Below are 57,671 nucleotides of genomic sequence, written 5' to 3'. Positions count from 1 at the left end.
GGCGTATACCACTGCTTTCCCCCAGCGAGTGGCGCAGCTGTTACTGGAAGGAGCGCATCCCGGGCTGGTCAGTGAGCAGGAAAGAAGCGAGCGTTATCGGTCAGATCTGCAATGGGCCAGACGCTTTACTGAAGAATCAGTGGCTGATGTGCTTTTGGACTGGTATAAACAGCCGGTTTTTTCTGACCTGGATGATAGCCAGATTCGCTCGTTGATTGCTGAGCGATCAAAAGGCAGTGGTTCGGTTCTGGCTAATGCCTTGATGGCATTCAGTCTATCGAAGCAGCCAGACTATCGCCAGGCACTTTCCCGGCTCAAGGCTGATTGTCAGCTCAGCGCCGGTTCACCACTGTCCGTTCATTATTTTTATGGTGAAAATGATCACAAGTTCGGGCAGCTAGGACAACATTTGCTGACAGAGCATGTCATACACAGTGTCCACCCGGTGACCGGGTGTGGACACAATGTTCATCGGGAGCAACCAGAGGCTATGGCCCGGTTGCTCAGAGAGCTCTTCTGAAGAGCTATAAGGAGTTGGATATGAGCAAGCAGCTGGATTCAGGTGTGATCTGGGAAAACCTCAGCGGTGATTATGAGGACATCCTCTATCACCGGGCAGAGGGTATGGCCAAAATTACCATTAACCGCCCGGAAAAGCGCAACGCCTTTCGCCCACAAACCATTGTAGAAATCCAGAAAGCCCTGGAGTCGGCACGTTTTGATGAGTCGGTGGGTGTGGTGATTCTGACCGGTGCCGGAGATCTGGCTTTCTGTTCCGGTGGTGACCAGAGCGTTCGCGGCGATTCGGGCTACAAGGATGATAAAGGAACTCATCATCTGAATGTTCTCGACCTGCAACGTCAGATCAGAACCTGTCCAAAGCCGGTGATTGCCATGGTGGCCGGTTATGCCATCGGTGGTGGTCATGTCCTGCACCTGGTTTGTGATCTGACGATTGCGGCGGATAATGCCCGTTTTGGTCAGACCGGCCCGAAAGTGGGGTCATTTGATGGTGGTTTTGGTGCCAGCTATCTGGCACGTATCGTTGGTCAGAAAAAAGCCCGGGAAATCTGGTTCCTCTGTCGTCAGTACGATGCCAGACAGGCTGAAGATATGGGGCTGGTCAATACCGTTGTGCCTCTGGCAGAGCTGGAGCGGACAACCGTAGAATGGTGTCGTGAGATTTTGCAGCACTCTCCTCTGGCGCTTCGCTGCCTGAAATCTGCCATGAATGCCGACTGCGATGGTCAGACCGGTCTTCAGGAACTGGCGGGTAATGCGACTCTGCTGTTCTATATGAGCGCAGAGGCACAGGAAGGACGGGATGCTTTCCTGGAAAAACGTCAGCCGGATTTCAGTCGCTTTGGTCGTAATTCCTGAAGCATGAAAGACTGTAAGGCCGATATCCTGAGGTATCGGCTGCCTTTAAAGCAGCCGTTATGGCTGAAGCACGCCTGCCTGAATAAGCGCGAAGGGCTGATTTTGCGTTTGCGTATCGGTGACCGGTGGGGTTATGGCGACATAGCGCCACTGCCCGGGTTTAGCCGTGAGAGTCTTGCAGACGCGGAAGAACAACTTCAGGCTTTCTGTCGGGCCGTTAATGGTGGCAGGCCGTTATCTATCAACAGTGCTTTTCTCACTGATGTTCTGCATTTGCAGCCAGTACCGTCAGTGCTGTTTGGTATTGAATCGGCTCTGTGGTGGTTGCAACAGGACCATTGGTTTGACCCGCCAGCAACCGGACCACTTTTGCTGGGTAGCACCGAGGATATCCTCCGCCGACTTGCGCTGTGGCAGGGAAACTGGCCGACAGAATTCAAGTTGAAGATAGGCCGAGACTCAATAGAAGGCGACTGTGTCAGAATTAAACAGGTTCTGCAGGCTCTGCCAACGTCCGTCAGCATCAAGCTGGATGCCAATCAGCAATGGACATTGGATCAAGCCCTCAGGGTCACAGCCTCTATTGATGTCGAGCGAATTACTTATGTTGAAGAGCCGACCGCGCATGTGGCCGAATTCTCACAACTCTACCAGCAGACCGGGCTTCGCTTTGCCCTGGATGAAACGGTCCAACACCCGGAATACCTCCTACACCCCATGCAGGGTCTGGCGGCCATTGTGATCAAACCGACGCTGGTGGGTGGTTTGGCCCGTTGCCGACAGCTGGTGACAACCGGCAGAAGCGTTGGTGTCAGGACTGTTTTCAGCTCTTCTTATGAGTCGTCTATTGGATTGCACATACTGGAGCAGCTCAGCGCTCAGTGGACACCGGAAGAACGACCGGGTCTGGACACCTTATCGGCTTTTACCGACAGCCTGACCTCAGCAAGGATTACTGCCGGTCAGCCGGTTGCCATTAACCCCGCTTTTTTTCAGTAATACAGAGCTGAACAGAAGCATAGCAGAACGCCGTTGATGAAAACGATCTTCCCCGAATTGCAACACTGTCCCTTGCGTTATCGAGCCATTCATCAGTCCTCCTGTACAGCGATTCAGCTGGAGGAGGGCGGAGTCACGTTTCGGCAGCTGGATGCGTGGGTGGATGAGTGTTGTCGTATATATCGGGATAAGGGCATGAGAGTGGGCCGCCGTCTTCTGTTTGTCACCCATAAACCATTGGACACTGTGGTGGTTGCCCTGGCCTGCCTTCGTTCCCAATGGGTTTTCTGCCCGGTAAACCCGGCGTTTCCGGAAGCGCAAATGTCGGGATATCGTGATCGTATTGGAGCTGCGCTGTTGGCAGACAGTGCGGGTATCGATTTTCATCAACGGATTGCTCATACACGGCCACGGCCGGAGAGCAGACTTCAGCCCATTAAGATCGATGCTGAAGCCGTTTACGACCTGATCGCCACCTCTGGAACGACGGGCATCCCAAAGGCGGTAGCGCACAGTTATAAAAATCATTATTTTAGTGCCCTGGGCTCCATGCATACCTTGCCATTAACCTATGGTGATACCTGGCTGTTATCCTTGCCGCTGTTTCATGTGGGCGGATTGGCCATTGTTATGCGTTGCCTGCTGGCTGGTATCACAATGGTGCTGTTTGAGCGTCGGTTGTCGTTGGATGACATGCTGATCAGACAGCGGTTGACCCATCTTTCCCTGGTGAATACCCAATTGTTCAGGCTGCTGCAGTCCGGGTTATCACTCTATGATTTGGGCGTACGTTATATTCTGCTGGGTGGCGGCGTTGCTTCCCCGAGGCTGGTGGAGGCGGTAAAAGCACAGGGGGTCACTGTTCTGACCACCTATGGTCTGACCGAGATGGCCTCTCAGGTGTGTACCGGAGAGCCTCTGTTTACCAGTGGTCGTGTTACTTCCGGAGCGGTATTGCCATGGCGTGAGGTCCGTTTAACAGAGGACGGCGAGATTCAGGTGCGTGGTGACACTCTGGCCAAAGGCTATTTTCAGCAGGGCGAGGTGACGCCATTTCCGGGTACCCGTGGCTGGTTTAATACCGGTGACAAAGGACGTTGGCACGGTGACCAGTTACAGGTCTGTGGTCGTATGGATAATATGTTGATCTCAGGGGGGGAGAATATTCATCCTGAAGAGATTGAGCAGGCTTTGCTGACCTTCCCGGAGATTGTCCAGGCGGTGGTCGTTGCCATAACGGATCCTGAATATGGCCAGCGCCCTGTGGCTTACGTTCAGACGGTGGACGGTGCCCTGAATGAATCATTTACAAAACAGAGGCTGGCAGGCAAGATAGCTAAATTCAAAGTGCCGGTACATATTCGTTTGTTTCCTGAGCAGATAGCGGAAGCCGGGATCAAGATTAATCGCCGTTTTTTTCAGGCACTTTTGGAATAATACGACGATACAGGCAGATTTCTGCCAACAATGTACTAGACTAGGTTCAACAAACTTAGCCAAACCAAATTGCAGGGCGCAATTGGTTTGAATTTAGCAGTCAGACGTTGAAGTTAGAATAATATGAAAAATAACCCCATTAGCTACAACGCTTCCAGCGCCCGGACCTCTTTTGATGAGGCGCTGTCCCATAATTCCCCAGTCAGGGCTTTTCTGGCTGTAAAACTTCCTCTTGAACTTGCTGCAACGCTGCATAAGAAAGCCATTCATCGAGCCGGTGAAGGTCATGTTCATGACTTGCGCTGGGTAGCTCCCCAGCAGCAGCACATTACCCTTAAATTCCTGGGCAATAGCTCCCCCCAACAGTTACAGCAGTTAATCAGCAATCTTGAAAATGATCTGGCGGACTACCATACCTTTGACAGTATGACCGGTTGTTTTCGTTTCTTTCCAAATGAGCGAAACCCCCGGGTGCTGGCTCTGGAGATGCATTCAGGACAGGAGTTAAAACGGCTAGCTGATATCTGTGAGCAGGCAGCAGTGCAGTCAGGCTTCAGTGCTGAAACCCGGAATTTTCGCCCCCACGTAACCCTGGGGCGGTTTAAACGACCAAGGTATGTCACCCATAGTCAGTATTTTAACCTTCCCAGCTTCCGGGTGACGGTGGGTGAGGTGGTATTACTGGAAAGTGAGAACACTGCAATGGGAACGCGATATAAATCTCTCCATGCTTTTCCGTTGTTGCCTCTTGCTATTAGTGCATGAAAACACTGATGAGTAGATGGTTGCCTGGTACATGGCTTCAATGAGTTTGACGTATACAATCTCCGTTCACCCTGAGCGCCCTTCGGCTCCGCTCAGGATGCACGGACGAAGGGTGCTTGGCACGATCTCAGAGTCCTGAGTTTTCGCCCTTCGACAGGCTCAGGACGAACGGAGTGCGGAGGCATGACAACCCGGCAAACTCATTGAAACCATGTGCTAGTTGTTGATACTTATTTTTCTGGCTATTTCTTGATAAGTATCAAGTCGGTTTTTTTGTTCAGCGTGCTATGCTGCGCAAAAACTACTGGATAATTCTCTATGGAATTGGTGTGTCCTGCCGGTAACCTTCCTTCCCTGAAAGCCGCTGTCGATAATGGTGCTGATGCCGTATACATCGGCTTTCGTGATGAAACCAATGCCCGACATTTTGCCGGTCTGAACTTTTCTGATCAGCGGGCCATGAAGGCACTGGACTACGTTGATAAAAATCCCCGTGGAAAAAAGGTGCGGCTTTTTGTTGCGGTAAACACCTATGCTCAGGCGACCAACTGGCACCGCTGGAAAAAAGCAGTGGATATGTGTGCCGACTTCGGTGTCGATGCCCTGATTGCTGCCGATATCAGCGTGCTGGACTATGCCTGCAAGCGATACCCCGATCTTAATCTTCATCTTTCCGTTCAGGCTTCTGCCACTAACCAGGCCAGCCTGTCTTTTTATCATGATCATTTTGGTATCAAACGCGCAGTACTGCCCAGGGTGCTGTCGTTAAAACAGGTTGAGCGACTGGCTCAGAAAAGCCCGGTGGAGCTGGAAGTATTTGCCTTTGGCAGTCTTTGTATTATGGCCGAAGGGCGCTGCATTCTCTCTTCTTATGTGACAGGGGAATCGCCCAATACCGCCGGTGCCTGTTCTCCGGCATCCGCTGTGCGCTGGCAGACAACGGCCAATGGGATGGAAACCCGACTGGGAGGTTTGTTGATCGACCGTTTTGATCACCACGAGCAGGCCGGTTATCCAACCCTCTGCAAGGGGCGCTTTACGGTGAATGATCAGGTCAGTCATGCCATTGAAGAGCCTACCAGCCTCAATACCCTGGATCTGATCCCTCAGCTGTATCAGTCTGGCATCAGTGCGGTGAAAATTGAGGGCCGCCAGCGAAGCCCGGCCTATGTTGCCGAAGTGGTGAGAATCTGGCGGGAAGCGCTGGACCATTACCAGGTCAATCCAGATCGTTTTACCACCAATGAACGCTGGATGGCTGGCCTTTCCCGTTTGTCTGAAGGTAGCCAGACTACACTGGGTGCCTATAATCGCCCCTGGCAGTGATGTTAGCTGCTTGACACTCTCTTTTGATTTAAACCACAAAGACACGAGCCATAAAGGTTTACATGCTTTGCTTTCTTTGTGGCTGGCAGATCGCGTTTTCGGGTAACGCCCGGCGCAGACAGGGAATAAACTATGCAAATCACCCTTGGCCCATTACTGTTCTTCTGGCCTAAACAAGACGTTATGGCGTTTTACGAGAAAGTAGCCGAGTCCGCCTTTGAACGAGTCTACCTGGGAGAAGTCGTATGCTCGAAAAGACGTGAGCTGAAGTTGGATGACTGGTTAGCCATTGCCAGGTTATTGCAGTCTAAAGGCAAAGAAGTCGTTCTATCGACACTGACGCTGATTGAAGCTGAGTCTGAACTGGCTCAGGTGAGCAAGGTCTGTGAGAACGGAGACTTTACTGTAGAAGCCAACGATATGGCCGCTGTCCACTATCTATCAAAAGCGGGCGTCCCTTTTATTACCGGTCCTTCGGTGAATCTGTACAGTGCTGAAGCATTGCAGGTTCTGCATGGTACCGGTTTAAAACGCTGGGTTTTGCCGGTTGAACTCTCTTTTGAGCACCTTAAGTTGATTATGGGGCGCTTGCCAGAGCTGGGCATTGATGATCTGGAAACCGAGGTATTCAGCTATGGCTACCTGCCACTGGCCTACTCGGCCCGCTGTTTTACCGCCCGAACCCATGAGCTGAGCAAAGACAGCTGCGAGTTCAGCTGTATTAAGTCATCAGCAGGTATTCCCCTGGCGACCCGGGAAGGTGATGCGCTGTTTACCATCAACGGTATTCAGACACTGTCTGGCAGTTGTCATAATATTCTGGATCAGTGGCAGGTGATGGCCAGTGCCGGAGTGAAGGCCATGCGTCTTTCCGGGCATTCGGAAGATATTCTGAAAGTGGCTGATGAACTGGCGCAGGCAATGGCGTTGGGGAGTAAGGTCATGACTTCGGACATTCAACAATGTAATGGCTATTGGTCAGGAAAGCCCGGCATAACCCATTGAGTAACAGGGAGCAATGATAGAACCCCCATTAAAGTCTGCTCAGTAGCGGGCACTGAACGCCTGAGGTAAATGCTCAATGATACGCTGATCACGGGTAATCAACGGGCAATCGCAAAAAATGGCATCAGCGGCAATCAGCCGGTCAAAAACGTCCCGAGTCCAGTGAATACCCATAGCCGATTGCACCAGTCCTGCGGTGGGCGTTTTTGAACAAACCATGCCCACATCACCATACAAATCCGCCACTATCTCGGCAGGGGTATAGGCAATCCGGCCAATCTCATGCAAATACTGAAGCTCCAGCCTGGCCAGTTCCGGCAAAACAATATCATGATGTTCAAGCTGCTCCTGAGCCTGCGGGGAAACCTTGCCCAAATCACCACTGTGCAGAAAGACCGCAATATGCGTATCAATCAAAACCATTATCTGGCTCCCACTGGTGGGTGATCGCTTCCTCAAGACCTTCTGCCGTATCAGGACCATCAGGCAGCAAGGTGTTGCGGACCTTAAGATTTCCAAGTTTTGATGAAGCTCTGGTGACAACATCCAGTTTTAGCAGAGTTCCCCCCCGTTCAATGGTTAATGGCTTACCACTGGCGATCACTTCATCGACAAGCTGATAGATATTCTTGCGAAGCTGAGTCAGGGTTACCCCCTGGTTACTCTGTTTTGGTTCTTGTTGCGTAGACATAACACAAAATCCTGAAGGTGTGTACGCTCATAAATATAGAGCGTACATCTCATAACCGCAAGACTACAGTTTTTTTGGACTTGCCTGAGCAGCGCAGGAGCTGTTGCCGCATAGGGCAACTCTCGGGCAGCTTCCCTGAACGATGTTGACATCACCGCATTGATAAAAGTTAACAATATTGCTAACCTGTGTTTATGAAACAAACGACGTGGCAAATCCACTTCTACAGTGACCGGGTTGCTAAGGACATGGGTAAACTGCCTTTTGCATGTTTTCCAGAAAAAACACAAAAGACTCCAAAGAGAGAGTTAGGGCTTGGCTACCAGCGAATGAGGGAGGTACAGCATGGCAAACTCAAGTTATAAAGCGTTTCGGGATAAAATGCTTGAACGTGATGATGTCCAAGCCGCCATGGCCGAAAAGGCAGAGTTCTTCGCGCTTCGTCGCGAACTGATCCGCATGCGGCAGGAGGCAGGGATGACCCAGGAAGAAATTGCCCAGGTAATAGGCACCCAGAAAACCAGCATCTGCCGTCTTGAAAGTGCCAACAGTAAAACCTTGCCCAGCCTGGGCATGTTGAAAAAATACGCCGAAGCGACCGGGCACAAACTGAACATCACCTTCTCACCCGCCTGAAACTATAGCCGACAGTATAAATGACCGGCAGGTGTCAAGAATCAGGGCTTGACTCCGCTTTTCTCGGTTTTCTCTGCAAAAAAAAGCCTCCCGAAAAGGGAGGCAACTCTGTACACACTCTATAAGCACTTTGCACACATAACCGTTAGCCTGAAATATTACTCCTCCTGCTAAAAGTCATACCGCAGCCGGGCGATAAACCCATCGGACTTGAAGTTATCCATCCAGTCATGGCTGTAGTTGAACGACAGCGTCATATTACTATCCAACTCCATATCCACCGAAGCGGCAAACTGGAAGCGGTTATCGTCACGCTTGGCACCGTGTACGACAAAGCTATCGCCTCCGGCAGCATAGTGAGCGGTCATGGTCACCGGGTCATCCTTAAAGTCGTGGAAGGCCATCAGTTTGAAGGCTGGCTGGAATACCATATCATCCATGTAGATATCGCCCATTAACTTAACCCCGACACCAAGCTCTAAAATAGAGTAATTGTCATTTTTAACATTGTCGTATGCCAGGTGATTAAGAGCAGCGGATTCTGAATAATCATCAGTCTCTATACGGTAGTAGTTAAAGGCACCGAGTGGTTGCCAGCTCCAGTCATCATCCATGGGCATGGTATAGCCAGCTGTCAGGCTGATGCCCCAGCTTTTGGTGTCATAGCTAGCCTTAACTGCATTACCAACGACGGAGCGCCGTGCGTCATTATCACCAGAGGAGTAGCTGAGCTGGCCATCCAGGAACATCTCATCCTGGGTAAAGGCACCGTACAGGCTGAAAATATGATTTTTGGAATCCATGCTGCCGCCAGAGCCTTTACCACTGATATCTGTTTTAGCGTAGGTATAGGCCAGCCCCACATCGGTCATATCATCCAGTTCGGTATCCACCCCCAAGGTAAAGCCATTGGTTTTGGCATCAAAGCCAAAAACACCGTCATGTTCATCCTGGGTGGCATCGTTATAGGCATACTGAATCCAGAACCCGCCGGACTCCATCATATCGCCACTGCTGATGCCGGTGCGGATGCTGGTAGTGCGGGTCTCAATGGCTTTACCGGACATTCGCTGTGCGCCCTGGGCGGCACTGACGGCACTGGCGGTGTTATCCGGGGTGAGCTGTCTGGCAAGTTGGGCAGCCTGGTCGGAGGTTTTGGCAAGAGGGACTACAAATGTGTTGAGTTTGTCATCGCCCACCGCCGCTTTTTTGTCAGCGGCAACTTTCAGGGCTCTGGCAGCAGACGCGGGTGCCCCACCGGCTGTCGCCAGTTTACTGACATGGTTGCCCATAGGTTCTCTGGCAACCTCCATACGCTTTTTATCTTTACTCAGCTTGGCGGTAAAGTGGTCATACTGCTCATTCTCAATAACCAGAGTAACGGCCCGGTTAATGGGTTTATTGGAGGTCATCAACAGCGTGTTATCTGTATCATTTACTTCGTTCAGCTGCGCAACCACCCGGGCATCAGGTTCAATGTCAATGCTGTCTGCATTGACCAGTGGATGAACGGGATCTGCATTGGCATCCATCTCCAAATCGCCAACCTGATGGTAACGGCCGCCCCCGACATTGACTTCTTTGTTGATTTTCAGTTTACCGCCTTTAACAATTTCCAGGTTTACCTTGCCCTGGATAGAGCCTTTTAACTCATCGGTACCGCTGATCATAATATCACTCACACCGGTGATATCGCCTTCTATCATACCGCCTGTTTGCTCAAGGGTTACTGTTGCGTTTTCGGATACCCCGGTGAAATCAATATTGCCCTTTATATTACCGCTGCTAGTTACTTTCAGTGTTTTAGATTCAGTTGGGTTAAAGGCAATCTTCAGCGATGATGGCGGCGCTACAGCATCAGCTTTTTTCGCCGCAACCTGAACATCTTTGCCAATCGTGCCAATCGTGCCAATGGCACCAACGCTAATTCCCTCCATAATATCAATGCTGGCCTTATCGCCTTCCATGGTAACCACTCCAGTTGCTGACCAGTCATTATCAGTAATTTTCAGATGATGAACTGCGTCGGCCGTTGCCAGTCTTGCACCCTTGGCCAGTTCCAGCGTATCGATACCTTGTGCTTTTAACGATACCTTGCGGCTCGGGGTATTTAACACCAGGCTTTGCTGCTTCACCGAATCGGTGGGTAATTCCTTACCTACCATGACTGATTTAAGGTTTACTGCCTTAATTTGGTCAGCATCAGTCACCAAACCCACCTGCCAATCATCGGATTTTATGTCAATATTGTTCACATTGGTGATAGCGCCAATCACCGCTGATTTATCTGATTTATCGATGGTCAGTTTTTCTATTAGCCCGGACTCATCTGCACTGATCTGAATTGGGTTATCAGACTTGGGGGCGTTAATATTTAAAGTCTTTGGCTGGCCTGGCTTTCCTGCATTAGCTCCTACCAAAGAAATACCACTAATAACTGCCTGGTTCCCTGATGCCGGCTTTTTGGCAGTGATGCTTTGCACGCCACTCATAGCTGAGAGCAGTTCCCAATCGTCAGCGCTGTTGACTTCAATATTGTTAATAACAGAAGCTGATACTGTTAGCTTTGTACCACCCAATATATGCAGTTGGTCGATTTTGCCAGCAGCAGCACCAGTCTTAGTGGTGGTAATCGCCAGCGCGTCAGACCTCACCTGCAAAGAACCGACAGGACTGTCTTTAATGGTACTTGGTACAACAGCGCTGGTATCGTTCACATAAAGGTGGTTGACGTTACCATCGGTGGTGAGTGCGCTGACTTTGTTGGCAAAGCCATTAACTTGCCAGCCAGCGGTATCGCCAACGGTGATTTTGTCAACTGCGGCGAGGCCAGGTTTTTTAACGCTGTCGCTTAAGTTGAGCTGGGTAGCACCGAGTATATGCAGGTGGTCGATTATACCTTGAGCCCCGACAGTATTAATATCAATCGCCGACTCGCCAGACATTACCTGCAAAGAACCGGCAGCGCTGTCTTTAATGGCACTTGGTATAACAGCATTGCCATCGTGGACATAAAGATTGTTAATGGTACTTTTGGTGTTGACTGCGCTGACTTTGCTGGCAAATCCGTTAACTTTCCAGCCAGTGGCATCGCCAACAGTGATCTTGTCCACCACGGCGGGGCCAGGTTTGTTCACACCATTGCTTAAGCTGAGCTCTGTAGCACCGAGTATCTGCAGGTGGTCGATTTTTCCGTTAGCGCCGCTGGCGGTATCGGTGGCAATTGCCAGTTTGTCAGACTTCACCTTCAGCGAACCGGCAGCGTTGTCTTGAACAGCACTTGAAGCCGCTGATTTACTGGTGACCGAAAGGTCTGAGATGGCAGTGGAGGTTTGCACAGTGGTTACCTCGGATAACCATTCCTTCGCTGACCAGCCAGTACCGGTGATGTTCAGTTGTTTGACACCGTTGGCAGTTCCCAGTTTTGCACCACTGGCCAGTTCCAGCGTATTGATCCCTTTTGCGGTTATCGATATTGGATGGCTCAGGGTATTTAACACCAGGTTCTGCTGATTCACCGGACCAGTTAAATCCTTACCCAACTTGACCAGGGTCAACTCATGGGTTGGTGCCTGAATGGTGCCAGCATCCGTCACCGAACCTGCCTGCCAATTAGCCTTCTCGGCAATGTGAATGGTGGTAGCTCCCTGCAGTTTCACTGCTGCCAGGCTGGCACCATCATTGATATTCAAAGTGTTAAGTTGGCCGTCTTTGGCCACCGTAACCGGCAGTGGCTGATTACTGGCAGTGGTTACATTCAGGGTCTGGCCTGATGCGTCATGGTTGGCTGACCCGGCAACATTCAGTGTGGTTAATACCCCTTTATCAAGGACATTGACACTATTCAGATTGCTGAACGTTCCAGATGCCTTCCAGTCCCCGGCACCGGCATCGTCCTCTCCACCGGCTATGGCCAGAGAGCTGATGCTGTCAATATCTCCCTCTAAAATACCACCACGGATTACTAACTGGTCATTTTTACTGCTGTTATTCTTGAGTTCGGTAACCAGACCTTTAGCAATTTCAAAGGTCGTGGTGGGGCGGTCAGTAGAGCTGAAGTCGATGGAGTAGTGCGTATCGTCGGCGGTTTTCAGATAAAACGCTGTCGGCATGCCAGTATCAAATGGAATGTTCAGTGCTTCACTGTCTTCAGACCCTTTTTTGACAGCTTTGATTGTGGAATACTGGTCAATAGACGACAATTCAAGCCTTTTCAGGTTAACAGGAACAGAGTCAGGCATATAGCCGTACTCAATGCCGATAAAGCCTGCAGGCATCTTCTTATTCTTATCATCAGAAAATCCTACACTTCCCGTAAATACAAGGGTATCTTGTTTTGCGGGGTTACCTTTTATGTTGTCAAACGTCATGCTCTCTGTTGGCGTAAACTTGAGACTGGGGCGCTCGCTGGAATGGGAAAAATCAATGCTGCTAATAGCTTTGCTGCCTGTAATGTGAAAGAAATCATCCGCCAGTTGGTCAAACGCTACGTTCAAGACACCCTTCGTCGAGCCAGAGCTGCCCCTGGAGGCGGGGCTACCGGGACCTTTTATGGTTATGGGGTTTGCCTTGACAGCATCATCAACAGTAATTCGAGAAGGGTTTTTTAACAAACCGACCTGCCAATCAGAATTAGGTGAATTGATCTTAATCTGTTTCACATTTGAGATAGTGCCAGCCGCGGCTGCATCACCGATGGTCAGAGTTTTTATTAGCCCGGACTCATCTGCGCTGATCTGAATGGAGTTGGGAGTATTAATATTTAAAGTCTTTGAAACGTTTTCTGGTGGCTTTGTCGCACCAGACCCTTGTAAAGTAATCGCACTAATAACTTCCTGGTTACCTGAATCCTCTCCTGATGCAGGCTTTTTGGCAGTGATGGATTTCATGCCACTCAGAGCTGAGAGCAATTTCCAATCGTCAGTGCTATTGACTTCAATATTGTTAATAACAAGATCTGTGCCTTTCAGCGTTGTACCACCCAATATATGCAACTTGTCAATTTTGCCGTCAGCGTCGCCGTTTTTATCAGTTTTGATATTCAGTTCGCCAGACTGCACCACCCGCAAAGAAGCAGTGTCTTCAATTGCACTCGCACTTAGCTTGTGGTCTTGGGTACCGACATAAAGATGCTTAATGGTACCTGTGGTTTCGACGTTACTAGCTTTGGCCAAACCCCTGACTTTCCAGCCATCGGTTTTGCCAACAATGATTTTATCAACCGAGGCGGGGCCGGGCTGGTCTTTCCCATCGCTGATATTGAGCTGTGCAGCACCGTGTATATGCAGGTTGTTGATTTTGCTCGCGGACTTATCGCTTGCATTTGCGACAATCGTCAGATTGTCAGATCCTGCCTTCAGTCGTCCGTCAGCTTTGTCAATGGCACTTAATTCTTTAGCTTTACTATCGTCGACGTGAAGATGTTCAATGGTGCTGGTGGCGGTAATTTTAGAGGCATTTTTTACCAAACCGGCCTGCCAATCAGTAGTAGCTGAATTTATTTCGATATTTTTCACATTGGAGATATCGCCAATCCCTGCTGCTTTACCGATGGTCAGTTTTTCTATTAGCCCGAGCTTATCTGCGGTGACCTGGGGAGAGGTTGCAGGGGACTTGGGAGCTACGATACTCAAAGTCTTTGCATCCTTAGTTAAATCTTTTGCATTGGCCCCCACCAAAGAAATAGCACTAATAACTGTTGGGACACTTGAAGCCCCTGATGCAGATGCAGGCATTTTGGCAGTGATTTTTTCAACGCCACTCAGATAAGGGAGCAGTTTCCAACTGTCAGCACTATTGACTTCTAAATTTTTAATAGCAACAGGGCCCGATCCTTGTAGCTCTGTGCCACCCAATATATGCAGATTGTCGATTTTGCCAGAACCGGTGGTAGCAATCTTCAGTGCGTCAGACCTGACCTGCAAAGAACCGACAGCACTTCTTTGATTGCCAACAGGTACATTAGCGCCGCTAACGTTGACAGAAAGATTGTTAACGGTGCTGTTAGTGACAGTAATTTCAGAGGCATTGTTTACCAAACCGACCTGCCAATCAGGATCAGCTGAAGCTGTAGCTATTTCGATATTTTTCACATTGGAGATATCGCCAATCCCTGCTTCTTTACCGATGGTCAGTTTTTCTATTAGCCCGAGCTTATCTGCAGTGATATTGGGGTGGTTTGTATCGGATTTGAGAGCTTTGATACTTAGAGTCTTTGCATCAGAATCATTTAAATTTGTTGCATCGGATCTCAAAGAAATAGCACTAATAAATGTTGGGACACTTGAAGCCCCTGATGCAGATGCAGGCATTTTGGCAGTGATGTTTTTAACGCCACTCAAAACAGGGAGCAGTTTCCAATCTTCAGCGCTATAGACTTGAATATTTTCAATAGCAGGGGCCGTTCCTGTTAGCTTTGTGGCACCCAATATATGCAGGTCGTTGATTTTGCCTTCAGCCCCGCTGGCGGTATCGGTAACAATCGCCAGCTGGTCAGACATTACCTGCAAAGAACCGACAGTGTTGTCTTTTTCTTTGTCTGTAATGGCACTTGGTACAGCAGCATTGCCTCGGACATAAAGATTGTTAATGGTACTGCGGGTGTTGACTGCGCTGACTCCTTTGGCCAGGCCGTTGACTTGCCAGCCAGCGGTATCGCCAACAGTGATTTGTTCAACTGCGGCGGGGCCAAATTCATTAACGCTGTCGCTTAAGTTTAGCTGTGTAGCGCCGAGTATATGCAGGTTCTCGATTTTGCTGTTAGGGTTTTTGGCGATGTCGGTAACAATCGCCAGTTTTTCAGAGATGACCTTGAGCGTATCACTCCCATTACTACCACCACTTGTCTCAGGGTTCTTATCATAAACATTAAGATTAATAATGCCGACGGTGTTGAGTTTGGTTACTCCGCTGGCAAAACCGTCAACATCCAAGTTATCGCCATCTGGTTTGCCAACTTCTTCGCCAACAATGATCTTGTCAACTGTGGCAAAGCCGGACTGATAATTTGCTTCGTCATCGCTTAGTGTGAGCTTGTTTTTAGCACTGAGTATGTGCAGGTTGCTGATTTTACCTTCGGCACCACCGCTTATATTGGTAGCGATTGTTAGACCGTCAGACTTAGATTTCACCCATAAAGAACCAGCAGCACTGACTGGCGTTTCGTTTTCGATGATATAGAGATTTTCAATGGTGCCAGTGGTTTTGACTACGCTTACATTTTCAGCCTTACCAGCGGTTGTCCAGGCAGCGGTAGGGCCAACATTGATTTGCCCGACCGAGGCGGAGCCAGAGGATGTTTCACCAAAGGTGAGCTGTTTAGCGCCCAGTATATGTAGGTGTTCTATTGTGCCAGGACTATTGGTGGTAATCTTCAGGTTTTCAGATCCTACCTTCAGCAAACCGGCAGCACTTTGAATACTGCTTAGTTCACTAGCCTCTTTATCATCGACGTAAAGTTTGCCAACGGTGCCGGTGGTGTTGACTTCGGTTACACCTTTAGCCACACCATCAACCTGCCAGCCAGCAGTGCCGCCAACAGTGATTGTGTCAACTGTAGCGGGGCCAGGCGACGAGCTGTTACCGTCGCTTAAGTTGAGATGTGTAGCATCGAGTATATGCAGATTTTTGACTTTGCTGTCAGCACCGCTGGCGGTATCGGTTTCAATCGCCAGAGTTTCAGATGCCATTTTAATTCTAAGGGTATCAGGATCAGCGCTCGTCACTAAGTCTGAATCTTTTTTACTGACATAAAGGTCTTCGATCGCGCTGTTGGTGTTCAACTTGTTTGCACCGGATACATGCCCCTGGGCTGTCCAGCCCGTGCCGGTGATATTGATAGTTTCAAAACCACTGATATTGTTCTTGATGCCGTCGCCAGTTTTTTTAATGTTCAGCTCATTGTCTTTCCCGGCATTGCCCTTTATATCCCCAGTAAACGTACCCTCATTGATATTAACGGTGACCTTTCCTGTTGCGGCTGATGCATCAATCGCCACGGGTGCAGAGGCATGTAATCCCTTAACAGTAGATCCCGTATTAAAGGTAGCGGTAGCTGCTCCAGTGATTTCTATAGCTGCTGCAGAGCTCTCTATGCTGCCGGAGTTTATCAGCGTGCCACCCTCAATTTTAATAGCTGCTTTAGAATTAGAACCCTTTACCGTGCTGGAGTTTGTCAGCTCGCCGCCCTCAATGACAACGCCGGTGGTATCGTCCGCACCCGAAAATGCATCAATCTCACCGCCACCACCTATGGTTAATTTGTCAGCTTTTAATCGTACGCCCGTAGCATCTTTAACTACACTCACCTTTCCTTCATTAGTAATTGTATTATTGCCAGTTTTACTGACAATACTTGCATCCCCTGTTCCCTCTACCTTGATAGTGGCATTAGACGGGATTGTCAGTGTGCCACCGGTCATTGAAATGTTGCATGCTGACTGACTGCTACCCCCATCGCAAGTATCTTTTATCGTGATTATCCCGGCTGGCACAGTTTTTTCTTCATTACCACTGATTGGTACCGCTTGTTTAGGAGGCCAATCGTCTAAACCATCGGCATACGAGCCATTACTGCCAACCCATCCAGCCAGCACCGAACTGATAGCCAGGACCAGGGCCTTTTTGCCTGATGTAATAGACATACGACTCATTGCTTACACCTCAAATACCGGGGAAAGTTTGCAAAGCGTTCAATCACGGTTTAAAAAACGAAAAATGAATGACGAATGACTTATGTAAAAACGACGATTAGCGAACAAATGGATGGTGCACGGTAGAAAGTTAAGTAAGAGAGTAGTGGATAAACTACCAATTATATATATTGTTTATTTCAGGTCTTTCCTGTTTTCATAGTTTCAGGTAATAATTAAAAATCAGCTCTTTTTCGCTGATAATGCCTGCCAGCTCCGCATTGCGGCCGGTTAGTTGTTTTTCGGGTCTAACTTTGCCTGTGTCCGGCTCTTCGGGCAGGGTTTTCAGAAAATTTTCAACCAGCCTGGATAAGCTTTGCTGCTGGCTTGCGCCATATATTTTGGCTTGTCTGATGACTTCAGGGGTAACGGTTAGCGTCAGTTTGCTCATAAGGAATTGTCTTTTAATAAGTTCCCGATTTCCGTTCACCCTGAGTGCTGAGCTTGTCGAAGTATCGAAGGGTCGTGCCACCGAACTTCGACAAGCTCTGTCCGAACGGAGTCAGGCAATGAAAATAGGGAAGTTATTTCCAGGCAACTCCTAAGGCAACGATGTCAGAGGCGGTATCATTCGCTTGGCCAACCCTGTATTGTCACTTGAAAACGACCTCGATTGTCATCAATTGCAATATGGCTTCCCTGCATATAAAGGCAATATTCACAATTTGTAAACAAATCAACCCTATGCTAAAGTTCACAATAAGTAAATTTTGAGACCACTATGCACGTTATCTCCAGGAAGCCGTTTCACGACGCGGCCAAGAAATACCCTAACAATGCAGCTGCCATTGATGCCGCTTATAAAGCATTGCGAAACGGTGACTTTAGCAGCCCGCAAGCATTGAAGGCCCTGTTTCCAAGCCTGGATAATTTTAAATACAAGGACAAGTGGTGGATTATTGATATTGGTGGTAATAACCTGCGACTCATTGCCTTTATCGAATTTAGAGATAACCGAATGTACGTGAAGCATATTGTCCCTCATTCAGAGTACGACAAGTTATGCAAAAAGTACCTAAAGGAGGCCGGTTCATGAGATACGCCAATTTAAAAGAAAAGGCAGTGGACTTTTTTGCAGAGGCTCGTTTCATCAGTCGCATCCACAATGAGTCTGAGTATGAGCAAGCTCTGGAATTAATGGATGAACTGATTGAAGATTATGACCGATACCTGCCATTGATTGAGGTGCTTTCTATCGCTATTGAAAAATGGGAAAAAGAATCCGCAGAGTTTTCTGAGTTTAACCGACGCATCGAAGCACTTGATGATGGTGTCGCTATTCTTCGGACTTTGATGGATCAGTACCACTTAAAGGCAGATGATCTTAAAACCGAATTAGGCAGTAAAAGCCTGGTATCGATGATCTTAAACGGCTCAAGAAACCTGACCAGAGATCATATTCAGGCTCTGTCCGAGCGATTCAAGATTTCACCGTCTGTGTTTTTTCATAAAACCTGAGCGGTTTCCACAAGGCGTTACGTCAAAGTACGCCTTAAATTGTTTCTGGCTCCGAGTGCGGTAACATCATTTTTACCTCCTTCTCGCGATCTTTGAGGACAAGATTGCTCAACTTTATCCCAGACTGACGAGGTTTGCGGGGGCAGATTTTGATTGTGACAGGCGAAGCCTGAGAATGTTTGTCTGGCGGTTAATCAAGGAATGTTTCAGCGCCAATCAGGGGAAGTAGCTTCAGGATCGCTTCTTTATAAACGGCTGCATCTACATGACCAACCCGTTCAGCCCGGCGATGCTGCCAGTCCAGGGTACGAATCAGCCCCGGAATAGCGAAGGATGGCTCTATATCCAGGCCGCAAATCTCCACATTGGCGGGCCGTTTTTTACCCCGGGAGCTGATGGGAATACAAATGGCCTGGCCAATGGCCTTGTTATAGAGGCGCGAAGAGAGCACCAGTGCCGGTCGGCGCTTGCCAATTTCGCCCCCCTTGCCCGGATGGAAATCAAGCAGGACAATGTCACCCCTCTCGGGTATGTAAACCCCGGAACTTGAGGAGGCCATCAAAAGTCCTCCTCACCTGGCCGTGTATCTTCCAGCCAGTCGCTGACTTTATTGTCTGCCAGGGTCTCCTTCAGGCTGGCGACCAGCTCCTGTTCTGAATAAGGGAGCGGACCGGCGGGCACCTTGCGGCGGATAAACAACCCATCGGCATGGATCTCAACCTCAACCCCCATACCTTCTTCAAAACCGGGAATATCCCGCATCGGTCCGCTGATCCGCAGGGCCAGGCCGTTGCCCCAGCGTTTGATGGTGGATTCTGTTCGCATTGTCCCTCCATATCTGCTGTGTAAATATACCAGTGTATACGATGTAGATACTTTGGCAAGGTAGAGGTTTCCCGGCAAATAGTAACTTTGCTGGGGGGGGGTGCGTTTTGGGGAGTGGATTTTAATAGGCGTTGGCTGTTGGCCGAAAGAGACAGGCTGCTTGTGCTTTTGCGGGGAGTGACCTTCACAAATTTCAGGTAAATGCAGAACTTGTTTCGTGGCAATTGCCAAGGGGGGGCGGAGTCACAGGGTTTACACCCTCGTTCCCATGCTCTGCGTGGGAACGAGTCCACAGGAGCATAACCATTCTTTCTATAGCCTCTGATTCTCAGAGACTATGGTAAAATCTGATTCCTTAATTGAGCTGCTGGCCTGCATCAGGCACCTGTTTTTTGTCGTTCATAGACTTCGACCCGGAGTTGCTCTCTGGCCTCAAAGAGCGACTCTTTGAGGGTTTCTATCTGCTCTTGCTGATCCTCCTGACTTAAACCTTCTGCTGACAGGATATGATTTCTCTGAACCAGGTACTGGTCGATCCGGGACTGCCAGACAGCCCGGTCTTTTTCCAGCTGCTCAAAACGCTCTGCTGCCTCGTAGCCAAACATCTCTATTTTGAGGGATCGAATTTCACTTTCGTCAGCTCCGGCCTGCTTTAAATCCGCTGTTCTGCGATGTAATTCATCAATGATCTGAACCTCCCTTCTGGCTTCGATCATTTCCTGTGGGGCACTTGCGTCAATCTGCTCAAGTTGATACTGCTTTTCCTGATCGCTGAGGGAGCCATCGTTCAATACGTTCATTTTGGCAAAGGTATATTGATCGTATCGTTCTTCCTTGCCATAGAAAGCTTCACGGACCTCTCTGGTCAAATAGATGGATTTCAGTCGGTCGATGTCTGAAAATTGCGCTTCTAGCAAAGAAAGATAGAGCGTTTTATCAAATTCGATACCATCCGCCGCTAATGCCTGAAGAGAGGGAGAGCGTTCCAGCTTCAACCGGTACAAGGCGAGTTTTAAGTCGATATAACTGTTCAGAATCGCCCTGGCCTCAGACAGTGCCGGTTCAGTCAGTGAGTTCGTCAGGTATTCATTGATTCTGCCAAGAATGGTTTCAATCGGTTCCTCTTCTACGGCAGAGAGAAAGTAGTCGAAGATCTGCCTGATATCACTGGCAATGATCAGGTGTCCATTATCGTCTACAGCCAGACGTCCCATAACCTTGGTGTCTTGAAGTGTATCGGGCAAGGTTCCGAAGCTGGACATATAAACCGCTGAACTATTTGATGATGTCTTTTCCAGAGCATTGGGTGAGGACTGGTCAGAGATAACAGGTTGGGCTGCCTCAGGCTGACTATCTGTTTCAGCGATTTGTTTATAGACGATTACGCCAATACAAAACAAGAAACAGATAAAACAGGATATTTTGAGTTGTCTGCGTCGTGATGCTTTCATGAATTATCTGCCTGTACCGTTTGGAGAAGACCTTTCATAGACCTTCTCCAACTGATGACACCTTGCTTTTATAAGCCTGCTGTTTTCAAGCGTACAGCGTGGTTTTCATAAAGGGTAACCGGATCGGTTTCAAAAAGATGGTGAATACCAAAAAGATGATTGATAGCATCCAAATGATTCAGGCTGTAATCAGTGCCAATGACTTTACCCCAGTGCTGACTGCATTGGCCGACCAGGCCATCATCATTGTTGCCGCTGATGCCTGTGCTGGTCAGCATCAGGAAGGCGTCTGAAATATCAAAAACGTTGGTTGCGGCATCATTGCCTCCCCAGGAGTAATAATGCACTCCATTCACTTCCTGGGCACCCTGGCCACAAGATGAGGATGGCATGCCGTCGGGAAACTTTTTGTTGAACTCTGCCGCACCGGCTGTCGTCAAGAATGTGATCGAGTCCAGGGCATCCTGCGGATTCTCAGGGTTGCCAGCAAGAAAGTCGGTTATTTGACCCATCAGCTCAAGAGCCTGAGCTATAAAAGCTTCTGTGTTCCCACCCATCGGAACCAGGCCCCGGGCCACATCGGCAAACTCCGAGCCAAAGTTGACGGCGTTTATGGTGGTTACAGAGGCTACTAGGTCAGGCCTGACACCCGCTGCGTAACGGATAGTGGGTCCACCAAGGCTGTGCCCTGTCAAATTGAATTTTTCGGCACCGGTGGCGGCTTGTAAATCTTCCAGATAGGTCACAAGCTGCTCTCCCCTGACATAGGCGTCTTCCCAGGCAGAGAGGTTGGGGCTGTAGACTTCGGCACCTCTCTCCTTGAGAGCATTGTGAACACCGTAAAAGTAATCAATGCCCAGAATGGAGTCGAACCCGGCCACACCATGCACCAGAACAATAGGGTATTTGGTTTTGTAGGCGTCACAGTCTTGCCAGAACATACAGGCTGCATTGGCCTGTGTGCTCAATAGAACGCTAAATGTCAGTGCTGTCCAGAGGATTTTTTTTATTATTGTGTCTGTCATGTCAATCTCAAATTTAGTTGTCATTGTATAATGGGCTAAACCTCTTATATCCCGTGAATATTAATGCCAAACTCAATCCTATTAATCAATAAGCCAATGACGAAATCATGCATTCTCTTTGGTTTTGAAAAGCATATTGTCTTTTTTATCAAGCGCTTGATCCAAGTTCTGAAATTCAAATTTTTGCGTTCTGTTTTTTGAGCGTTTTTCTTACATACATTATGTTTTTATTCGAACTGAACCGGTTGTCTGACGACAGGCTTTATATTGCCATAGAGTTTTACTATCGAAATGGTTGCGGGATTGTAAACACTTCGGCAAGGCAGAGGCTCCCCGGCAAACAGCAACATTGCCGGAAAGCAAAGCTTTTATTGTGCTTTTTGGACAGTGGATTTTAATAGGCACTGCCAACTGCCCACTGCGTCAGACTTTTTTTCTCTGCAATTGCTGCCCCACTCGCGCCAGTTGCTGCACAGGAATCGGCAACTGTTCCAGCTCCAGGCTATCCAGCAGGTTTTTTACTCCAAGCCCCAGCTCAGTGTCACCCTCAATCATCAGGCTGCGTTGAAAGAACAGGGTATCCGGGTCTTCCTGTCGGCCGGCCAGTTTCAGGAAAGATTTGCTGTCTCCCCGGAATTCAACATCAAAGTGTCGTGGGCCGGTAGCGGTCAGCTGACTGCCATCGAAACTGATAAAGAAGCTGATGTCGAGATCGGTAATATGGATTTTCAGGCAGCGATTTTCCAGAAAATCAAAATCGCCTTCTTCTATTGGCGTATGGAAGATGTGGTTGATGGCTTTGGTCAGCGGCTTGTTCACCATGGCTGATGGCAACAGCCTGACCGGCAGGCCCAGTAACTCAATACCTGGTTTTTTGAATCTCTCCCGCAGGTTAATACCGGGCAGAGGAGGTCTAATAGATGACAGCAGACTCAATGACAGCTCCTTCTCATATTGCTCACTTTTTCAAATTTCTCAATGGTGGCCCGGTCCAGCAAGTACAGCTCATCCAGTATGCGCAGTTGCAGGGAGCCAGGGCCGGGGCAATCCATACTGGCCAGTTCGCCGGCAATGCCAAGACAGGTAAGGCCGGATACGGCAGCAATCAGTGGTGTATCGCAGACCGCAAGAAATGCGCCGATGATGGCAGTTGCCGTACAACCGGTGCCGGTTACTCTGGCCATCATCGGGTGGCCATTATTGATTTTGTAGACGTCGTAGCCATCGGTCACATAATCGGTAGCACCGGTTACCGCGATAATCAGGTGATGTTCACGGGCCTTTTCCTGAATAAATTCCAGGGTAGACTCACTGCTACTGCTGCTGTCGACGCCTTTCCCCTCATTGGCACCGGTAAACAGGGCTTTGATCTCGGAGGCGTTGCCCCGTACGACGGATGGCTTGTTGGCCAGCAACTGTTTATTGCCTGTCAGCCGGAAGGGTGTTGCCCCGACACCGACCGGGTCGAGAATCCAGGGCTTTTCAAGTTGTAATGCCGTTTCTGTGGCCAGAAGCATACTTTGCAGACTGGAGCCGGTCAGCGTTCCAGTATTGATCAGCAGGCTGCCGGTAATGCTCACCATATCAGCGACTTCTTCAATGGCATGGGCCATGATCGGCGATGCACCAATGGCCAGCAGGGCATTGGCTGTGGTGTTGGTGACCACATCGTTGGTGATGTTGTGAACCAGCGGCTGCTTTTCTCTCACTTCTTTGAGTGAATGAATCATTTGTTCTTGCATAGGAAAGGCCTTTTTATCCATGCTCAATAATAATGATGTCTGGCGGACAGTGCATTGACACGTGTCACGGTCTTGTCTCCTGACAAATGATTTCAAGAGTAGATCATTTGTTATCAGGTTGGTTGTTGTTGGCAACTATTCCTGTTTAAAAGAGATATCTTGAAATTATATTCTGCAAATTATCTAAATATGGATTTATTGGCTATTGTTTTTTGTCGTATCTAGCTATATTTTTTACCGCCTGAATACTACCGTTTTAGTTCAGTTTTCTGCTTATCAGTTATCCCGTCAGATCTCAGTTTTTACCTATGGAAGGGGCTTCAGAACCTTCTCCTGAACAGACTGATGGATTCTATTTTATTTCAAAAGAATTGACCGGTTCTTCCTTCACAGAATCGGTGCAGGGATTTTTTTGTGCTTTTTCTGCCCGATCAGGGCTTTTTGTTTCAGGAGCGAGGGAGATGGTTTTTAATCGGGATATGTTGGCGGATACTTTTGCCATGATTACCTTTGGTATTGTGGTTGGCATGAGTGTTGAACTGCTGGCAGGGCTGAGTTTTGAACAGTCACTGCAATCCCGTCTGATGAGTGTTCCCGTTAACCTGTTAACGGCAAGAGCTTATGGACTTTACCGTGACTGGCTGATTCGTCGTGGCCGGTTTATCGGCAATGGGTTTATGCAAATGACGCTGCTGGATGCCCTGGCGTTTCTGTCGTTTCAGATTCCGCTGTATGCCTTGCTGTTATTGTCGACAGGTGTCAATCTGGAGCAGTTGCTGGTTGCCTGTGCAGGGCAGATAGGAGCGATGCTGATTATGGGGCGGCCATACGGAATCTATTTGCAGCTCTGTCGCAACTGGTTCAAGCCTGTCACAATTCCTGCTGTATAAAAATTCTTCAGTTTTTCATGAATAAAGCCCTGATTCGTAAGCGATTTTCGAATCAGGGCTTTTTATTTTCCTGTCCTGGCGTTATAGTTATTTTCCGAAATGAGTCGACATGGTTTTATGTATTTGTCGACGCACTCTGGCATTAATAATGCCTTAATAACATAACCTCCATGCACTCATGTCACCCATGAGTCCGGCCTGAACTTCTATTCAATTTGTGACGGCTGTTATGGGGGATAAGCTGTATCACGTATCGTCTGTATCTGTCGTAAGTCAAACTGCGCTGCCCTCTGTGGGGGGACCATTGTTATCCTATATACGACAGCGTATTTGCATCATGGCTTGCGAGTTTCAGAAGCTGAGGTTCACCTTCTGACGTTCGGGACTGAGCATTACAAGGGGGAAGCATGTCCTTACTGGAAGTAGAAGGGCTGCGCATTGAGTTTCCATCTCGTCATGGCACTGCTGTAGCTGTTAAAGGGGTTTCATTTACCCTCGAAAAGGGGGAGATACTGGGCCTTGTCGGTGAGTCCGGTGCCGGTAAATCCACCGTTGGCAATGCGGTCATTGACTTGCTGAGCCCTCCCGGTGTGGTGGCTGGTGGTAGTATCAAGCTGGATGGCCAGGCCATCAGTGGTCTCAGTGGCGAAGCCATTCGCCGGGTCCGTGGTCGTCGTATCGGGTTTATTTTCCAGGACCCAATGACGTCTCTTAACCCGCTTCTGACCATTGAAACCCAGATGGTGGAAACCATCATGGTCAATCTGGGGCTTGATAAAGCTGCGGCCTGTAAAAAGTCAATTGAACTGCTGACCTCGGTGGGCATTTCAGAGCCGGAAGTCCGTATCAGGCAATACCCCCACCAGTTTTCCGGCGGTATGCGACAGCGTGTAGTTATTGCCATTGCCCTGTCCGGCGACCCTGAGCTGATTATTGCCGATGAACCCACCACGGCGCTTGATGTCTCTATTCAGAATCAGATTCTCGAATTGATCCGCAAACTCTGTAAAGAGCGGGACGTTGGCTGCCTGCTGGTCACCCACGATATGGGGGTTATTGCCAATGTGACGGATCGTGTCGCTGTTATGTATATGGGTGACCTGGTGGAACTGGGTTCCACCGAACAGATTCTACGTCGCCCGGAACACCCTTATACCCAAAGCCTGATCAGTGCCGTGCCCAGAACAGATATTAAACTGCACCGCTTTCCCAGGGTTGAGTACATCGAAAAAGAACAGGGGCGTCATATTGATGTGAAGAATCACTGGCTGGGGCAGAAAGAGCAGCTTTCTGAATTGAATGCAGAGATAAGCGACCGTGCCCTGCTGACCGTGAAAGACGTTAACCTTCGTTTTGAAACCCAGTCTGCGTTCCTGAAAAAAAATCGCCGTTACGTTCAGGCATCCAACCAGGTGTCTTTTGAGGTGCGCGCCGGTGAAACCTTTGGTCTGGTGGGGGAGTCCGGTTCCGGTAAGTCAACGATTGCCCGGATTATCGCCGGTCTTTATCCACCAGACTCCGGATTGATTGAGTTTGCCGGTCAGGATATTACCCGGCTGACTGAAAAGCAGCGTAAGCCATTTCGCCGTCAGATTCAGATGGTGTTTCAAAATCCCTATTCCAGCATGAATGCTCGAATGACGGTGCAGGACATCATTGCCGAGCCCATTCGTTTTCATCAACTGGCCGAATCTGAACGTCAGATCAATAGTATCGTGGCGGATCTGCTGGATCACGTTGGCCTTGGTCGTGGGGCCGGGGTCAAGTATCCCCATGAATTTTCCGGCGGCCAGCGTCAGCGCATCTCCATTGCCAGGGCATTGGCAACCCGCCCGAGATTCCTGATCTGTGACGAGCCGACCTCGGCGTTGGACGTATCGGTACAGGCTCAGATTCTCAACCTGTTAAAAGACCTTCAGGAGGAGCTTGGCCTGACCATGCTGTTTATCAGCCACGATCTGCCGGTTATTCTGCAGATGTGTGACCGCATTGGTGTGATGAAGATGGGAACACTGGTTGAAGTGGGGGACACCGATCGGATTTTCAGTGATCCTCACCATGAGTACACCCGACATCTGATCAATATGATGCCAAGGGTTGAGCATCTGTCCCGCAGTGGGTTGGATATTGAAGCCAGTGTTGCTGCGCATTCTTAGGTATAGTTCTTGAGTAATTTTAAAAAGTGAAACACCTGTAATGGGGGAATGATGAAAAAAACCATGAAGCTCTCTATTAAGAGACCTATAAAAAGACTGGCCGGAGCCATTCTGGCAGCATCATTGGCGGTAGGGGCCCAGGCCGCTACTTTAAAAATGGCCTACGATTCCGATCCGGTATCTCTGGACCCGCATGAGCAGCTGTCCGGTGCCACGCTGCAGTTGTCGCACCTGGTATTTGATCCACTGGTTCGCTGGGATGACAACCTTCAGTTTGAGCCTCGTCTGGCAGAAAAGTGGCAGCGTATTGATGACAGGACCATGCGCTTTACCCTGCGTAAAGGCGTTAAATTCCACAGCGGTAATGCACTGACGTCTGCCGACGTTCAATGGACTTTTCAGCGACTGGCCAGCAGTCCGGATTTCAAAGCGGTGTTCGAGCCTTTTGCCGCCGTGAAGGTCATTGACGACCATACCTTTGATCTGGTGACCAAAGAGGCATTCCCCCTGGTATTGAACTCTGCCACCTATATCTTCCCGATGGACAGCAAGTTCTATGCAGGTCTGGATAGCACAGGTCAGGAGAAGTCGCTGCTGAAAAAGCACGGCGATACCTATGCCTCTAAAAATGCTTCTGGTACCGGGCCGTTTATTGTGACCGAGCGTGAGCAGGGCGTGCGTGTCGATTTCCAACGGTTTGCTGGTTACTGGGATAAGCAATCGCCGGGTAATGTGGATGAAATTGTGCTTACCCCCATTAAAGAAGGTCCAACCCGTGTAGCCGCTCTGCTGTCCGGTGATGTGGACTTTATCTTCCCTGTGCCGCCTAACGATCATGAGCGTATCAAGCGGTCTGGCAATACGGATCTGGTAACACTTGGTGGCACCCGTATCATCAGTTTCCAGTTGAACCAGGAGCGTGTTCCCGCGTTCAAAGACCAGCGTGTTCGTCAGGCCATTAATTATGCCATCAACAATGACGGCATCGTTAAGAAAATAATGAAAGGCTTTGCGACACCTGCCGGTCAGCAGGGGCCAAAAGGCTACGCCGGTTATGTTGATGATTTGCAGCCACGTTATGACCTGAAAAAGGCCAGGCAGCTGATGAAAGACGCCGGTTATGAAGATGGCTTCGCCATCACCATGATGGCTCCCAATAACCGTTATGTGAACGATGCCCGGATCGCTCAGGCGGTGGCTTCCATGCTGTCAAAAATTAACATTAAAGTGGATCTGAAAACCCTGCCAAAAGCGCAGTACTGGCCAGAGTTTGATGAGCGTTCTGCGGATATGATGATGATTGGCTGGCACTCCGATACGGAAGATTCCGCCAACTTTACCGAGTATCTCACAGCCTGTGCCGATTCGGTTTCCGGCTGGGGACAGTACAACTCCGGCAATTACTGCAATGAGGCAGTAGACGCGCTGGTTAAGAAGGCAGGTTCTGAAACCGATCCAACCGTACGGGCACAGATTCTGCAGGACGTTGAGCGTACCCTCTATGAGGAAGCAGCCTTTGTTCCCCTGCACTGGCAGAACCTTGCCTGGGGTGCCAGCAAGAACGTGGCCGCCAAAGACGTTGTTAACGTGATGAACTTCCCTTACCTGGGCGACCTGGTGATTAAGGAGTAATCCCTTGAACACCTTTATCTGAAGGACGACAGCAGTCATTTTACTTCCTGTGAAGTGACTGCGGTCAGCACCGGTTAGTTAGCCGGTGCATCGACTATTGGCATCGCAGGCTATGGGCATCGATATTTATGCTGTTATTTTTAATGCGTAGGCTTATGCAGGGGCTGATAGTGATGTTTGTCATCAGTATTATCAGCTTTTCCATACAGGACAATCTTGGGGATCCACTCCGGGAGCTGGTAGGGCAATCGGTGTCAGAAGCCGAACGTGAAAAGTTGCGTGACGAGATGGGGTTAAACGACCCGTTCCTCACTCAATACACAAGATTTATGGGTAACGCGTTACAGGGCGACCTGGGGGATTCTTATTTTTTTAAAGCACCAGCGCTGGACGTTATCCTGGCCAAAATGCCCGCCACCCTTGAGCTGGTGTTTGCCGCGAGTTTGATCATTATTCTGGTGTCTATTCCCGCTGGTGTGTATTGCGCCATCCGACCCAACAGCTGGTTTACCCGGTTAATTCTCGGGTTCAGTATTCTCGGCATTTCTGTCCCTGTCTTTCTGACCGCTATTTTCAGTATTTACCTGTTCTCTATTGAGCTGGGCTGGCTGCCATCTTATGGTCGGGGTGAGCTGGTGCCGGTTATCGGTGGCTGGGAGAGTGGCCTGTTTACCCGGGATGGCCTGTTGCATCTGATTCTGCCTGCCATCTCGCTGGCCAGCATTATGCTGCCACTGTTTATCCGACTGATTCGCTCTGAAATGTCAGAAGTGTTGCATACCGAGTACGTCAAGTTTGCCAAAGCGAAAGGGTTGAAAAAGGCTCGTATCTATTTCCTCCATGCCCTGAAGAACACCATGCTGCCGGTGATCACTGTTGGCGGTGTGCAGATAGGAACCATGGTCGCTTATACCATTCTTACGGAGACTGTCTTCCAATGGCCGGGCATGGGCTTTCTGTTTCTGGAAGCGGTCAACCGGGTGGATACGCCGCTGATTGTTGCTTACCTGATCGTTGTGGGTGCCATTTTTGTGGTGGTGAATACGCTGGTGGATCTGCTGTACGGCCTGATTAATCCCACCGTCAGACTGGCGAGGAGTGCCCAATGAGTGAAATGATGTCGAACGCGCCGGTCGATCAGGAATCTACTGCGGCCAATATAGCGCCAGGGCGCTGGGAGCGTTTCAGGAACTCCACCTTCTGGTACAGCTTCACCCGTGACAAGGTGGCCATGGTCTGTGCCCTGATTTTTGCGCTGTTGGTTGGGGCTGCGCTGTTGGCTCCGATCCTGGCACCCACCAATCCCTACGATCTTTCAACCATTGATATTATGGATTCGGAAATTGCCCCGGTGTGGTCAGCAGAGGGGGATGAACGTTTTCTGCTGGGCACCGACGACCAGGGTCGTGATCTGTTCAGCACCATTCTCTATGGTATGCGCATCTCATTGGCGATCGGTCTGTTTGCGGTGTTGCTGCAGGCTTTTCTGGGGATTGTTCTGGGCCTGACCGCCGGTTACTTTGGTGGTCGAATCGATAGTTTTCTGATGCGGGTTGCGGATATTCAGCTGTCGTTCTCTACCATGATGGTGGCGATTATCGTGCTGGCGGTTTTCCAGGCCTCTTTTGGTTCGGAACTCTACAGTAAGCTGGCCATGTTAATGCTGATACTGGTGATTGGTATTGCCGAATGGCCTCAATATGCCCGTACGGTTCGGGCATCGGTATTGGCAGAAAAGAAGAAGGAGTATGTGGAGGCGGCCAGGGTTATGGGCTTTGGTGCCGGGCGCATTATGTTTCGACATATCCTGCCAAACTCACTGTCGCCTATTCTGGTGATCTCGACGGTGCAGATTGCCAATGCGATTATCAGTGAGGCTGCGTTGTCGTTCCTGGGTCTTGGTATGCCGGTATCCCAGCCCTCTCTGGGGTCTCTGATCTCCAGTGGTTTTGAGTATATCTTCTCTGGCAGCTGGTGGATTACGGTTATTCCCGGGATTGTGCTGGTGGTGCTGGTGTTGGTGCTCAACCTTCTGGGGGACTGGCTCCGGGATGTGTTGAATCCAAAACTGTATAAGGGCTAGCACATCATTTCGATGAATTTGGTGTGTATAATCTCCGCTCACCCTGAGCGTCCTTCGACCCAGCTCAGGATGCACGGTCGAAGGGTGATTGGCACAGTATTCAGGGTATGGAGTTTACGCCTTTCGACTCCGCTCAAGACGAACGGAGTTTGGAGGTCAATAAAGGAACCCGTCAATGACTCCCAAACTCCGTTCGTCCCGGACGGAGTTGCAGGGCGACCATCTGAACAACTTCTATTCGCCGCTTTGTTGATCTGAGTTAACACTACCGACTTATAAGTTGGTTATTATCTACGCAAATATTGGTTTTATAATTACTCACGTATTTAGATATGTCCCGTATAGCGTTGTTGCACCAGGGGTGTGAAGGCCAGACCCGAAAAATTACCGAAAGAATCGGCTACTGCCTGGCCCAGGCTGGTCATGAGACGTTTGTCAGCTCTATTACTGATCTGAACGACGGCTTCTTACTTCGGTCTTATGATGGTGTTATTCTTGGTTGTTCGATTCGTTATGGCAAACACCATAAAGCGTGTTACCAGTTTATCAGGCAATACAGTGACCAGCTGGCAACCATTCCGGGTTACTTTTTTTCCGTCAATCTGACCGCCCGCAAGCCTGAACGACGGGACCCTCATAACAACCGTTACCTGCAGAAATTCCTGAAACAGAGTTCATGGACTCCGGACCGGGTGGAAGTGTTTGCCGGTGCTTTGCTGTATACCCGATATCGCTGGATTGATAAACAGATGATCCGCTTGATTATGAAGCTGACCGGGGGGCCTGTTGATGTTACCAGGAATACCGAGTTTACCGATTGGATGCGGGTTAAGGCATTTGCCGAACAGTTAAACCGGGACTTTCAGAAAATAAGCCGCCCAATGGCGGCTGAAGCTTATAAAAGTACCGTGATTGAAAACCTTCAGTTCCCGGAATGATTAAATCCAAAATGATGTCCTGAGGCTTTTATTCGTTAAATTTGGACAATTCCTGACTGAGTTGCTGTGTGAGCCATGGCTTCTCCGGCAGTGGTGCATCCAGACGGGGGGCATCCAGGGTTGCCGCATGATAGATGTCCCTTGGTAGATGAACCACGCTGAGAGCAAGAGCTATGGCAGCAGATGCCAGAGTGGCAACTGCGCCAATGCCAAGCCCGAGAACGGCACCGGTACGGATGCCTGCCTCTTTGCCAACATAGGCACCAGCGGCAACAATATAGGGGTTAAAAGAAAAAGTCAGCAAGTCTAATATCTGAGGAATCAGAGCCACAGTAAATCCTGCTGTAGCACCGACTGCCGCACCGGCACCCATGCCCAAAAACATGCCTGCGGAGCCACTGAACATCATGGCCGTTAAGATTCGGTTTCTGACCGCCTTGAATGGATAAACCAGCCGGTCTTTTAAACTTGGCTTTGCCAAAAAGTCAGTGCCCGACATACTTTTCTGGGTAGCTGAAGTAGTTGATGGCTTTGTGGTCTTCCTTTGCCCGAAGCGCCCTCCGTTGATCATGTCAGTTTGGAAGTCAGTAAGAAAGGTGGTCTTTTGTTGATTGCCAGTAGTAGCAGTTCCAGTTCCAAACATAGATACACTCCATTATCCGTAGTTTCTTCAATACAATCCGGTGTATTGGGCGTTTTGTTCAAGTTATGGGAGTAATTTATATCGAGCTGAGCCAAAAGTTCATAACACTGTGTTTAGTATTACTGACAATACTGCTGATTCTTATTTTTGCAATGGTAGGGGGTATATAACTTATTGATATTAATATCTTATCTCTCTAAAAATAAGTTATTGCCATTTAAGGCTGTTTTGTTATGTGCCAATTTTGTTAAACATCATAATGTCGATAATGATTACCAGGCAGGATGATAAAAGGAGAACGTTTAAATGCATCTCGTTACAGGTTTTTTTCTTCTGGTGTTTTCTCTGATGGTCAGTGCAGACGGTCTGCAGAGCCAGCTGACACCCGGAGGTATTTTGGTCGGTCAGGCAGCACCGGGGAGTCGGATTGTTTATGACAACCAGGAAGTCAGAGTAGCGAAAGATGGGCGCTTTATTCTAGGCTTTGGTCGTGATGCAGAACTGAAGCAGTCCTATACAGAGCATTTTGCCAGTGGCGAACTGAAGACGTTTAATTTAATCCTTAAGCCACGGAAATATGATATTCAGCGGTTGACCGGGATTGCCAGAAAATATGTATCACCGGATGAGCGGGTGCTATCCCGTATCCGCAGAGAAGCTCAACAGGTGCGTGCAGCCAGAGTGCCTGATACCGATCAGGCGGATTTTTTTAACGGCTTTGACTGGCCGGTAAAAGGTCGCATCAGTGGCGTTTATGGCAGCCAGCGCGTGTATAACGGTCAACCGGGGCGGCCACACTACGGCCTGGATATCGCCGTACCCACAGGCACACCGGTAGTGGCACCGGCTGATGGGGTTGTGCGACTGGTGGACCCGGATCTCTACTATTCCGGCGGCACCATCATTATTGATCATGGCCACGGTATTTTTTCCAGCTTTCTCCATCTCAGCAAAGTCTCTGTGAAAAGTGGGGCGGCTATCAAACGAGGGCAGACTATCGGTGAAGTGGGTGCCACTGGCCGGGTTACCGGTGCCCATCTTGACTGGCGCTATAACTGGTTTGATAAGCGGCTTGACCCTGCACTGTTAACCCTTGGGGATCAGTAAATCCATCAGACCCTGCGGTATGTTATGATCCCTGCCAGGGAGGACATAATCATGACATTCTTTGGTAAAGACCCTGATAAACAGCAACTTCCAACTGAAGAAAAAGCCCTGCCGGGCAGGGAAGACGTGATGCCGGTTCCGGCCCGGCATTATGTCAATGGACAGCCATTGAGGCCGCCATTTCCCGAAGGCTTGCAGACCATCTACCTGGGGCTTGGCTGTTTCTGGGGAGCAGAGCGATTGTTCTGGCAACTGCCCGGTGTTTATACAACGGCGGTTGGCTATGCAGGTGGTTACACACCCAATCCTACTTATGAAGAGGTCTGCACCGGAGCAACCGGGCATACAGAAATGGTGATGGTGGTTTACGATCCTGAAAAGGTAACGACACAGGCTTTATTAGCATGTTTCTGGGAATCCCATGACCCAACCCAGGGAATGAGGCAGGGTAACGACGTGGGAACTCAGTATCGTTCAGCCATTTATACCACCACGGATGAACAGGCCGTATTGGCTGAAAGCTCAAGGAGTGAATTCTCAACGTCTTTGCAACAGCAGGGCTATCCGGACATTACCACAGAAATTCGTGGGGCTCCGCCGTTTTACTACGCAGAAGAATACCATCAGCAATATCTGGCCAGGAATCCCGGCGGTTACTGTGGTCTGAAAGGTACGGGTGTTTGTCTTGGTTAACTACTTAAGTAGCCGCTAAAGATTTTCACCCAGACAAAAAAAACGGGCAACCAAGAGATAGATCAGGTTGCCCGGACGCAGTTTGCTGAATGGATTGAAACAGGAGCTTCATGAACAGGTAACCATGTGTTACCTAATCCATGCCTACTAAGATAGACAGCCATTGTTGATTCCTCCCTGCGTATTGCTACCTGTTTTTTTGCGATTTTTACCTAGTTTATTGGTCGAGGAAAGACGGCAGTCTCGCTTCCGTTATAACTCTCGTCATAAGCCTCCTATATTTTATTTCTGATCAGATCCCTGATCAGGAAGCGGGAGGGGTGAATCGCTTCCAGCAGTTTTGCAGGCATTGATAGACCGACAGTACTATCGGGCTCACCGGTGATCATGGTGGCCAGAATCTCACCGGCAACAGGGCAGGAGATTATTCCCCTGGAGCCGTGTCCGGCGGTCACGTACAGGCCTTCCAGATATTCAGGGCAGACGTCAATGGTCAACTTGCTGTTTTTTCTGAGGGGTGCATAAGCGGCAACAAAGTGCTTAAGGTCAACGATGGGACCCACCACGGGCAGGTAATCCGGTGTTGTGCAGCGGAACCCTGTGCGTCCGCCGGTCACTTGTGCATCAGTTCCGCCGAGTGCCTGATACATGGCAGGGAAATTCCCGGCCTGCATGGCCAGGTTTTCCAGGTGGTCGGCTTCTCGAACTTCTGTACCTTTGTCGTTAAAACTGAACGTTGCGCCCAGGGTGTGATAGCCATCGACAGCGGGGGCTATATAGCCTTCTCCGCAGACACAGGAGGCCAGTTTGTCACTTTCGGTGGTTGCTCTGGCCTGAGTAATCTGGCCACGGATGGCTTTAAGTGGCAGGTAGTTAAACTGTGACAACTGATGACTGGCCGCTCCCCGGGCAATGATCACGGTTTTACTGTGCAACCTGTCGCCATCGGTTTTCACCAGCCAGCCCTGCTCAACGGGTTCGATCGTATTCACCGTCGTGCTGGTGACCACCCGAATGTTTGGGTGATCGGCCAAAGCCTGACAGAGTGCGGGTGGGTGCACCCAGCCTGCCTGGGGAAAGTAGAGGCCGGGATAGTGAATACCCAATCCGGCGATATCGCTCAGTTGCGCTTCCGTCAGGTATTGCAGCAGAGCATTCGGATGTTGTTTATCCAGGGCCTGGTATCGTTGATCCGTTTTGGCATCAATGGCTAACTGGATAACACCGCACTGCTGCCACTGTTCAACTTCCAGTGCTTTTAGCGTATCCAGGGTGAATTGATAACCTTTAAGGATGAACTGGCTGAGCGACGTGTTATCGGCAGAAAGTTTGGCATAGAGAACACCCTGCGGATTACCCGATGCTTCGCTGGCCAGGGCCTGATGTTGTTCCAGAATGGTGACCTGCCATCCCCGACGGGCCAGCGCCCATGCAGCGCTGCAGCCCGCCAGACCGCCACCGACGACGATGGCTGTTTTTTCAGAGTTGCTGTGGCCAGCGGGCGCAAACCAGGGTTTGCTCACAGGCAGACCCGGGGGGACAAAGCGGCCGGCAATCATATCCCGCTTGCGGCCAAAGCCCGGTTGTTTGGTCACTGAGAAGCCTGCCTCCGTCAGCCCGTCCCGAACCAGTCTGGCCGCAGTGAAGGTGGCGTAGGTTGATTGCTCATGGCTTTTGGCTTTCAGGGTCTGGAACAGTTTGGGTTGCCACATATCCGGATTTTTGGCCGGGGCAAAGCCATCGAGAAACCAGGCGTCAACCTTCTCGTTGATATGAGGCAATGTGTCCAGCACATCACCAATCAAAATATGAAGACGGATGTGTTTGCCTGATGCGCGGTCTGAAAATTGCAGGTCGATATTTTCCTCACTCAATTGATAGGCGCTGATCATTCTGTTGGCCAGAGGTGTCAGCTCCTCAAACACATTGAGTGCTTTTTGCAGGTCATCCTGCTGGAGTGGATACTTCTCCGTGCTGATAAAGACCAGAGAGGTGTTATCAGGGGCCTTTTCCAGAAAGAGCTGCCAGGCACAGAGGAAGTTCAGACCAGTGCCAAAGCCGGTTTCGCCAATGGTGAACGTGGTACCGGGTACCAGTTGACGAAACCGCCCGGGGAGATGATTATGTTCCAGGAACACATGGCGTGTTTCGGCAATACCCGAGGCCCGGGAAAAGTAGACATCATTAAACCGGGTGGAGATTGGCAGGCCATTTTCCCACTGGATATCAGCAGTGATGGTGTGATTCGGATGGTTTGGTGGATGATTGGACACGGCTTTCTGTTTCAATATTCAATATCAGGCGAAAAGCTGCAAGCATAGTCAGTGCCGACTATCGGGTAAAGAACCATGAGCAAGGAGACTGTCCGAGAACAGTCTCCTGGTAGTGGCAGTGGTGCTCAAGGTTCTTTCTGACCATGTACCAGATCCGGGATAATATAATGGCGTCACGTTTTATTAAAAAAACTTTCTAGCCTTTGTTTTACCCTCGTATTATTAGTACAGCAGAGTTCCAGGAATCTTCTGAGCTCGTCTTTCATGGTCCTACTGCCCTGACCGATGCCAGCGGATGATTCCTGAAGGGCTTGATGAACAACATTATATTTTTCACCCATTTCTGGGGCTTCACGGGTTGGCCCATTGCGGTGCTTCCAGGCAAACCGGTTTCGAAAGTATTCTATTAATTCCAGCAGAGTTCGTGCATTCCGATCTCTGAAGGGCTCCAGCCTGTTCTTGAAGAAATTTATCGGTTCAAGTTTTGGTTTGTATGTTTCGTAGGCAACTCTGTGTATGGCACAATGCAGAGGGTCATGGGTAACAGGGGGCCAGCTTCGGCTCTGCGTTTGACCTAATGCTTCTATTAAACCGTACAGATCGATAGAGAAATTACGTGAATGGTCACTAAGTTCAGAATGATATAATTTCGCAACAGTAGCGCCGGGAATATCGTCGTAACGCAGTCCGGAAAACTTCAGATGGCCAGTGGCAGGCTGCTGAAGGCGCATATCCTTCTTTAAACCTGGCTGGTTATCTTTTATAAATTTTTTAACTCTTATCCCAGCGTCTGCCCTGCCGGATTTATCAATACCAGATAATAACTTTTCGAAAAAGGTCTTTATGACCCGGGCAGGCAGTAAATGTTGACAGTCTGTTGAAGCTTCATCCGACCTGGTGACATCGACAGAGCTTTGCTGGATTGGCTCCGGATGTTCGAGGATGAACTTTTGCTCGAGGAAGTGCAAGCACAGCACGATGGTGAGTTCACTGATTCTGGAATATGCATTTTTAGTAGCGAGAACATCGTGTTCATCAATGTATAGCTGGTGTATTTTTTGGCCTGTTTCCCGGATTTTTTGACTACTGTTGCTTTCCAGTGACGGCAGGTCGATAACTTCATGGAATATGTTCCAGAATGGGGCCTTTGCTGACGACATTGGTACGCAATAGCTTAATGTATCAGCCAGTTCTGAAAAGTTGGTATCGTAGGCCTCATTCAGCCTGAGTAAGCAACGCTTAAAGGTTGCAGGGAGGTTATCGCCTGAAACCAAATCTGTCCCCGGGTTATTGGCAATTGAAGTACAAGCGGAAGGAAGGCATGAGTAATCGGGGCCTGGTAGGTCGAGCAACGAATGAGTAGGCGGCAGTGAGGGTATATTTGAGGAACCGGCACCGATGTAGACAGTCCACCCTGAAAATTCTGTGGCGACAGGAGGTTCCTGAGGCCCTGACTGTTGTGGGCGTTGCGCAACGGCTGGTAGATTTCTGATAGACGTATCCATAACTAACTCTGATTTGTATTTATTTAATGCTGCTGGCATAGGGTAAGCAGCAGCGCTTGTGCGAATCATTGCGACTTATGTGACCACAGCAAAATATATTGGTTCCCACCGTGCCTGACTCCGGCATACACCATAAATATTCGATTCCTTATGGTTAGCCATATAGGTGAAGTCAGCGTTATCTGTGAGTGCTCCTTATTTTATTATCAGGCCTGCTGACGGTAGAATTGGCGCTTTTTCACTCAAGAGGCATGCCATGCGGTTGATACTGGCGCCGATGGAAGGCGTTATGGATCACGATATGCGGGATCTGCTCACCGGCATCAATACCTTCGATCTCTGTGTTACCGAGTTTGTCCGGGTAACAGATACGCTGTTGCCGAACCGGGTCTTTTATCGTACCTGTCCGGAGTTGTTGCAGGGGGCAAAAACTTCGAATGGTACACCTGTTCGTTTACAGCTGCTGGGCAGTCACCCGGAATATATGGCACTGAATGCCCAGCGTGCAGTGAAACTTGGCTCGCCCGGAGTGGACATTAACTTCGGCTGTCCGTCAAAAACGGTCAATAAAAACCGGGGCGGGGCAATTTTGCTGCGGGAGCCGGATCAGCTGTTCAGTATTGTCCGGGCGGTTCGGGAGGCTGTTCCGGCAGAGCTGCCGGTGACGGCTAAAATTCGCCTGGGTTATGAAGACAAGTCGTTATTCCTGGAAAACGCCCGTGCTATTGAACAGGCAGGCGCCTCGGAACTGGCGGTGCATGCCCGGACAAAGGCGGAGGGCTATCGGCCTCCGGCTCACTGGGAATACATTGGCAAAATTCGGGAAAACCTGGGGATTCCGGTGATCGCCAACGGCGAGATCTGGAATCATGAAGATGCCAGGCGCTGTATGGACGCTTCCGGCTGCACTGACCTGATGGTCGGGCGGCCTTCGCTGGTAACGCCGAATATCACAACCATGATTCGCGAATCCGTCAAGCCCATGAGCTGGTCTTCAGTGTTGCAGCTGATTCTGCAATTAAGCGACAGAGATCGTCAAAATGGCAAATGGCAATACCATCCTTCCCGTCTGAAGCAGTGGCTCAATTATCTGCGTAAAGCGTATCCGCAAGCCCAGAATCTGTTTGAGCGCATCCGCTCCCTCCGTGACGCTGATGGCATTGTGGAAATCCTCTGCTCTGACCTGGCAAGAGCGGCCTAGGACAGTCTTAAGTCCGACAGGCCCTAATAACGGATGGCCAATTTTATCGGTTGGCCAACTTTTATTGATTTACGTCGGTGAATTTTTTTCCGGACTGAGGCAACCTTCCTTTTGCGAGATGCTGTCGAAGGTAGTCCTGGGCTTCTTTTATAGACAACATAGTCCGGATGACTGATTGCTTATTACACAATGTTCAGTAGTATACTGACGCAGCCAGGAGGCGTAAGACAGCCAAGAGCCATGAACCTGTTCATGGAAATAATAATCAGCAATGGTTCCGGCAGGGCAGAACTGCCTGAGGGGATTGACCGGACCTGCAAGCCTGAAAAAAACAAAGGACTTACTTGATGAATCCATCGGACCTTATTTCAGAAGGTTCCAGCCTGATGCTCTTTGGAATGGGTTTTGTGTTCCTGTTTCTGACGCTATTGGTGCTGGCAACCAGCCTGATGTCAACAATCATCGATCGGTATTTTCAGGAACCGTTACCATCTGTAGCCAATCCCATTCCAGTGAATAGCCAGCCATCGTCATCCGATGATCAGGGTGAACTGATTGCTGTTATCAGTGCAGCCATTCAAATGCACAGAACAAAAAAAGCTCAAGCAGAAAAACGCCAATAACCGGGGGATAAAGAAGGGTTATGTCTGACGTACAAAAGCCATTAGCCAATAAAAAGCCGCTGGGTATTACCGATGTGGTGTTGAGGGATGCCCATCAGTCACTGTTTGCTACCCGTCTTCGCATTGAAGATATGTTGCCGATCGCAGAACAGCTGGATCAGATCGGCTACTGGTCTCTCGAAACCTGGGGTGGTGCCACCTTTGATGCCTGTATCCGCTTCCTGGGAGAAGACCCCTGGGAGCGGTTGCGCGAGCTGAAAAAAGCCATGCCCAGGACCCCTCAGCAGATGCTGTTAAGGGGACAGAATCTGCTGGGATACCGTCACTATGCTGACGATGTCGTGGATAAATTTGTTGAGCGTGCCGTTGCCAATGGTATGGATGTGTTCCGGGTATTTGATGCCATGAACGATCCCCGTAACCTGATGCAGGCAATGAAAGCGGTGAAGAAGCAGGGTGCTCATGCCCAGGGGACGATCTCTTACACCACCAGTCCGGTTCATACCATGGATAGCTGGGTCTCTCTGGCCAAAGAGATCGAGGATCTGGGTGCGGATTCTCTGTGCATTAAGGACATGTCCGGCATTATTACGCCGACTGACGTGTATGAGCTGGTTTCCCGATTAAAGCGAGAAACGGACCTGGAAATTCAGCTGCACTGCCATGCCACCTCCGGCCTTTCTTCCATGTCACTGCTCAAGGCCGTTGAAGCCGGTGTTGATCGTGTTGATACGGCCATCTCTTCCATGTCGATGACCTATGGACATTCGCCAACTGAGGCTATCGTTGCTGCATTGCAGGGGACTGAGCGTGATACCGGGCTTGATCTGCACAAGCTGGAAGAAGTGGCTGCTTACTTCCGGGTGGTCCGAAAAAAATACGCGAAGTTTGAAGGTCAACTCCGTGGCGTTGACTCCAGAATCCTTATTGCTCAGGTACCCGGTGGCATGCTGACCAATATGGAAAGTCAGCTGAAAGAGCAGGGGGCCAGTGATAAGTTTGATGAAGTGCTGCAGGAGATTCCAAGAGTTCGTGAAGACCTGGGGATGATTCCACTGGTCACGCCCACTTCCCAGATTGTTGGCACCCAGGCGGTTCTCAATGTACTGACCGGTGAGCGCTATAAAACCATCTCCAAAGAGACCCGGGGGATTTTAACAGGTGAGTACGGTGCTACACCGGCACCGTTTAACCAAAGTCTTCAGGACAGAGTGCTGGAGGGTAAGATAGCGATTACCTGTCGTCCGGCAGATCTGCTTGAAGCTGAATTTGAAGAACTGACTGCTGAACTCCATGGCCTGGCCAAAGAGAAGGGCATCAATCTGGCGGATCAGACCGTGGATGATGTTCTGACCTACGCCCTGTTCCCGCAGGTTGGTCTGAAGTTCCTGCAGAATCGCGGTAACCCTGATGCTTTCGAACCTGCTCCCGGGACCGAACCGGAAGTGAAGCCTGCTGCCCAGGCAACTTCCGTGGCTCCTCCAACGGAGGATTCTGTTTATACCGTTCGCGTTAATGGCAATGCCTATACCGTTCAGGTTTCAGAAGGTGGTGATGTTTCTTCCATGCTGGCTCCGGTTTCAGCGCCGACAGCCCAACCTGAAGCGACAACCACATCAGCCTCTGAAGGTGAGCCAATGCCCGCACCACTGGCCGGTAATATCTGGAAGGTGAATGTCATACCGGGGCAGCATATTCAAGAAGGTGATGTGTTGCTTATTCTTGAAGCCATGAAAATGGAAACGGAAGTTCGTGCCCCGCGTTCCGGACAGGTGACGTCGGTTGATGTGCGTGAAGGTGACAGTGTAGCGGTGGGTGATACCCTGCTTGCCCTGGCTTAATAAAAAGCGTTAGGGAGACCTCTTACAGAGGTCTCTCAAAGAGAAAAGTCTGGTCGAGAAATATGCCATGGAAAAGCTATTAACGCTCTGGGAGGGCTCCGGGTTATACAACCTTACCGCCGGAGAGTTCGTTATGATTCTGGTGGGCTTTGGGTTGCTGTATCTGGCCATCCGCAAGCAATTTGAGCCTCTACTGCTGGTACCTATTGGTTTTGGTGGAATTCTGGCCAATATTCCCCAGGCCGGTCTGGCGTTTTCCGCCATTGAGCAGGCGCTTCATATAGCTAACCCTGCACTGATGCAGGCGGTTGCCGAAGCGCTGGGCAGTGCTTCGGCTGCCCCGGATCAACTTTATATTTTATACCATGAAGCGAATGCGGCAACCCGGACTGTAGTGAGTCACATTATTGCTGATGCAGGGTACACGAACGGTGTCCTTTATCAGTTTTACAGTGTGGCTATTGGCAGCGGTGTTGCTCCTTTGGTGATCTTTATGGGGGTGGGTGCCATGACGGATTTTGGTCCGTTGCTCGCTAACCCGAAAACCCTGTTTCTGGGGGCTGCCGCTCAGTTTGGTATTTTTGCCACAGTGTTTGGCGCTATTGTATTGAGCTCTATGGGGCTGATGAATTTCAGCCTGGCGGATGCCGCTGCTATCGGTATTATTGGTGGTGCGGATGGTCCTACTGCGATCTATGTATCCAGCGTACTTGCTCCCCACCTGCTGGGTGCCATTGCGGTGGCTGCTTACTCTTATATGGCTCTGGTTCCGCTGATTCAGCCGCCGATTATGAAAGCGCTGACCACGGCAGAGGAACGCAGGATTGTCATGACACAGCTGCGATCAGTGAGCAAGACGGAAAAAATCGTTTTCCCGATCTTACTGCTGGTGCTGGTGGCCCTGTTATTACCCGATGCGGCTCCGCTGCTGGGGATGTTCTGTTTTGGTAACCTGATGAAAGAGTGTGGTGTGGTTGAGCGCCTGTCGGATACAGCGCAAAATGCGCTGATCAACATCACCACCATTTTCCTCGGGCTGTCGGTTGGTTCAAAACTGAGTGCTGACAAGTTTCTGCAAATGGAAACTCTGGGGATTCTGGCGTTGGGGATTGTGGCATTCTGTATCGGTACCGCCAGTGGTGTCCTGATGGCAAAACTGATGAATCGGGTGTCGTCTACCAAAGTGAATCCGTTGATTGGTTCAGCCGGGGTGTCAGCGGTACCCATGGCGGCCAGGGTCTCTAACAAAATGGGGCTTGAGGCCAATCCGCAGAACTTCCTGCTGATGCATGCCATGGGTCCCAATGTAGCGGGTGTTATTGGCTCAGCGGTAGCAGCGGGGGTGATGATTAAGTACCTGTCATGAATTTTTTCTGAAGGACAATGCGATGATTTCGAGAGAAGTCATCGCATTTTTTTTTATTCAGTGAGAATATAGCGCTTTCCATTTTTATATTTTTTCGCAGAAAAAATAGAGAAGTACTTTATGATTTATAAAGAATACAGTGTCTCATCCAGGAAGCGCATTGCCCTGGTCGCTCATGATAATAAGAAAGGGGAATTGGTGCAGTGGAGTCTGCGCCATAAAGAAAAGCTGCAGGGTCATGATCTTTTTGCCACGGGTACCACAGGAAGTCTGCTGGAAAAAGAACTGTCTATGCCGGTCACAAAATTTATCAGTGGTCCGCTGGGTGGAGACCAGCAGATTGGTGCATTGATTTCTGAATGCAAACTGGACCTGCTGGTATTTTTCTGGGACCCGTTTGAGCCAATGCCCCATGATCCGGATGTTAAGGCATTGTTACGGATCGCAGCGGTGTGGAATATCCCGGTTGCCTGTAACCAGAGCTCGGCGGATTACATATTCTCGTCAGACTTGCTTGGACAATCTCATAACCGGCATATTCCGGATTATGACAGCTATCTACAGCAAAGAACGCTTTGATTTTATGGGTTCAAAAAGAGCACAAAGGCCTTGAAATAAGGGCCTTTGGCGAAAATAATCCGGGAAAGTAATGAATGGGTTCCGCTAGACAAGCTCCGCTGAATAAGCCTGGCTGGTAGTGTCAGTATTCAAAAACAATCAATATAAAACGGGTATTCAATAATCAGAGTTGTCGTTGCCGTCTCTGCTCATTGAGCCAATACCGAAGCCTGAAGGCCCGTACTGGCGGCGCTTTTTGTAGGTTACCTTGGGCTCGGCGCTGCTATGGCGGTCTTCAGGCGCAGCAGGCCTGCAGTTCATAGTGCCGCTGATGGCGCTGTTGTTACCAACGCTGTTACCACTGCGATAGCTTTGACCACCGGATGAAAACCTGCGGACAGGCTGCTTGGTAACCGATGGCTGAAAAACGGAAACAGGCGTCTGTTCATACAGGTCTCTTTCTGAGTCCCGGTCAGACAGCAGTTCACTGTTCTGGACAGAACCTTCCTGCATATTCAGGCGCATACGATAAGGGTGACCGTAGCCTCTACGGCGACGTGGCTTGTGGTCTTTTGGCTCAGGTGGCTTCAGGCCGGTGAACTGCTCATAAATGGTTGTGTAAATATATTTGCTCATAACTACCTCCTGTTCATCCTCTCCCAGAAACGGATAAAATGTCTTTATTTGGTTGACGATGTTAGACAAACCCATTTTCGGTATGAATAGGTAACACTACTTAAAACTCTCTGAATAAACGGCAACAAACGTTAACAGTATAATGTTAGTGTCGTTAATTGTTTTGAAAAACGAAACGAAATAGAATTAACAGAAACAAAGACTAGCATTCATAAAAATAGATCGTTGCTTGATTTCATAATTTTTTTGAATTTTGGACTATTGGTAATAACTAATTTTTGCTAATCAAGGGATAGTTAATAAAATATAAGAGGATATCTTTTTTTGTTAATTCCTGTGGAAATGTGTTTATGTTTTTTTATAGCCGGTAGGTATTAACACTGATGGCAGAGTTGTCGTATATACGTTAATTTGACTGAAATTATTTCTTATTCACCGGGTTGGCCAGTTTTACACCTGCGGTATGACCACATAGATGTGATGATTTTTGTGATGATGTGTTATCGCAATGTCTGCGTCCCCGCAAGATAGGCAAACGATAAGCCGACAATGATTTACTTTCATTGATGCAGATCAAGTTGGTGTCGCCGCCAATCAATGCAGTCTGACTGACCCGGAGCAGCATCCCCAAAGAATTCTCCAACCTATCAGGAGCCTCTTAGTATGACTGTAACCACCAGCGAACTGCCAGCAGCATGGGAAGGATTCACTTCCGGCGACTGGTCTGAAAGCATCAACGTTCGTGACTTTATCCAGAAAAACTACACCCCTTACGAGGGTGACAGTTCCTTCCTGGCCGGTTCCACTGAAGCGACAGACAAACTGTGGGCTGATGTTATGGAAGGCATCAGAGAAGAGAACCGCACTCACGCCCCCCTGGATTTCGATACCGATCTGCCATCCACTATTACTTCTCACGACGCTGGCTACATCAATAAAGATCTGGAAACCATTGTTGGTCTGCAGACCGATAAGCCGCTGAAGCGTGGCATCATCGCCAACGGTGGCATTCGTATGGTTGAAACTTCCTGTGAAGTTTATGGCCGTAAACTGGATAACATGGTTAGCAAAATCTTCACTGAATATCGCAAGACGCACAACTCTGGTGTTTTCGATGTTTACACTGCGGACATTCGCAACTGTCGTAAGTCTGGCATAATTACCGGTTTGCCAGATGCTTATGGCCGTGGACGTATTATTGGTGACTACCGCCGAATCGCTCTGTACGGTATTGATCGTCTGATTGTTGACAAGAAAGCCCAGCACAAGTCTCTGGATGCGGCGCTGACTTCCGGCGAGGATCTTGAGCGTACCATCCAGCTGCGTGAAGAGGTCATGGAGCAGATCAAGGCGCTGATGCAGATCAAGGAGATGGGGGCCAAATACGGTTGCGATCTCGGTAACCCTGCTGCCTCTGCCCGTGAAGCGGTTCAGTGGACGTACTTTGGTTACCTGGCTGCGGTTAAGTCCCAGAATGGTGCGGCCATGTCTCTGGGACGTACGGCTACCTTCCTGGATATCTATATCCAGCGTGACCTGGAAGCAGGCAGAATCACTGAAACGGATGCCCAGGAACTGATCGATCACTACGTAATGAAGTTGCGTATGGTTCGCTTCCTGCGTACTCCTGAATACGATCAGCTGTTCTCTGGCGACCCGATCTGGGCTACTGAGGCTATCGGTGGTATGGGCCTTGATGGTCGTACACTGGTTACCAAAAACTCTTTCCGCCTCCTGAACACCATGTACACCATGGGACCATCACCAGAGCCAAATATCACGGTGTTGTGGTCTGAGCAGCTGCCGGTGTCTTTCAAAGAGTATTGCGCCAAAGTATCCATCGATACCAGCTCTATCCAGTACGAAAATGATGATCTGATGCGTACTGATATGAGCAGCGATGATTACGCCATCGCCTGCTGTGTGTCGCCAATGGTTGTTGGCAAGCAGATGCAGTTCTTCGGTGCCCGCGCCAACCTGGGTAAAACGCTGCTGTACGCCATCAATGGCGGTGTTGACGAGAAGCTGAAAATTCAGATTGGTCCAAAAACCGACAAGATCACGTCTGAATACCTGGATTACGACGATGTCTATGCACGTTTTGATACGCTCATGGATTGGCTGGCCAGCCAGTATGTGGCTGCCCTGAACTGTATTCATTACATGCACGACAAGTACTCTTACGAGGCCTCTCTGATGGCCCTGCATGACCGTGATGTTATTCGCACCATGGCCTGTGGTATTGCCGGATTATCCGTTGCTGCTGACTCTCTGTCGGCCATTAAATACGCCAAAGTCAAGCCGGTGCGTGATGAAGACGGCATTGCTATCGACTTCGAAATTGAAGGTGATTTTCCGAAGTTTGGTAACAACGAAGAGCGTGTAGATACGATTGCCTGTGAACTGGTTGAAACGTTCATGAAGAAAGTCGCTTCTCACACGATGTATCGCGATGCGATTCCAACCCAGTCCGTTCTGACCATTACCTCTAACGTGGTATACGGCAAGAAGACCGGTACTACGCCAGACGGACGCCGTGCAGGCCAGCCATTTGGCCCGGGTGCCAACCCAATGCATGGTCGCGACACCAGCGGTGCGGTTGCTTCCCTGAGTTCTGTTGCCAAGCTGCCATTTGCCTATGCGAAGGATGGTATTTCTTACACCTTCTCTATCGTACCAAAGGCGCTGGGCAAGGACGAAGAAAGCCAAAGCAGGAATCTGGTGGGTCTGATGGATGGCTACTTCCATCACGAGGAACATCGCGAGGGCGGTCAGCACCTGAACGTCAACGTTATGAACCGTGAAATGCTGGAAGATGCCATGGAGAACCCTGAGAAGTATCCTTCTCTGACCATTCGTGTCTCCGGTTATGCGGTGCGTTTCAACTCGCTGACACCAGAACAGCAGCGTGACGTTATCACCCGTACCTTTACTAGCTCGCTGTAATAGTAAATGTCAGGAGGCTGCCCGAGAATAGCGCCCGTAGCGAGGATGGCAGAAAATTGAGGATAAAAATTCCGTTTTGTGAGGTGAATAGCGGGGCTATTTGCCGAACAAAACGGAATTTTTAGACCAATTTGCTGCCACCGCACGACTGCATGGATGCAGGAGCTAGAGCAACGCAGGAGCAGTTGCCGCGTAGGGCAGTCTATTCTCGGACAGCCTCCTGGAATTTAACTTTAAAAAAGGTCAGCTCTGCTGGCCTTTTTTGCTTATGGTATTCAGGGTTTTTGTAAAAGACAGTGGTCTGATTTTTACAGAGACTCGTTGGGTAAATAGGAGAGTCGCCATGTCCCTTGGTCGTGTCCATTCCATGGACTCATTTGGCACGGTAGACGGACCGGGTATCCGTTTCATTGTGTTTATGCAGGGCTGTCACATGCGCTGCCGCTACTGTCACAACCGGGATACCTGGGATCTGCGTGATGGCGGTGAGGTGCTCAGTCATGAAGAAGTTCTGGACAAAATCCTCAAGGTGAAGAGCTTTCTGACCGGTGGTGTTACGGTCACTGGTGGCGAGCCGCTGCTGCAGGCTGAATTTGTTGCCGATCTGTTCAAGGGGCTTAAAGCGCACGGTATTCATACTTGCCTGGATACCAATGGATTTGCCAAACAAATCACGCCGGATATTGAACGTCTGCTGTCCTACACCGACCTTGTGCTTCTGGATATCAAGCACATGGACGAAGAGATGCATCAAAAGCTGACCTATGTCACCGGCCGGTACACCCGTAATTTTGCCATGTATTTACAGGAGCTGAGAAAGCCAACCTGGATCCGCTACGTGGTGGTGGAAGGGTTTACCGTTGATCCACTGTATGCCGCCATGCTGGCAGATATGGTGGAGAAAATGGATTGTGTTGAGAAGGTGGAAATCCTGCCTTATCACAGCCTCGGCGTGCATAAGTGGGATGCCTTCAGTGAAAGCTACGAGCTGGAAACGGTGCGCCCGCCATCCACTGAGCAGCTGGATGCGATCAAGGCTGAATTTGATCAGCGGGGAATTTCTGCGGCTTATTGATGAACTTTTTGTTGGTTTGGTTGGTCTAACGATCGTACATTTTGATTTTCGTATTTTGCCGATGAAGGTGTGTTGATATGTTGCAGCCGTTAGATGCCAGCCCTTCCATGTTAGTCTCATCTTCTGTTGGTGGGTCACCTAATGCTGAGTCTTTAGCTGAAGAGCCTCCTTTGACCCCGGTTTTGAGCAACTGGGGTAGGAAGGTTGAAAATCAAAGTGACAAATCTCTGCCTAATTTTCTTTCTCCAGCCTATGATGAGGCTATCAAGAAGCCAGCTTTGCCTTTATCGAGGAGGCTGCATAACTTCCCTGATTCTAGCTGTAGTGGCAGTCATTCACATACCTATGGGGGAGAGGTTTGTGACCAGGCCGTTAATTTTAATATGCAGCGGCGGGAGCAGAATCCCGAAATAACTGTTGATAATAAATCCTTGGATGATAGTTCCACCTGTCATTGTTGTCACTGGGGAGGGTTTAATTGTTTGCCTGCACCAATGACCATGAATCGAGAGCCAGAAGCGCAATTGCCAGGTAATTCCTCTGATGACTGTTGCGGAGATTGCGGAGATTGCGGAGATTGCGGAGATTGCGGTGGTTGCGTGATTATGTGATTGTTTCAACCACGAAGAGCACGGAGTTCACAAAGTACGAGGAAATCCTCTGTGCTCTCCGTGGTTGATTGGGGGTTAGTTAAAAATACGGTTTTCCTGTTCCTGAACCCGGATAAACGTGGTTCGCTTGGACAGTTCTTTCAGTTGCGCGGCTCCCACGTAGGTGCAGGTTGAGCGTACGCCACCGAGGATGTCCTGAACGGTTTCCAGGATCGGACCACGGTAAGGTACTTTTACGGTTTTGCCTTCCGAGGCGCGGTAGTTGGCAACGCCGCCAGCGTGCTGGTCCATGGCGGTGGTGGAACTCATGCCGTAGAACAGGCGGAATTGCCGACCATCTTCTTCTACCATTTCGCCGCCGGACTCATCGTGACCGGCAAACATACCGCCGATCATGACAAAATCAGCGCCGCTGCCAAATGCCTTGGACACGTCACCGGCACAGGTGCAGCCACCGTCGGAAATCACCTGACCACCAACGCCATGAGCCGCATCGGCACATTCAATAACAGCGGACAGCTGTGGATAGCCGACACCGGTTTTAACGCGTGTGGTACAGACGGAGCCCGGTCCGATACCCACTTTAACGATGTCGGCACCTTTCAGGATCAGTTCTTCTACCATTTCTCCGGTAACCACGTTACCGGCAATAATCACCTTGTTGGGGTGACGCTGGCGAACACGGGCAACGAACTGGACAAAATGCTCTGAGTAACCGTTGGCTACATCGATACAGATAAAGCGGAGTTTGTCGTTCAGGGACAGGATTTCAGACATTTTGTCGAAATCGTTTTCGGATGTGCCGCTGCTGACCATGATATGGTTTTCAATGCCTTCAGGGGCGTTGTCGAGGAAGGTCTGCCACTCTTCGACGGTGTAATGCTTGTGAACCGCCGTCAGCATTTTGTGTTCAGCCAGGGCGAGAGCCATGGCGAAAGTGCCGACGGTGTCCATGTTGGCAGCAATGACGGGTACGCCGGTCCATTCCTGGTCAGTGTGAACAAATCGGAAGGTGCGCTCCAGGCTTACCTGTGAACGGCTTTTCAGGGTGGAACGCTTTGGGCGGAACAAAACGTCTTTGAAACCCAGCTTGATATCAGCTTCTACACGCATAGTAACTTTTTAATCGCCATCTTGCAGTGCCCTGGCATGGTGATCCGGGAATCATACAGCAGCACTGGCAACTACGTTGGTTTGGGGAAGTTGGATGTACAAGCGGCCGGACAGCCTGGATGATCAGGGGAGACCCATCTTCGGATAAGCGAAGATTGCGCCGGACCCAAAATCTTTTTTAAGGACGAAAAAAATGGGCGTGTTTGACGCTTATACGGCTGAAGTATACCTGGGCGGTTATTGAAATGGAAGCAAGGTGGTGTTTTTGACATGCTTCCCGCTACCCGAACAAGCACAAACCGTTTCGGCTTCTTCGGGCAGCGGATACCGGGACAGCGTCGCTTTTAATCAATCAGGTTACGGATCTGGGTTTTGATCAGATCGATGGCAATCCTGTTTTTTCCGCCATGGGGAATGATCAGGTCAGCATGCTGGCGTGCAGGTTCAATAAACTGCATATACATGGGACGAACCGTTTCCAGGTATTGCTTGATAACGGAATCAACATCCCGGCCCCGACTGAGAATATCCCGCTTCATACGACGGATCAGGCACATATCCAGTGGCGTATCCATAAAGAAGCGCAGGTCAAAGGCTTCCCGGATTTCCGGGTTGGTGAAGAGGAGGATGCCTTCATAGATAACCACGCGGGCGGGGTTTACCTTGCGGGTATCTGTCCGGCGATTGTGCTGACTATAGTCGTAGAGTGGGACCTCGATTTCCTGACCATTTTTCAGCTTGATCATCTGCTCCAGCATCAGGTCATGATCCATGGACTCCGGGTGGTCATAGTTGGTACGAACCCGCTCCTCCATGCTCAAATGTGTCTGGTCTTTATAGTAGGAATCTTCTGAAATAACACACAGATGCTCTGACTGGAGCTCTTCCACCAGGGTTTCTGCCAGCAGGCTTTTGCCGGATGCGGAGGCGCCGGCAATGCCGACTAGAATGGTTTTCTGTTTCATGGGGGGAGTCCCGGTTGTTAGCGTCTGTCTACGGGGATAGGATGTCCGTTGTCGTCTATGGCGACATAGGTGAAAAAACCTTCAGTCACCTTGTGACGAGCTTCTGATTTATACGGGTGGGACATTACCCACACTTCAAGCTTAATACGCATGGAGGTGTTACCGACGCGAATGATATCAGCATAACAGCAAACCACGTCACCAACCTTCACCGGATGGATAAAGCTCATGGATTCAACGGCAACGGTAGAAATCCGGCTGTTGCAACGGTTTTTCGATGCCAGGCCACCGGCAATGTCCATCTGGGACATGATCCAGCCCCCGAAAATATCGCCATTCGGGTTGGTGTCGGCAGGCATTGCCAGTGTGCGCAGAACCAGATCACCCTGTGGTTCACTCATCAGAAAACTCCATACGGGTCGTAACTGGCGGCGAATGCTATGCCGGTGGAACAGCCTTGTAAATCCGTATTTCCATGAACGTTTGATGGAAAGTATTGGCATGGAAAACCGTGGACTATTCCTGTATAAGTAGTTAACCAAATGAAATCATATATTTCTGACTAAGTTGTCAGTCACTCCCGGCAACTGCTCCTGCGTTGCTCTAGCTCCTGCATCCATGCAGTCGTGCGGCGTTGCAACTCCGGTCACATAGCTACGGCTATGCTCCCTGCGTTGCGCCTTGCATAGCAACTGCCCACTTAGCCAGAAATATACGATTCCATTTGGCCAACTACTTAAGTTCCGGCTTTGTGAACTGTGCAACCGGCGTTGATACCTATGACATCCCCACTATCCTCACATTTAACCAATCAGGGCCAGTTAATTGTTCGTAACCAGGCGCTTTTCGAGCTTGAGCATCTGGTGATGATTGGCTTGCCAGCTGATGATCTGGCAACTCATTTGTTGAATGATGGGGTTGGCTATATCACGGCACTCACTCGTGATTTCAGTACTTATCGACGTCTGCTGCCTTGGCAGACCCTGCTGGAAGACCGCTTCTCCCTGAGTTTTGCGCCGATCCTGTCGATGGATTTTGCCCGGCCTGTTGATGGTGTTTTGCTGTTTCTCCAGAAAAGCAAACCATTAATGGACTTCTGGCTGGTGATGGTATTGAGCTTTTTGCCGGAAGGTGTGCCCATTTGGCTGGTGGGAGAGAACGATGAAGGGATCAAGTCCTGGAAAAAGCGGCTCAAGAACAGTTTTGACTATGTTAAAAGTGTCGATAATGCCCGTCATTGCGTATTGCTGGAAGCTTCAGAGCCGTTGCAAAAGCCGGAGAATTTTGCCCTTGAACCGTGGTTTGAGACGTTTTCTGTCACGGCTGGCCCGGTCAATATGGACATTACCTCATTACCCGGCGTGTTCAGCCATGGTCGTCTGGATAAGGGAACCCAGGTTCTGTTGGCAACGCTGGATAAAGTACCTTCAGGCAAGGTGCTGGATTTTGGTTGTGGCGCTGGGGTGATCTCTGCTTATATTAATACTCTGCCCGGTGAGCATGATATTACCCTGGTGGATTGTGATGCCCTGGCATTGGCCAGCAGTACCAAAACCATGAGCGACACGGGGCGTGACTCTTTTACGGTACTGCCCAGCGATGGCCTGTCAGAAGTGACAGGGCAGTTTGATCTGATTATCTCCAACCCACCGTTTCACCAGGGCGTAAAAACCCACTATGAGGTGACAAAGCAGTTTCTTTCCCAGTCACGTCAGATGCTTCGCCCGGGTGGGGAGCTTCGTATTGTTGCCAATAGTTTTCTGCGTTATCCGCCCATTATTCAGAAGGCTTTTGGCCACTGTGAGACATTACTCACCCGGGATGGATTCTCGGTTTATCGGGCGGTGAACAGATACTGAAATTGCCTTCTTTCAGTTACCTGAAAGGTTATTTACGACATTATTCTACTATAAGGTATTCATGGTTCGCCTGACCGTATTAAGATAGGCCAAGGGCTTACTTTAAGAGTGAGGCGCGACCATGCATAATAAAATTAGGCTCTTGACGAATATAAGAGTATTTTTTTCAACCAGATTAACATCCCTGACTATATTAATCTCCCAGCGTTTAATAGACATTTACCATTCACTATTTAGAGCTGTTCAAAATCACAACAATATGCCTTTGCTGGAAGCTGAATTATTACAAAAAATAATAGCATCTGATTTATCCGTTAGTCTGCCTGTAAAAATCATAAGACACTGGCCAATACATTGTTCCACATCAACTGACTAATACAAAGGTAACAGGTAATGAATAACCAGATAGCACCAACGTCAGCTGCTTATCCGAATGCCTACACTGCTGATGCCACTCAAAAAGATTTATCCGAACAACCAATCAAAAGTAAATTTCTGTCTTATCGAACAAAGGCCGAGTCAGATGTCCAGAAACTGATGAATAAAAACCAGGCAGAAACCAAGGTTCTGGAAGGCAAGATAGAAAATATGCAAAAGAAATTAACTGAATACCTACAGTATCGTGCTCATGATAAACTTTTCATTAAGCCTGACCCTGAAAAAAATCACAGCAATAGCACTGAGACAAATTCCATTGCTAACAAACCACTCACACCATTATCTGAAAACTCCACAACCACCGATGTCAACCCGGAAACCACAGGACTACCGTCTGGCTCAACCACTGACAGCACGGTCTCATCACCCATCTTATCAACTGCTGACCATACCAGTACTTTCACCCCCTCAATACCAACAAATACAACGGTTAACGACAGTTCAGCAACGGCTACAGCCCAGTCGGTAAACACAACTCAGGCGACCAACACAACAAGTCCACTTACACCGACGACTGCCCTGCAGCCACTGGGGGAGTTGCTTTCCAAGAGTGTGAAAATCACGTTAATGGCGTCGCTGAGAGACGAGCTGGTGGACTACCAACAAAACAGGCCCATAGCAACCGCCGAAAATTCCTGGGGGAATATCACCGAGATAGCTCAGCAGCCCGAAACAATCATCGGTAAACGCCCGGATGGTCCATTGCCGCACATCCGTGACAATCAGCGGCCACACCCAATGATTGCTTTGTCCGAGTTAATATCAGCTATTGAAGCAAGGGTGACAATGTATGAATTATTCAATCTGGTACTAATTGTTTCTTCCTTCACCAGGGCTATTAAAAAATCCTTTCCCGCCATCGCCAGGGTTTATGACAATAAACTGAAACAGCTCGCTGACCAAATAAAGAGTTATCTCCCGAGCCATGAACAGGATGACACGAAAAGAAAAAGAACCAGAAGAGAACTTACAGAAGAGGAAATTAAGGGCATTAAATTTAAGTTCGAAAGACTGCTTGATGAATTTGAGGAAGAACCAATGCAGAAAGAGATGAAAAAATTCTTCCAAGGCTTCTGGCAAATGCGTGATACCTTCAACAAAGCTATGTATGAAGGTAAAAACATCACTAAGGAGCCTGAATTAAAAGAATTCGAAGAGATGTTCGAATGGATGAAAAATAAAGAAACGATTAAGTCAGGGCTGGAAAAGTACAGCCAAGACATTGACAAGGCTATCAAAGACAAAGATTTCTACCAAGCTGGCCAAATTACCTTCAAGGTTAATATACTGTACGACAAAATACAGAATATCCTGGAAGGCTACGAATCAAACAACCCTTATCATGAATTTTTAATAGAATTCAAAGCGTTAGATGCCAGTCTGGATAAAGTGCAATCACTGGCCAAGAAGGTAGCTGCCTTGGTCGATTTGAATAAGATCTTTTGTCAAGCGATTGCTCATGATGCCCTGGCCCTGGCTTACGATAAGCAACTGGGATATTGTTTCGCGGATGTACTGTCCACAGCCATAGCAGGCCTAAATGGGAAGTTCTCAACTTCATTGACTAGTCTGGCAGAGTCAATATTGTTTGGTACCGGTTATACTCGGCTCCCAATCCAGATCAGAATGACCTTGCAGGATGTATTATATCTCAAGACTCCATCTTCACTAAAGAATCATCCAGCTTCATTGGGGCTGAATGCTGACAGCTTATATATTGCCCAAGCCTACAAAAATGCACAAATAGTGAGGGTTGCAGTAGATAAAGAGCTTGAAATCACATCGCGCGGATTCAATTCAATAAGTGATCTGATCAAGAAACTGCTTCACCAGGTTGATGTTGACAGCCTTGGTACTGAATTGGTCCAGTTTGGGGTTGCACCTAATTCTGATCATATCTGTTACTTCGCTTTTAGCAAAAGCGGCGATCGCTTAAGGCTCACAGTTCAGGATATTCAAGTCGGTGTGATAACGGTTACTGGTTATGATCTGAATCAGCTACAAAAGAACATACTAATGTTTCTAGGACGTTTTTCTGATCAACATAAGATACCACTGGCCCCCCCCAATGCAGATGCTGTCCCCATTCCAGGCACAGGGTTCTGTCCTCTTACCAAGGATATCCTGGGCCAGTTTGAAAACATTGAGTTTGAAAACCTTGAACTGATCCAGGATTCAGCACTAACTCTTAAAGATATAATGACCCACCGCCCCTACGAACTCGAAGCACTTGACAAGGAAAGAATCAACGCCCTGACGAAAAAATACCTTGAAACCGTCAAAAATGCTGCCACCGGGAAACGTCTGCACATCAACCTGAAATCCCTGTCATCATCAGAGTCAGAAACACTGGCAGAAATTAAGCAAATGCCCATGGTTTATCTGATGCGGGAAGTCCTTACCGCCCTGAAAATGTATCCGAATCCAGCTGAATACTCAACCAACATCAGGCTGATGAATGCCCACGTTGTCACCACACTGAATGACATCGCCAAACACTTGCCCTCCGCCCCGAAAAAAACCGCTGATGCCGATGCTCAATCAGTACCACAAGGTGCGGCACAGGCAACCACTAACCTGGACACCATCACTGACGGAGAGCGGTTCAAGCTGGCTGGTGAAAGAGACTTCCGCATGCTTGACCCAGAGCCGGGCGCTAGTGCCGTTGGAGCGCAGGCCGGTGCAGCCCAACCCGGCGGTGCCCATGGAGCATCCGAAAGCCAGGACAGCAGCGGTGTATCCGGTAGTACTATTGGTGGGATAATCGGTGGCGGGATCGGCGGCACTGTTGGACTAGCAGTGGTATCATTCTTAGCCAACTGCTCCGGATGCCTGTCACTACTGTCAGAAATGGCAAGGGCCACTGAGGTCGGCGAGGATGCTGCAGAAAGAATCTTTAACCGGCTATCTCAAAACGCAGGTGAGAACGCAGGTGAGGAATTCGGGGAGGAATTTGGAGAGAAAGTTGGAGAGAAAGTTGGAGAGAAAGTTGGAGAAAAAGGCGGAGAAAAAACTGGAGAAGAAGTCGGGGAAAAAACCCTTAAAGAGGTTGGAAAGAAAGCTGTCAAAGGAAAGCAGGCCGCCAGATGCACACGCTCGGTTGGCAGCTGTAAACAGGAAGACGGCGAAAATGATCCTGTTGAAACTGATGGTGAAACTGGTGGCGGTGGAGCCGGTGGTGAAGCTGGAGCAGGAGGCGCTGCAGCTGGTGGTGAAGCAGGTGGTGAAGCCGGTGGTGAAGTTGGAGGAGGCATTATAACAGGTGGTGTCGTGGTACATAAAGCAGCCAAAACACTTAAAAAGTTGTACGAGACCATAAAAAAAGCGATCGAAAAAAATCATAAAAAACACTCTGAAAAGCAAGCCTCCCAAGGCTCAGCAGCAAAACCAAACCAACCACCAATAAAAAAGGCAATCGATGCAGAGCACACCACGATACAGCCAACAACCAAACCAGCGAGGTCATCAAGCACCGCAAACAGCAACAATATAAATGCAGGTATTGCCACTGTTCCAGACGATGCAACCAGTGTTGACCAACCAACAGAGACATTAACAACTGTAATAATTAGAGAGCCATCAACCAGCAGAGAGCCATCAACCAGTCAGACAGAAACTGCTGGCACTATCCCACAAACAGGAGACGGTGACAGTTCCCACAGCGCCGCTGATTTTGCAAGTTCAGCACCAGCGACAACACAGACTGCTGAATCAACCAACCAGCCAATAGCCACTTCAACACCTGAGGCTATCACGCAGGAAGCGAAGAAAAGTACCTCTGATATTTCAAATGGCGCAACTGCTGCGTCACCACTAACAACAACTTCAACGGCCAAAACAGAAGATCAGGCAATAGCAGGTACTACAAGTCAGACGACAATTGATAAAAAAGCGATACATCAATCGACAACCGGGCAAGCAGCACTATCATCTGAAACCACCACAACAGAAGGCAAACTTGGTATATCTGACCGCACAACAACGCCTCCATCCTCAAAAGCAATCTCAACCGCTGCACAAACCCGACAATCAAGCCAGGCGGCAACAACAACCCACGACACCACCTCTCAGGCAGTTACTTCTGGCTCCACGGATCGCTCAGCTACTTCTTCATCAATGACACCTGCAACAACAAGAATGACAACCGAACAGACAACAACGCAGCAATCAATAACCAAGGAGAAAGCACGATCAACGTCTGATACCACTAGTCAAAAAATAACTTCTGGCATTTCGGATAGCACAACGGCTGTTGCACCGCTGACAGAAACTTCAACAGCCACAGGAACAGCTCCATCTACAAAATCACCGACAGCCACTACAACTCAGGCAACAGTTGATAAAACAGCGATACACCAATCAACAACCGGGAAAACAGCATTTTCATCTGAAATCACTACAACAGAAGGCAACCCTGGTATATCTGACAGCACAACAGCGCCTCCTGCCTCAAAAGCCATCTCAACCGCTGCACAAACCAGGCAATCAAGCCAGACTGCAACAACAATCCACGACACCACCCCTCAGGCAGTTACTTCTGGTTCCACAGATAGCTCAGCTGCTTCTTCATCAATGACACCTGCATCAACAAGCACTACAACCGAACAGACAACAACGCAACAATCAACAACCCAGGAGAAAGCACGATCAACGTCTGATACCACCAGTCAAACAATGACTTCTGGCATTTCGGATAGCACAACGGCTGCTTCACCACTGGCAGAAACTTTAACGGCCACAGCTCCATCAACAAAATCACCAACAGCCACTACAACTCAGACAACAATTGATAAAAAAGCAATACATCAATCAACAACCGGGCAAACAGCATTTTCATCTGAAATCACTACAACAGAAGGCAACCCTGGTATATCTGACAGCACAACAGCGCCTCCAACCTCAAAAGCCATCTCAACCGCTGCACAAACCCGACAATCAAGCCAGGCGGCAACAACAATCCACGACACCACCTCTCGGGCAGTTACTTCTGGTTCTACAGATGGCTCAGTTGCTTCTCCATCAATGGCACCTGCATCAACAGGCACGACAACCGAACAGACAACAACGCAACAATCAATAACCCAAGAAA

General features: G+C 49.3%; 45 protein-coding genes and 1 pseudogene (1 of these 46 running past the window's edge). 28 read left to right on the top strand and 18 right to left on the bottom strand.

Annotation, left to right across the window (positions count from 1 at the left end):
- The 7 genes from menH to ACO6VE_RS13335 all read left to right on the top strand — a co-directional run.
- Positions 1-520, top strand: partial view of a 2-succinyl-6-hydroxy-2,4-cyclohexadiene-1-carboxylate synthase gene (menH, locus tag ACO6VE_RS13365; RefSeq protein WP_422461709.1) — the 3' portion only. The gene continues 302 nt to the left of window position 1, outside the view; only the last 520 of its 822 coding nucleotides appear in the window; the start codon falls outside the window, past its left edge; it ends in the stop codon at positions 518-520.
- A 20-nt stretch (positions 521-540) separates the two neighbouring features.
- The gene (gene menB / locus ACO6VE_RS13360; protein ID WP_101747640.1) at positions 541-1,380 is read left to right on the top strand and encodes a 1,4-dihydroxy-2-naphthoyl-CoA synthase; all 840 of its coding nucleotides are present in this window, start codon (positions 541-543) and stop codon (positions 1,378-1,380) included.
- Between the two features lie 3 nt (positions 1,381-1,383).
- Positions 1,384-2,379 (top strand): o-succinylbenzoate synthase, encoded by a 996-nt coding sequence (menC, locus tag ACO6VE_RS13355; protein WP_422461707.1) that lies wholly within the window; start codon positions 1,384-1,386, stop codon positions 2,377-2,379.
- Between the two features lie 36 nt (positions 2,380-2,415).
- Positions 2,416-3,816, top strand: a complete 1,401-nt coding sequence (gene menE / locus ACO6VE_RS13350; RefSeq protein WP_422461705.1) for an o-succinylbenzoate--CoA ligase — start codon at positions 2,416-2,418, stop codon at positions 3,814-3,816.
- Between the two features lie 123 nt (positions 3,817-3,939).
- A complete protein-coding gene (thpR, locus tag ACO6VE_RS13345; protein ID WP_422461703.1) occupies positions 3,940-4,581 on the top strand; it encodes an RNA 2',3'-cyclic phosphodiesterase in 642 nt (213 codons plus the stop codon).
- 318 nt (positions 4,582-4,899) lie between these two features.
- Complete coding sequence (ubiU, locus tag ACO6VE_RS13340) at positions 4,900-5,907, top strand: ubiquinone anaerobic biosynthesis protein UbiU (protein ID WP_422445899.1); 1,008 nt, start codon at positions 4,900-4,902, stop codon at positions 5,905-5,907.
- A gap of 132 nt (positions 5,908-6,039) precedes the next feature.
- Positions 6,040-6,912: a U32 family peptidase gene (locus tag ACO6VE_RS13335; RefSeq protein WP_422461701.1), complete on the top strand. Its 873-nt coding sequence runs from the start codon at positions 6,040-6,042 to the stop codon at positions 6,910-6,912.
- Between the two features lie 39 nt (positions 6,913-6,951).
- Here ACO6VE_RS13335 and ACO6VE_RS13330 read toward each other — a convergent pair whose 3' ends face one another.
- Positions 6,952-7,335: a type II toxin-antitoxin system VapC family toxin gene (locus ACO6VE_RS13330; RefSeq protein ID WP_422445895.1), complete on the bottom strand. Its 384-nt coding sequence runs from the start codon at positions 7,333-7,335 to the stop codon at positions 6,952-6,954.
- Complete coding sequence (locus ACO6VE_RS13325; RefSeq protein WP_422445893.1) at positions 7,322-7,603, bottom strand: hypothetical protein; 282 nt, start codon at positions 7,601-7,603, stop codon at positions 7,322-7,324. Before ACO6VE_RS13325 ends, ACO6VE_RS13330 begins: the two co-directional genes overlap by 14 nt.
- Positions 7,604-7,948: 345 nt before the next feature.
- Between ACO6VE_RS13325 and ACO6VE_RS13320 the strand changes: the two genes are divergently transcribed.
- Positions 7,949-8,239, top strand: a complete 291-nt coding sequence (locus tag ACO6VE_RS13320) for a helix-turn-helix domain-containing protein (RefSeq protein ID WP_422461699.1) — start codon at positions 7,949-7,951, stop codon at positions 8,237-8,239.
- 170 nt (positions 8,240-8,409) lie between these two features.
- Here the strand turns inward: ACO6VE_RS13320 and ACO6VE_RS13315 are convergent, their stop codons facing one another.
- Positions 8,410-16,890 (bottom strand): autotransporter domain-containing protein, encoded by an 8,481-nt coding sequence (locus tag ACO6VE_RS13315; RefSeq protein ID WP_422461697.1) that lies wholly within the window; start codon positions 16,888-16,890, stop codon positions 8,410-8,412.
- A gap of 196 nt (positions 16,891-17,086) precedes the next feature.
- The gene (locus ACO6VE_RS13310) at positions 17,087-17,320 is read right to left on the bottom strand and encodes a DUF6364 family protein (protein WP_422445885.1); all 234 of its coding nucleotides are present in this window, start codon (positions 17,318-17,320) and stop codon (positions 17,087-17,089) included.
- 330 nt (positions 17,321-17,650) lie between these two features.
- Between ACO6VE_RS13310 and ACO6VE_RS13305 the strand changes: the two genes are divergently transcribed.
- Positions 17,651-17,965, top strand: coding sequence for a type II toxin-antitoxin system HigB family toxin (locus ACO6VE_RS13305; RefSeq protein WP_422445884.1), 315 nt, complete (start codon positions 17,651-17,653; stop codon positions 17,963-17,965).
- Positions 17,962-18,387: a helix-turn-helix domain-containing protein gene (locus ACO6VE_RS13300; protein ID WP_422461695.1), complete on the top strand. Its 426-nt coding sequence runs from the start codon at positions 17,962-17,964 to the stop codon at positions 18,385-18,387. The genes ACO6VE_RS13305 and ACO6VE_RS13300 overlap by 4 nt, the downstream gene beginning before the upstream one ends.
- A gap of 190 nt (positions 18,388-18,577) precedes the next feature.
- Here the strand turns inward: ACO6VE_RS13300 and ACO6VE_RS13295 are convergent, their stop codons facing one another.
- From ACO6VE_RS13295 to thiM, 7 genes and pseudogenes are all read right to left on the bottom strand, one after another.
- Complete coding sequence (locus tag ACO6VE_RS13295) at positions 18,578-18,946, bottom strand: type II toxin-antitoxin system PemK/MazF family toxin (RefSeq protein WP_422445880.1); 369 nt, start codon at positions 18,944-18,946, stop codon at positions 18,578-18,580.
- Positions 18,946-19,212 carry a hypothetical protein gene (locus ACO6VE_RS13290; protein WP_422445878.1) on the bottom strand — a complete coding sequence of 89 codons (267 nt, stop codon included), beginning with the start codon at positions 19,210-19,212 and terminating at the stop codon, positions 18,946-18,948. Before ACO6VE_RS13290 ends, ACO6VE_RS13295 begins: the two co-directional genes overlap by 1 nt.
- Before the next feature lie 377 nt (positions 19,213-19,589).
- Positions 19,590-20,663, bottom strand: coding sequence for a lipase secretion chaperone (locus ACO6VE_RS13285; RefSeq protein WP_422445876.1), 1,074 nt, complete (start codon positions 20,661-20,663; stop codon positions 19,590-19,592).
- 68 nt (positions 20,664-20,731) lie between these two features.
- The gene (locus tag ACO6VE_RS13280; RefSeq protein WP_422445874.1) at positions 20,732-21,688 is read right to left on the bottom strand and encodes an esterase/lipase family protein; all 957 of its coding nucleotides are present in this window, start codon (positions 21,686-21,688) and stop codon (positions 20,732-20,734) included.
- 44 nt (positions 21,689-21,732) lie between these two features.
- Positions 21,733-21,903, bottom strand: a pseudogene (locus ACO6VE_RS13275) (IS1 family transposase); the annotation flags it as partial.
- Positions 21,904-22,111: 208 nt separating this feature from the next.
- Positions 22,112-22,624 carry a ubiquinone anaerobic biosynthesis accessory factor UbiT gene (gene ubiT, locus ACO6VE_RS13270; RefSeq protein ID WP_422445872.1) on the bottom strand — a complete coding sequence of 171 codons (513 nt, stop codon included), beginning with the start codon at positions 22,622-22,624 and terminating at the stop codon, positions 22,112-22,114.
- On the bottom strand, positions 22,621-23,430 hold the full coding sequence (gene thiM, locus ACO6VE_RS13265) for a hydroxyethylthiazole kinase (RefSeq protein ID WP_269676328.1): 810 nt from the start codon (positions 23,428-23,430) through the stop codon (positions 22,621-22,623). Before thiM ends, ubiT begins: the two co-directional genes overlap by 4 nt.
- A gap of 461 nt (positions 23,431-23,891) precedes the next feature.
- Between thiM and alaE the strand changes: the two genes are divergently transcribed.
- The 6 genes from alaE (at position 23,892) to hemG (ending at position 31,129) form a co-directional block, all read left to right on the top strand.
- Positions 23,892-24,320 (top strand): L-alanine exporter AlaE, encoded by a 429-nt coding sequence (gene alaE / locus ACO6VE_RS13260; RefSeq protein ID WP_163369906.1) that lies wholly within the window; start codon positions 23,892-23,894, stop codon positions 24,318-24,320.
- Between the two features lie 407 nt (positions 24,321-24,727).
- A complete protein-coding gene (locus ACO6VE_RS13255; RefSeq protein WP_422461693.1) occupies positions 24,728-26,476 on the top strand; it encodes a dipeptide ABC transporter ATP-binding protein in 1,749 nt (582 codons plus the stop codon).
- Positions 26,477-26,539: 63 nt separating this feature from the next.
- The gene (locus ACO6VE_RS13250) at positions 26,540-28,108 is read left to right on the top strand and encodes an ABC transporter substrate-binding protein (protein WP_422461691.1); all 1,569 of its coding nucleotides are present in this window, start codon (positions 26,540-26,542) and stop codon (positions 28,106-28,108) included.
- Between the two features lie 128 nt (positions 28,109-28,236).
- On the top strand, positions 28,237-29,217 hold the full coding sequence (locus ACO6VE_RS13245; RefSeq protein WP_422445864.1) for an ABC transporter permease: 981 nt from the start codon (positions 28,237-28,239) through the stop codon (positions 29,215-29,217).
- Between the two features lie 5 nt (positions 29,218-29,222).
- The gene (locus ACO6VE_RS13240) at positions 29,223-30,191 is read left to right on the top strand and encodes an ABC transporter permease (protein WP_422446157.1); all 969 of its coding nucleotides are present in this window, start codon (positions 29,223-29,225) and stop codon (positions 30,189-30,191) included.
- A 332-nt stretch (positions 30,192-30,523) separates the two neighbouring features.
- Positions 30,524-31,129 (top strand): menaquinone-dependent protoporphyrinogen IX dehydrogenase, encoded by a 606-nt coding sequence (gene hemG / locus ACO6VE_RS13235; RefSeq protein WP_422445862.1) that lies wholly within the window; start codon positions 30,524-30,526, stop codon positions 31,127-31,129.
- A 28-nt stretch (positions 31,130-31,157) separates the two neighbouring features.
- Here the strand turns inward: hemG and ACO6VE_RS13230 are convergent, their stop codons facing one another.
- A complete protein-coding gene (locus tag ACO6VE_RS13230) occupies positions 31,158-31,772 on the bottom strand; it encodes a hypothetical protein (RefSeq protein WP_422461689.1) in 615 nt (204 codons plus the stop codon).
- Positions 31,773-32,078: 306 nt separating this feature from the next.
- On the opposite strand from ACO6VE_RS13230, the gene ACO6VE_RS13225 reads away from it, so the two are divergent.
- Complete coding sequence (locus tag ACO6VE_RS13225; RefSeq protein WP_422461687.1) at positions 32,079-32,879, top strand: M23 family metallopeptidase; 801 nt, start codon at positions 32,079-32,081, stop codon at positions 32,877-32,879.
- A 51-nt stretch (positions 32,880-32,930) separates the two neighbouring features.
- Positions 32,931-33,572 carry a peptide-methionine (S)-S-oxide reductase MsrA gene (gene msrA / locus ACO6VE_RS13220; RefSeq protein ID WP_422445856.1) on the top strand — a complete coding sequence of 214 codons (642 nt, stop codon included), beginning with the start codon at positions 32,931-32,933 and terminating at the stop codon, positions 33,570-33,572.
- Between the two features lie 275 nt (positions 33,573-33,847).
- Here the strand turns inward: msrA and mnmC are convergent, their stop codons facing one another.
- Together mnmC and ACO6VE_RS13210 are read right to left on the bottom strand one after the other, a co-directional pair.
- Complete coding sequence (mnmC, locus tag ACO6VE_RS13215; RefSeq protein ID WP_422461685.1) at positions 33,848-35,860, bottom strand: bifunctional tRNA (5-methylaminomethyl-2-thiouridine)(34)-methyltransferase MnmD/FAD-dependent 5-carboxymethylaminomethyl-2-thiouridine(34) oxidoreductase MnmC; 2,013 nt, start codon at positions 35,858-35,860, stop codon at positions 33,848-33,850.
- A gap of 158 nt (positions 35,861-36,018) precedes the next feature.
- Positions 36,019-37,119 (bottom strand): hypothetical protein, encoded by a 1,101-nt coding sequence (locus tag ACO6VE_RS13210; protein WP_422445852.1) that lies wholly within the window; start codon positions 37,117-37,119, stop codon positions 36,019-36,021.
- A 487-nt stretch (positions 37,120-37,606) separates the two neighbouring features.
- Between ACO6VE_RS13210 and ACO6VE_RS13205 the strand changes: the two genes are divergently transcribed.
- The 5 genes from ACO6VE_RS13205 to ACO6VE_RS13185 all read left to right on the top strand — a co-directional run bounded on the left by ACO6VE_RS13205 (position 37,607) and on the right by ACO6VE_RS13185 (position 42,960).
- Positions 37,607-38,551, top strand: coding sequence for a tRNA-dihydrouridine synthase (locus tag ACO6VE_RS13205; protein ID WP_422445850.1), 945 nt, complete (start codon positions 37,607-37,609; stop codon positions 38,549-38,551).
- Between the two features lie 347 nt (positions 38,552-38,898).
- Positions 38,899-39,174: an OadG family protein gene (locus ACO6VE_RS13200; protein ID WP_422445848.1), complete on the top strand. Its 276-nt coding sequence runs from the start codon at positions 38,899-38,901 to the stop codon at positions 39,172-39,174.
- Between the two features lie 20 nt (positions 39,175-39,194).
- On the top strand, positions 39,195-41,015 hold the full coding sequence (gene oadA / locus ACO6VE_RS13195; protein WP_422445846.1) for a sodium-extruding oxaloacetate decarboxylase subunit alpha: 1,821 nt from the start codon (positions 39,195-39,197) through the stop codon (positions 41,013-41,015).
- 67 nt (positions 41,016-41,082) lie between these two features.
- Entirely contained in the window at positions 41,083-42,381 is a 1,299-nt protein-coding gene (locus tag ACO6VE_RS13190; RefSeq protein ID WP_422461683.1) for a sodium ion-translocating decarboxylase subunit beta, read from the top strand.
- A 120-nt stretch (positions 42,382-42,501) separates the two neighbouring features.
- Entirely contained in the window at positions 42,502-42,960 is a 459-nt protein-coding gene (locus ACO6VE_RS13185; protein ID WP_422461681.1) for a methylglyoxal synthase, read from the top strand.
- Between the two features lie 156 nt (positions 42,961-43,116).
- Here ACO6VE_RS13185 and ACO6VE_RS13180 read toward each other — a convergent pair whose 3' ends face one another.
- A complete protein-coding gene (locus ACO6VE_RS13180) occupies positions 43,117-43,575 on the bottom strand; it encodes a hypothetical protein (protein WP_422445842.1) in 459 nt (152 codons plus the stop codon).
- Positions 43,576-44,238: 663 nt separating this feature from the next.
- Here ACO6VE_RS13180 and pflB point away from each other — a divergent pair.
- The 3 genes from pflB to ACO6VE_RS13165 all read left to right on the top strand — a co-directional run bounded on the left by pflB (position 44,239) and on the right by ACO6VE_RS13165 (position 48,207).
- Positions 44,239-46,521 carry a formate C-acetyltransferase gene (pflB, locus tag ACO6VE_RS13175; RefSeq protein ID WP_422461679.1) on the top strand — a complete coding sequence of 761 codons (2,283 nt, stop codon included), beginning with the start codon at positions 44,239-44,241 and terminating at the stop codon, positions 46,519-46,521.
- Between the two features lie 343 nt (positions 46,522-46,864).
- A complete protein-coding gene (gene pflA / locus ACO6VE_RS13170; RefSeq protein WP_422445838.1) occupies positions 46,865-47,596 on the top strand; it encodes a pyruvate formate-lyase-activating protein in 732 nt (243 codons plus the stop codon).
- Between the two features lie 77 nt (positions 47,597-47,673).
- A complete protein-coding gene (locus tag ACO6VE_RS13165) occupies positions 47,674-48,207 on the top strand; it encodes a hypothetical protein (protein ID WP_422445836.1) in 534 nt (177 codons plus the stop codon).
- A 75-nt stretch (positions 48,208-48,282) separates the two neighbouring features.
- Here the strand turns inward: ACO6VE_RS13165 and ACO6VE_RS13160 are convergent, their stop codons facing one another.
- The 3 genes from ACO6VE_RS13160 to yciA all read right to left on the bottom strand — a co-directional run bounded on the left by ACO6VE_RS13160 (position 48,283) and on the right by yciA (position 50,686).
- Positions 48,283-49,320 carry a GMP reductase gene (locus ACO6VE_RS13160; protein ID WP_422445834.1) on the bottom strand — a complete coding sequence of 346 codons (1,038 nt, stop codon included), beginning with the start codon at positions 49,318-49,320 and terminating at the stop codon, positions 48,283-48,285.
- A gap of 344 nt (positions 49,321-49,664) precedes the next feature.
- Entirely contained in the window at positions 49,665-50,285 is a 621-nt protein-coding gene (udk, locus tag ACO6VE_RS13155) for a uridine kinase (protein WP_269674769.1), read from the bottom strand.
- A gap of 17 nt (positions 50,286-50,302) precedes the next feature.
- Complete coding sequence (yciA, locus tag ACO6VE_RS13150) at positions 50,303-50,686, bottom strand: acyl-CoA thioester hydrolase YciA (protein ID WP_269674768.1); 384 nt, start codon at positions 50,684-50,686, stop codon at positions 50,303-50,305.
- 378 nt (positions 50,687-51,064) lie between these two features.
- On the opposite strand from yciA, the gene ACO6VE_RS13145 reads away from it, so the two are divergent.
- On the top strand, positions 51,065-52,144 hold the full coding sequence (locus tag ACO6VE_RS13145) for a methyltransferase (protein WP_422445830.1): 1,080 nt from the start codon (positions 51,065-51,067) through the stop codon (positions 52,142-52,144).
- Between the two features lie 393 nt (positions 52,145-52,537).
- Positions 52,538-57,671 (top strand): hypothetical protein (locus ACO6VE_RS13140; protein WP_422461677.1); only part of this gene is annotated, 5,134 nt, incomplete at its 3' end.

Source organism: Endozoicomonas sp. ALB115, from assembly GCF_049310245.1.
Taxonomy (GTDB): domain Bacteria; phylum Pseudomonadota; class Gammaproteobacteria; order Pseudomonadales; family Endozoicomonadaceae; genus Endozoicomonas.
The sequence above is the reverse complement of the archived record's forward strand: the minus strand, read 5'-3'. Positions and strand labels throughout refer to the sequence as shown.

Excerpts from the sequence above, each read along its gene's own strand:
- menC (WP_422461707.1), top strand. The coding sequence starts at position 1,384 with ATGAAAGACTGTAAGGCCGATATCCTGAGGTATCGGCTGCCTTTAAAG.
- ACO6VE_RS13200 (WP_422445848.1), top strand. The coding sequence starts at position 38,899 with ATGAATCCATCGGACCTTATTTCAGAAGGTTCCAGCCTGATGCTCTTT.
- ACO6VE_RS13305 (WP_422445884.1), top strand. The coding sequence starts at position 17,651 with ATGCACGTTATCTCCAGGAAGCCGTTTCACGACGCGGCCAAGAAATAC.
- ACO6VE_RS13300 (WP_422461695.1), top strand. The coding sequence starts at position 17,962 with ATGAGATACGCCAATTTAAAAGAAAAGGCAGTGGACTTTTTTGCAGAG.
- alaE (WP_163369906.1), top strand. The coding sequence starts at position 23,892 with ATGGTTTTTAATCGGGATATGTTGGCGGATACTTTTGCCATGATTACC.
- thpR (WP_422461703.1), top strand. The coding sequence starts at position 3,940 with ATGAAAAATAACCCCATTAGCTACAACGCTTCCAGCGCCCGGACCTCT.
- menB (WP_101747640.1), top strand. The coding sequence starts at position 541 with ATGAGCAAGCAGCTGGATTCAGGTGTGATCTGGGAAAACCTCAGCGGT.
- ubiU (WP_422445899.1), top strand. The coding sequence starts at position 4,900 with ATGGAATTGGTGTGTCCTGCCGGTAACCTTCCTTCCCTGAAAGCCGCT.
- yciA (WP_269674768.1), bottom strand. The coding sequence starts at position 50,686 with ATGAGTGAACCACAGGGTGATCTGGTTCTGCGCACACTGGCAATGCCT.
- thiM (WP_269676328.1), bottom strand. The coding sequence starts at position 23,430 with ATGCAAGAACAAATGATTCATTCACTCAAAGAAGTGAGAGAAAAGCAG.
- menE (WP_422461705.1), top strand. The coding sequence starts at position 2,416 with ATGAAAACGATCTTCCCCGAATTGCAACACTGTCCCTTGCGTTATCGA.
- udk (WP_269674769.1), bottom strand. The coding sequence starts at position 50,285 with ATGAAACAGAAAACCATTCTAGTCGGCATTGCCGGCGCCTCCGCATCC.
- ACO6VE_RS13255 (WP_422461693.1), top strand. The coding sequence starts at position 24,728 with ATGTCCTTACTGGAAGTAGAAGGGCTGCGCATTGAGTTTCCATCTCGT.
- ACO6VE_RS13185 (WP_422461681.1), top strand. The coding sequence starts at position 42,502 with ATGATTTATAAAGAATACAGTGTCTCATCCAGGAAGCGCATTGCCCTG.
- hemG (WP_422445862.1), top strand. The coding sequence starts at position 30,524 with ATGTCCCGTATAGCGTTGTTGCACCAGGGGTGTGAAGGCCAGACCCGA.
- ACO6VE_RS13190 (WP_422461683.1), top strand. The coding sequence starts at position 41,083 with ATGGAAAAGCTATTAACGCTCTGGGAGGGCTCCGGGTTATACAACCTT.
- ACO6VE_RS13240 (WP_422446157.1), top strand. The coding sequence starts at position 29,223 with ATGATGTCGAACGCGCCGGTCGATCAGGAATCTACTGCGGCCAATATA.
- ACO6VE_RS13180 (WP_422445842.1), bottom strand. The coding sequence starts at position 43,575 with ATGAGCAAATATATTTACACAACCATTTATGAGCAGTTCACCGGCCTG.
- ACO6VE_RS13325 (WP_422445893.1), bottom strand. The coding sequence starts at position 7,603 with ATGTCTACGCAACAAGAACCAAAACAGAGTAACCAGGGGGTAACCCTG.
- ACO6VE_RS13160 (WP_422445834.1), bottom strand. The coding sequence starts at position 49,320 with ATGCGTGTAGAAGCTGATATCAAGCTGGGTTTCAAAGACGTTTTGTTC.
- ACO6VE_RS13320 (WP_422461699.1), top strand. The coding sequence starts at position 7,949 with ATGGCAAACTCAAGTTATAAAGCGTTTCGGGATAAAATGCTTGAACGT.
- ACO6VE_RS13250 (WP_422461691.1), top strand. The coding sequence starts at position 26,540 with ATGAAGCTCTCTATTAAGAGACCTATAAAAAGACTGGCCGGAGCCATT.
- oadA (WP_422445846.1), top strand. The coding sequence starts at position 39,195 with ATGTCTGACGTACAAAAGCCATTAGCCAATAAAAAGCCGCTGGGTATT.
- ACO6VE_RS13290 (WP_422445878.1), bottom strand. The coding sequence starts at position 19,212 with ATGCGAACAGAATCCACCATCAAACGCTGGGGCAACGGCCTGGCCCTG.
- ACO6VE_RS13335 (WP_422461701.1), top strand. The coding sequence starts at position 6,040 with ATGCAAATCACCCTTGGCCCATTACTGTTCTTCTGGCCTAAACAAGAC.
- ACO6VE_RS13165 (WP_422445836.1), top strand. The coding sequence starts at position 47,674 with ATGTTGCAGCCGTTAGATGCCAGCCCTTCCATGTTAGTCTCATCTTCT.
- ACO6VE_RS13225 (WP_422461687.1), top strand. The coding sequence starts at position 32,079 with ATGCATCTCGTTACAGGTTTTTTTCTTCTGGTGTTTTCTCTGATGGTC.
- ACO6VE_RS13310 (WP_422445885.1), bottom strand. The coding sequence starts at position 17,320 with ATGAGCAAACTGACGCTAACCGTTACCCCTGAAGTCATCAGACAAGCC.
- pflA (WP_422445838.1), top strand. The coding sequence starts at position 46,865 with ATGTCCCTTGGTCGTGTCCATTCCATGGACTCATTTGGCACGGTAGAC.
- ACO6VE_RS13230 (WP_422461689.1), bottom strand. The coding sequence starts at position 31,772 with ATGTTTGGAACTGGAACTGCTACTACTGGCAATCAACAAAAGACCACC.
- ACO6VE_RS13285 (WP_422445876.1), bottom strand. The coding sequence starts at position 20,663 with ATGAAAGCATCACGACGCAGACAACTCAAAATATCCTGTTTTATCTGT.
- ACO6VE_RS13330 (WP_422445895.1), bottom strand. The coding sequence starts at position 7,335 with ATGGTTTTGATTGATACGCATATTGCGGTCTTTCTGCACAGTGGTGAT.
- msrA (WP_422445856.1), top strand. The coding sequence starts at position 32,931 with ATGACATTCTTTGGTAAAGACCCTGATAAACAGCAACTTCCAACTGAA.
- ACO6VE_RS13145 (WP_422445830.1), top strand. The coding sequence starts at position 51,065 with ATGACATCCCCACTATCCTCACATTTAACCAATCAGGGCCAGTTAATT.
- ACO6VE_RS13205 (WP_422445850.1), top strand. The coding sequence starts at position 37,607 with ATGCGGTTGATACTGGCGCCGATGGAAGGCGTTATGGATCACGATATG.
- ACO6VE_RS13280 (WP_422445874.1), bottom strand. The coding sequence starts at position 21,688 with ATGACAGACACAATAATAAAAAAAATCCTCTGGACAGCACTGACATTT.
- ACO6VE_RS13295 (WP_422445880.1), bottom strand. The coding sequence starts at position 18,946 with ATGGCCTCCTCAAGTTCCGGGGTTTACATACCCGAGAGGGGTGACATT.
- pflB (WP_422461679.1), top strand. The coding sequence starts at position 44,239 with ATGACTGTAACCACCAGCGAACTGCCAGCAGCATGGGAAGGATTCACT.
- ACO6VE_RS13315 (WP_422461697.1), bottom strand. The coding sequence starts at position 16,890 with ATGAGTCGTATGTCTATTACATCAGGCAAAAAGGCCCTGGTCCTGGCT.
- ACO6VE_RS13245 (WP_422445864.1), top strand. The coding sequence starts at position 28,237 with ATGCTGTTATTTTTAATGCGTAGGCTTATGCAGGGGCTGATAGTGATG.